Origin of the sequence: Acidovorax sp. NCPPB 3576 (genome assembly GCF_028473605.1) — a bacterium.
Taxonomy (GTDB): Bacteria; Pseudomonadota; Gammaproteobacteria; order Burkholderiales; family Burkholderiaceae_C; genus Paracidovorax.
Genome location: NZ_CP097267.1, coordinates 3525762 through 3582898 on the forward strand (window position 1 = coordinate 3525762; position 57137 = coordinate 3582898).

Consider the following 57137-nt stretch of genomic DNA (forward strand, 5'->3'; position numbering starts at 1 on the left):
TGCTCCTTGATGAGCTTGCCGAAGATCAGCGCCAGCACCACGGCGGGCAGAAATCCGATGATCACATTGAGCGCCAATCGCCGCGCCTGGCGCTGCGTAGGCAGCGCCACCACGGTGGCCCGAATCTTCTGCCAATAAACCAGAATCACCGCGAAGATCGCCCCGGTCTGGATGGCGATGTCGAAGACCTTGGCCTTGGCATCGTCGAACCCGAGCAATGAACCCGCCAGGATCAGATGCCCGGTGGAAGAGATGGGAAGAAACTCGGTCAGGCCCTCGACCACTCCCATGATGGCGGCCTTGACCAACAATACGACGTCCACTGGCGCTCCTTGAAATGACAGGCGGGATTATCGGTGCGCGGCGAAGGCGGTGGACAGCCCGCGCCCCACCGGAACGCATGCGAGCCTCGCTTGGCGCGAGCATCAATAAAAATGGGGCTTAGCAAGAAGATATATCGTTTTCGGTTATGGGTTTTGTTTTTTAAAGTCTGGCCATGTCGAACTTCCACACCACCACGACGCCATGACAAACACCCCTGCACGCATTCCTTTCCATCTTGCCTTTCCCGTCCGCGACATCGAGGAAGCCCGCGCGTTCTACGGTCAGCTTCTGGGTTGCCCTGAAGGCCGCAGCGCACCCGAGTGGGTCGATTTCGATTTCTACGGGCACCAGATCGTCGCGCACCTGGCCCCCGAGGAATGCGGCCACAAGGCGAGCAGCGCCGTTGACGGCCATGACGTGCCCGTTCGGCATTTCGGCGCCATCCTGCCCATGGACACATGGCAGGCGCTGGCAGACAGACTGGTGGCACTGCAAACAAAATTCGTCATCGAGCCGTACATCCGGTTCAAGGGCGAACCGGGCGAGCAGGCAACCATGTTCTTCCTCGATCCCTCGGGCAATGCCATCGAGATGAAGGCTTTCGCGGACCTGGGTTCTCTCTTCGCCAAGTGAGAACGCGCGATGAACCCCTACTTCATCAACAGCGCTGGCGTGGCCGCAGTGCTCATGGCTCTTGCAGCTTCGGCATCCGCGGAAACCGACACCCTGAAAAAGATCAGGGAGTCGGCGACGGTCACGATGGGCGTTCGTGACGCATCCGGCGCCATGTCGTTCACGACGGGGCCGGGCAAATACACCGGCTTTCATGTGGAAATTTGCGAACGCGCCATTGCGGATGTCAAGAAGGCCCTGCAACTCGATCGGCTGGAGGTGAAGTACCAGCTGGTGACGCCACAGAACCGCATTGCACTCGTTCAAAACGGAACGGTGGACCTCGAATGCGGCACCACGACCAACAACCTCGCACGCCAGAAAGACGTGGCCTTCGCCCCGACGCTCTATGTCGAGGGTGTCCGCATCGCAGTCAAGTCGGGCTCCGCCATCCAGTCCACGGCGCAGTTGGCCGGCAAGACGATCGCAGCCACCTCGGGCAGCACCTCGGTTCAGGTCCTGCGAAAGCTCAAGAGCGACGCGTCGGAACTCCTGGCCAAGGACAACAGCGAAGGGTTCCTGCTGCTGGAGACCGGGCGGGCCGACGGTTTCGCGGCGGATGGGCAGATTCTTGCAACGCTGATCTCCAAGAGCAAAAACCCCGGGCAATACAAGCTGCTGGACCAGGTTCTGAGCACCGAGCCCATCGCCATCATGCTGCCCAAGGGGGATCCGGCGTTCAAGAAGGTAATCGACCAAAGCATCGCGGCGCTCGCCAGGAGCGGCGAAGTGGCGCGCCTCTATGACAAATGGTTCATGAAACCGATCCCTCCGCAGAACGCCATCGTCGGGCTGCCTGCGACCGAAATGACCCAGGCCGCCTGGGCCCACCCCAACGACAAACCCATGGAAGAGTACGAGGCGCGCTGAATGCGTGAACACCCTATGACCCAAAACACCAAATCGGTTCCGACCAGCGACTATCACGCCGTCGCGGCAGTCGCACAAAAGTACATCGATGGCCTGCGGATCGGCAGCGTCGATACCGTTGCCGAGGCCTTTCACCAGAACGCGGTGATGTACGGCTTCACCGATGGCGAACTGCTCGCAGGCCCGGTCGCCAACCTGTTCGACTTCGTGCGCAAGAACGGGAAGGCCCCGGAGATCGAGGCCCGCTTGGACATTCTGGCAATCACTCCCACCACGGCCGTGATCCGGGTCGATATGGAAAAGGATGCCATCGGTGCCGACTACAACGACTATCTCACGCTCATCAAGATCGGGGGCGATTGGAAAGTCATCGCGAAGGTTTACCACCAGTTCGGGTGAGGTCGCCAGGGAGCCCGAGCGACCACCGCCTTTGCGCTAAGGGGCTGGGGGACGTCGGGGCGCCTGGGCTTGCGCCTTGCTGCGCGCGGGCGCTTTGACGCGGCCGGTCTGCGCAGCCTCCGCCAAGCACCGCGAGAATTGGGCAACGATCGGCGAACTGGTCTGGGCCCGACGCTGGAGCAACCCGATCTCCCGATAGAAGGTGTGCTCCTGCAGCGAGATCACGCGCACCCCATCGGGCAGAGGCAGATGGGCTTCCACCAGCGGAACCACCGCGACGCCCACGCCTTTCGATGCGAGATGGATGAGTCCGGGGATCTCATCCTGTTCGATGGCCTCATTGACCACCAGCCCCTGGCGCCGCAAGAAGCCCTCGACCATGCGGCCACCGAACGAAGACCGGTCGTAGCGAAGAAATGGCCGCTCCTGGATCAAGGTGCGCCAATTCTTGCGGGCCGTCCCCTCCCTGGGAACGACGAGGACGAAGGGCTCGTGGGCAAGCGCTTGCCACGCCATGTCGGAGGGCATGCCGAAAGGCGGGCGGATCATCACCGCGGCGTCGATTTTTCCCGCGTCGAGATCGTCCATCAACCGCATGGAAACGCCGGGCGAGACGTGCACGCGGACCAGCGGAAACAGGCGCCTGAGCCCTTCCAGCGCACGCGCCACGAGCGTCGGCTGCGCCGACGCAATGGCACCGATGCGCAGCACACCCTGGGTGGCGCTTTCATCGGGCGGATCACCGAGCTTTGAAAACAGGGCGCAGATGACCTCTGCACGCTCGACGGTCGTTTGTCCGGCCGCGTTCAGCGTCGCGGAGCGGCCGGTCCTGTCGAACAGGGGAAATCCCAAAGCGTCCTCGAGCCGCTTGATCTGGCTGCTGACGGCCGACTGGGTCAGTCCGATCTGCTCCCCCGCCGAAGCGAAGGTTCCGTATCGGCACACGGCGATGAGTGTCTTGAGTTCGGCGATCATCGCCGGAGCATCTCAGAAATCGATGGAAATCCGAAGGCTACCCCGATTTTCAAGTTGCTCGGATAAACGGGCCGAAGGAATGAATGACCATTAGAAGTAGCCGTGCTCCGGCACCTGCGCCTCCTCGTCATTCACCGCGCTTCCGGCCCCCACCGGCTCCTGCACCACGACCTGGTTTCGCCCACCTTGCTTGGCCATGTACATCGCTGCATCGGCGCGCGCGAAGAATTCGAGGGCGGTTTCGCCCAGCACGTATTGGGTGACGCCGATCGACACCGTCACCCGCCCATGAAGCCGTGGGTTTCCCCATTCGTGCGACTCCACTTGCACGCGGATGCGTTCGCAGGTGTTCAGCGCAGGCAGCAAAGGCGTGGCGGGAAAGATCACCAGGAACTCTTCGCCACCATACCGTCCGAAGTAATCGTCGGCGCGCACGGCGCCCTGCCCCAGCTTGGCAAAGGTGCGAAGCACTTCGTCCCCTTCCAGGTGGCCCATTTCATCGTTGATCCGCTTGAAGTGATCCAGGTCCACCACGGCCATGCAAAGCGGAATGCCGCTTTCATCCGCCAGTTGCTTTTGCTCTTCGAGGGCCGCCAGAACGGACCTGCGATTCAGGCACCCAGCCAAGGCGTCGCGCCGCGCGCTTTCGGTAATGGAGCGCACCTCGCTGCTTTTCTTTTGAAGCAGCCGGTGAAGCATGCGCACACGCCCCATCAACAACACATACGCAGGTAATGCGAAGGCCAGCGACACGATATGCAGCACCTCCAGGCGCAGCAAAGCGGCATTCTCGTTCTGGGCATAGTGCAGGCCGCTGATCAGTCCATAGACGACGAGGATGCCGACGCATACCGACAGCGCCATGTTGCGCGACAGCGTGAACAAGCCATAGGCCATCACCACGAACAAAAACGGCGCCAGGGCAATCTGGGTGACCGGCTCCAGATAAAAGACCAGCAGCAACGCCCCCGCCGAGCCGATCACGATCGGCAGCCGCATTTGGCGATCATGGAAATGTTCATGGACGCCGAAATAGAAAAGGCCCATGAAGGCGACCACCAGCAGCGTGATGAGCCCGGCGACCACGAGCACGGTGGAAAAATCCACGACGCCCAACGCAAAATAACCCAGCACACAGGCCAGATACAGCAAGCACAGCAGGATGGGCACCATGCGCGTGCGCGGACGGTCCAGCCGCCGCCGCATCAGCAGGGCCACCCCCAATTCCGAATGGGGGGCATGCGTGGATGCGTCGAGTTCGTGCAACTCTTCGCTCATTGGAAACGCATCGGTATTTTCAAAGCGCATACGCCGTCGGGCACGCAATGCGTCCCATACATCCCTAAAACCCATGGAAGTGTTTCCTTACGATCGAACCGATGCCCGCGCTATGACCACTGATAAGCAAAAATTCATTGCCAATATTACATATCGGTTCAATTCGGACAATAGTCGAAGAGCAATAGATAGGCCCTTTCCATCGTCAGTTTTGAAAATGGATGGCGTGAATGGTTTGAAAAAGGCGTCGCGTACAAGCCCGCAATGCCGTTGCCCCTGACGGCGCCGCTTTCAACACATGCGGCGCCACGTTCACCGCAGCTTATAGGCAGACGCCCCCTCCAACGTTTCATCGCGTGAGCGACACAATCCGCAAGACCTGCATGCACGCTATACGATACGCATATAATTCATATACGTTTCATATAAAGGCAACCGATGGGTATCGTCAAAATTTCGGATCTGATGCACGAGAACCTGCGGGTCGCAGGCAATGCCCTGAGCCGGTCGATCAATGCGCAAGCCGAGCATTGGATGCGGGTCGGAATGCTCACCGAGCTGTATCCGGAATTGAACCACCGGGAAATCTGCCAATTGCTGATACGCGCCGAACTCGCAGGCGGCCTCGACATCTCGGCGGTAGCCACCTCCCTGCCCGGCAAGCCCCCCGCTTCCGTACCCGGCAAACACTGATGGCCCGGGACATCATCATCAAATCGGCCGAGCAGATCGAAATGGCGCGGCAGGCCGGGCAGCTGGCCGCGGAGGTTCTCGCCATCGTGGCCCCCCATGTCGTACCCGGTGTGAGTACCGAGGCGCTCGACCGCATCTGCCACGACCACATCGTGAATGTCCAGGGCGCCACTCCGGCCAACGTGGGGTATCAGGGCTATCCCAAGACCATCCTCACCTCCGTCAACCAGGTGGTGTGCCACGGCATCCCCTCGCCCGACAGGATTTTGAAGAACGGCGACATCGTCAACATCGATGTCGCGGTCATCAAGGACGGCTGGTTCGGCGACACCAGCCGCATGTATTTCGTCGGCACGCCCAGCACCCTGGCGCGGCGCCTGGTGGAGACGACCTACGAAGCCCTGCGCGCCGCAATCCGGCAAGTCAGGCCCGGGGCGACGCTGGGCGACATCGGCCATGCCATTCAGTCGGTCGCCCAGCGGGAGCATTTCAGCGTGGTGCGCGAGTACTGCGGACACGGCATCGGCCAGGTCTATCACGAAGACCTGCAAGTGCTGCACTACGGCCGGCGCGGCGAAGGGCTCAGGCTGGAGGCGGGAATGGTGTTCACCATCGAGCCGATGCTCAACGCCGGCAAGCACGACACCCGGCAACTGGCCGATGGATGGACGGTGGTGACGAAAGACCGGTCCCTGTCCGCCCAATGGGAGCACATGGTGGCGGTGACCCCCGAGGGATATGACGTGCTGACGACCTGGCCCGATGGCACGGGCACCTACCCGCCGGTGTGAGCCCTCGGCCCGAGGGCATGCACTTCGCCACCTAATGAATCAGGGTCACACCCGGCAACTCACACGCGTAGATAGCGTTGCGCAGCGCCGCAATGACCTCGTAGCGAGGGAAGCTCCTGCGCCATGCCAGCACGATCCGGCGCACGGGCGGTGGCAGGCCTGTCTCTTGCTGGATCGGCAGGTAGCGGATCTGGCGGTCGTCGTTGCGGCGGCGTTTTTCGCTGAGCTGCGCCGTGGGCTCGTCCTCCTTGCGCCGCTTGTAGCCGGGGTGCATCTGGTCATGCGGCACCGATAGACGCGGCACGAGCGTGATGCCCATGCCCCGGGACACCATGTGCTTGATGGTCTCCAGCGAGTAGCCCTCGAAGGTATGGCTTACCCCTTCGGCATCGCCCAGGGAAGGACCGGCATCGGGGTCCAGCGCCTCCAGGTGCTCGCGCAGGCTTTGGTCTGCCTCCAGCAGCAGGAGCGTCTCCCCCTGCAATTCCGTGGTGGAGATGCTTTCGCGCCCGGCCAAGGCGTGCGAGGCAGGCACCGCGGCAACGAGGGGCTCGTCGTAGAGCGCCGCCTTGGCCAGCCCGGTGGAACGAAAAGGCTCCGCCATGATGGCGCAATCGATCTCCCCGGTGCCCAGCATTTCGATCAGCCGCTCCGTGAAGCTGCCCTTGAGGATCAGTTCCATCTGCGGCGTGCGGGACTTGGAGTGGTGCACCAGCTCGGGCAGCAGATACGGGCCCACGGTAAAGGACACGCCGATCCTGACCGTACCGGCCAGAGGGTCCTTGCCGCGCTGGGCGATTTTCTGGATGGTGTCCGCATGCTCCAGGATTCGCCGGGCTTCATAGACGATCTCCTCGCCCACCGGGGTGACCGATACCTTTCCCGCCGTGCGCTCGAACAGCTTGAGCTCCAGCTCATCTTCCAGCTTCTTGATGGCCATCGACAGCGACGGTTGGGACACATTGCACAGGCTGGCGGCGCGACTGAAGCGCTTTTCCTGTGCAAGGGCGACGATGTACTTGAGTTCGGTGAGCGTCATTGTCTGGAGCGAAAGGATGCCACGACTTCATGGCACGGTGTGGCACCGAGCGATGAAGCAAATAGTGCGCCGATTCGACCACAGCGCCATTGCCTGCGCCAGGACCAGGGGTGTCCCTCGGCAAAGCGGGTGCCTCGCCCCCCGGCCGCGCCACCCGGGCCGACCGACCTTGGGCTGGCTCACGGTGCGCCTGCCGGGCCCTCCCACGGTGCCTGCCACCCGCCCCCCAGCGCCTGCACCAGCGTGGCGGCCGCCAATTGCCGGTTCACCTGCAGTTGCAGCAGCGCGCGCCGGGCCGACAGCGCGGTGACCTGCGCGGTCACCACCTCGGTGTAGCTCACCTGGCCCTCGCGGTAGCGGTTCAGTAGCTGCTGCTCGGTGAGGTTGGCGGCCGACACGGCTTCCTGGCGCAAAGGCTCCTGCGCCTGCAGCGTGCGCAGCACGGTGAGCTGGTCCTCCACGTCCTGGAAGGCGGTCAGCACCGTCTGGCGGTAGGTCGCTGCGCGGGCGTCGCGGGCGGCCTCGGCCCCTTCCACCCGGGCGGCGATGGCGCCGCCATCGAACACCGTCTGCGCCACCGACAGCCCCAGCGACCACAGCGCGCCGGAAGCGCTGAACAGATCGCCCACGCTGGTGCCGCTGCGGCCCAGCGAGGCCGTGAGGCTCAGGCTGGGGTAATAGGCCGATCGCTGCACGCCGATCTGCGCATTGGCCGCGGCCACCGCGCGCTCGGCTGCGGCGATGTCGGGGCGGCGCTGCAGCAGGGTCGAAGGAATGCCGGCCGGCACCTCGGGGGCCCGCATGTTCCAGGGCGCGGGTGGCAGCGTGAACGAGGCCGGTGCCACGCCCGTCAGCACGGCGATGGCGTGTTCATAGCGGGCGCGGTTTTGCTGCATCGTGGCGAGGTCCGCGCGCGCGTTGGCCAGCTGGGTGCGGGCCTGCAGCACGTCGGAGTTGGCCACCACGCCGGCGGAGTAGCGGTTCTGGGCGATCTGCAGGCTGCGTTCGTAGCCTTGCACGGTGGCCTGCAGCAGGTCGATCTCGGCATCGGCTTCGCGCAGCTGGAAATAGGCCGACACCAGCGATCCCACGGCGGACAGCCGGGCCGAGGCCAGATCGGCCTCGCTGGCCTGGGCATTGGCGCTGGCGTTGTCCACCGCGCCGCCCAGCCGCCCCCACAGGTCGGGCGCCCAGTCCGCGCCCAAGGCAGCCTGGGTGGTGGTGCCGCGGCGGCTGGAGCCCTCGCCGCCCGCGCGCGAGCCGCTGCCCGACAGGCTGACCGAAGGCAGCAGGCCGGCGCGCTGCTCGCGCACCAGCGCCTGCGCCTGGGCGTAGGCCGCCACGGCGGCCGCGATGTTCTGGTTGGACAGTTGCACCTGCGAGGCGAGGCGGTTCAGGTCGTCGTCCTGGAACAGCGTCCACCAATCGCCACGGTCGATCGCATCGGCGGGCGCGGCGGGCTGCCACAGTGCCCCCGCTTCCTTGAAGGCGGTGGGCAGGGGCAGTTCGGGGCGCTGGTACACGGGTGCCACCGAGCAGGCGACCAAGGGCAGCAGCGCGCCCAGGCAGGCCACGCGCACGGCGCGGGGTGCCCAGGCGACAAGGGAGGGAAAAGCGGGTTTCATGGTTGGTGCAGTGGAGCCGGCGCCGCACCCGCAGGCGGGGCCGCGCGGCTCAGTTGGTGTTCGTTGGCGGAGCGGCGGCGCAGCTTGTCCAGCAGCACATAGACCACCGGGGTGGTGAGCAAGGTCAGCAGCTGGCTGGCAATCAGTCCGCCGATGATGGCCACGCCCAGCGGCTGCCGCAGCTCGGAGCCCTGCCCGAAGCCGATGGCCAGCGGCAGTGCGCCCAGCGCGGCCGCCAGCGTGGTCATCAGGATGGGACGAAAGCGCAGCATGCAGGCCTCGCGCACCGCTTCCAACGCCGACAGGCCCCGGGCGCGCTCGGCCTCCAGCGCGAAGTCGATGATGAGGATGGCGTTCTTCTTCACGATGCCGATCAGGAGGAACACGCCGATGAGCGCAATGATGGTGAACTGCATGTTGAACAGCAGCAGCGCCAGCACCGCCCCCACGCCGGCCGAGGGCAAGGTGGTCAGCACGGTGATGGGATGGATCAGGCTTTCGTACAGCACGCCCAGCACAATGTAGATCACCACGATGGCCGCCAGGATCAGGAAGAACTGCTGCGACTGCGATTGCTGGAACCCGAGTGCCGTGCCCTGGAAGCTGCCGCGCACGTTGGTGGGCATGGCGATGTCGGCCTCCGCCTGCTCGATGACCTGCCGCGCCTGGCTCAGCGAGGTGTTCCCGTCCAGATTGAACGAGATCGTCGTGGCCAGTTCGCCGTCCTGGTGGTTGATGGAGGTGGGCGAGGCCCGCTCCACCACCTTGGCGATGGCGCTCAACGGGACCATGGTCGATGCCGTGTTGCTCAGCACCTGCCCCGTGGAGGCGCCGCGCTGGCCCGGATTGGCGGCCGTGCCGGTGGCCCCGGTCGGGTTGGAGGCCACGAAGATGTCGGCCAGCGCCGGCGGGCCCTTGGTGTATTCCGGCGCCCACTCCATGATGACGGAGTACTGGTTCAGCTCGCCGTAGATGGTCGCCACCGAGCGCTGGCCGAAGGCGTTGTAGAGCGCGCTGTCGATGGCCGAGGCGCTCACGCCCAGGCGCGAGGCACTGGCACGGTCCACCTCGACATAGGTCTCCACGCCGTTGTCGGCTTGGTCGGTGTCCACGTCGGTCAGCAGCTCTTCCTGCTTCAGGCGCTCGGCCAGGCGCGTGGCCCACACCCGCATGTCGGCCAGGTTGTCGCTCTTGAGGGTGTACTGGTAGGTCGAATTGCTGGAGCGCCCGCCCATGCGCAGGTCCTGGACCGGGCTCAGGAACACCTGCAGGCCGGTGATCTGCGCCAGCTGAGGCCGCAGGCGCCCGATCACGGCGTTGCTGCTGTCGGCGCGCTCGCCCACGGGCTTCAGGTTCACGAACAGAAAGCCCCCGCCCGCCCGCCCGCCGCCGGAAAAGCCCACCACCGTGTCCACCGCCGGATCGTTGCGGATGATGCCCACCGCCTGGCGCAGCTTGCGCGCCAGCGCGTCGGAGGAGATGCTCTGGTCGGCCCGCAAGCCGCCGTTGAGCTGACCGTTGTCCTGCTGCGGAAAGTAGCCCTTGGGAATCTTGGTGAACAGGTACACGTTGAGCCCGATCACCGCCAGCAGCACCAGCATGACCAGCGCCTTGCTCGCCAGCGCCCAGTCCAGGCTGTGGGCATAGCCGCGCAGCATGCCGTCGTAGCCCCGCTCGGCCCAGCGCGCGAAGCGGCCGGGGGGCTTGGCCTGGGCGGGGTCTTCCGAGCGCAGCAGCCACGCGCACATCATGGGCGTGGTGGTGAGCGAGATCACCAGCGAGATCGCCACCGCCACCGACAGCGTGACCGCGAATTCGCGAAAGAGCCGCCCCACCTGCCCGTCCATGAACAGCAGCGGGATGAACACCGCCACCAGCGACAGGCTGATCGACAGCACCGTGAAACCGACCTCGCGCGCGCCCAGCAGCGCCGCGGCCATGCGGTCCATGCCGGCCTCGATGTGCCGGCTGGTGTTCTCCAGTACCACGATGGCGTCGTCCACCACGAAGCCGGTGGCCACCGTGAGGGCCATCAGGCTCAGGTTGTTCAGGCTGAAACCCAGGAAATACATGATGCCGAAGGTGCCCAGCAGCGACACCACCGTGGCCACCGCCGGAATGACCGTGGCGCGCGCCTTGCGCAGGAACAGGCCCACCACCAGCACCACCAGCGCGATGGAGACCATGAGCGTGAACTCGATCTCGCGCAGCGACGAGCGGATGGAGTTGGTGCTGTCCGACGCCACCGACACCTGGATGTCCTGCGGCAGCTGGGCCTGCAGGTCGGGCAGCAGCGCGCGCACGCCGTCCACCGTTTCGATGATGTTGGCGCCCGGCTGGCGCGTGATGAGCACGATGATGGCCGGGTCGCCATTGAACAGGCCCAGCGTGCGCGTGTTCTCCACGCCATCGACCACGCGCGCCACGTCGCCCAGGCGCACGGCAGCGTTGTTGCGCCAGGCGATCACCAGCGAGGCGTAGTCGGACGCCTTGCGCGAGGGCGACGGGGTGTAGATCTGCAGGCGCTTGCCGTCGCCTTCGATGGCGCCCTTGGGGCGGTTGGCGTTGGAGGCCTGGATGGCCGCGCGCACGTCCTCGGTGCTGATGCCATAGCGGTTGAGCGCGAACGGCAGCAGCTCCACGCGCACCGCGGGCAGCGAGCCGCCGCCGATCTCGACCTCGCCCACGCCTGCCACCTGCGAGATGCGCTGGCTCACCACGTTGGAGACCGCGTCGTAGATCTCGCCCGGCGTGCGCGTCTTGGAGGTCAGCGTGAGGATGATGACGGGCGCATCCGCCGGATTGCGCTTGCGGTAGGTGGGGTTGCTGCGCAGCGTGGCCGGCAGGTCCACGCGCGATGCGTTGATGGCCGCCTGCACCTCGCGCGCGGCGCTGTCGATGTTGCGGCTCAGGTCGAACTGCAGGCTCACGCGGGCCGAGCCGGTCGAGCTGCTGGAGGTCATCTCGTTCACCCCCGCGATCACGCCCAGCCGGCGCTCCAGCGGCGTGGCCACGCTGGTGGCCATGGTCTCGGGGCTGGCGCCCGCGAGGCTGGCCGACACCGAGATGGCCGGGTAGTCCACCTGCGGCAGCGGCGCCACCGGCAGCACGAAGAACGCGGCGATGCCGGCCAGCGCCATGCCGATGGTCAGCAGCACGGTGGCGACCGGGCGCTCGACGAAGGGGCGCGACAGGTTCATGGCGTGGGCCCGGAGGGCGCGGCGCCGGACTGCGCGGGGGCGGCGGCCGTGCCCCGGCCCGTCCAGCGGCGGCCCAGCCGGTCGAAGGCCAGGTAGATCACCGGCGTGGTGAACAGCGTGAGCATCTGGCTCAGCACCAGCCCGCCGAAGATGGCCAGGCCCAGCGGCCGGCGCAGCTCGGCCCCCTCGCCCCAGCCCAGCATGAGCGGCAGCGCGGCGAACAGCGCGGCCAGCGTGGTCATCAGGATGGGGCGAAAGCGCAGCAGCGCGGCCTGGTGGATGGCCTCTTGCGGGGCCATGCCCTGCTGGCGCTCGGCGTCGATGGCGAAGTCGATCATCATGATCGCGTTCTTCTTGACGATGCCGATCAGCAAAATGATGCCGATGATGCCGATCACCCCCAGGTCGTTGCCCGTCACCATGAGCATCAGCAAGGCGCCCACGCCGGCCGAGGGCAGCGTGGACAGGATGGTCAGCGGGTGGATGTAGCTTTCATACAGCACGCCCAGCACGATGTACACGCACACCATGGCCGCGAGGATGAGCCACAGCTGGCTGGACAGCGACTTTTCGTAGGCCCCCGCCGCCCCCAGGAACTGCATCGACAGCCCCGCCGGTACGCCGATCTCCTGCGCCGCCGCGCGGATGGCATCGACCGCGTTGCCCAGCGACACTCCCTCGGCCCGGTCGAAGCCCAGCGTGGCGGCCGGGTACTGCGCCACGCGGGTGACCTGCAGCGGCGCGAGCTGCTCGCGGATGGTGGCCACGGCGGACAGCGGCGTGGGCGTGCCGCCGCCCGTGCGCAGCTGCAGGGTGCCCAGCGCCTCGGGGCTGTCGAGGTGCTCCTGCTGCGCCTCCAGGATCACGCGGTACTGGTTGGTCTCGGTGAAGATGGTGGAGACGATGCGTTGGCCGAACGCGCTGTAGAGCGTGTCGTCCACCGAACTGGCCGTGACCGACAGGCGCGAGGCCGTGTTGCGGTCGATGTCCACGTAGGCCGACAGGCCCTGCGCGCCCGCGTCCGACGTGGCGTTGCGCACCTGGGGCACCGTGCGCAGGCGCTCCACCAGTTGGTTCGTCCATTCGTTGACCTGCGCCGAATCCACCCCGCCGATCGACAGGCGGTACTCGGTGGGCCCGGTCTCGGCGTCGATGGTCAGGTCCTGCGTGGGCTGCAGGTACAGCGTCACGCCGGCCACGGCGCGCACGCGGTCGCGCAGGCGCTGCATGACGGCCTCCTGCCCGTCGCGGTCGGCCTTCAGGTTGATCAGCATGCGCCCGGCGTTCAGCATGGTGTTGTTGGCGGCGTCCACCCCGATGAAGGAGCTGAGCGACTGCACGTCCGGGTCCGCCAGGATGGCGCGGGCCGCGGCCTGCTGCAGCTCGCTCATGCGGGCGTACGACACGTCCTGCGAGGCCTCCACGCGCGCCTGCAGCTGGCCCGTGTCCTGCGTGGGAAAGAGCCCCTTCGGAATCACCACGTACAGCAGCGCCGTGAGCGCCATGGTCAGCAGCGCCACCACCAGCGTGGCGCCCTGGCGGCGCAGCACCCACTGCAGCCAGATGTCGTAGCGCGCGATCACGCGGTCGAAGCCGCGCTGCACCGCGCCGCCAAAGCCGCGCCGCTCGCCGTGCGGCGGCTCGGGTTTAAGCCAGCGGGCCGACATCATGGGCACGAGCGTGAGCGACACCACGGCCGAGATCAGGATGGTGAGCGCCAGCGTGACGGCGAACTCGCGGAACAGCCGCCCCACCACGTCGCTCATGAACAGCAGCGGAATCAGCACCGCGATCAGCGACACGGTGAGCGAGATGATGGTGAAGCCGATCTGCGTGGCACCCTTGAGCGCGGCCTGGAACGGCGGCTCGCCCTCCTCGATGTATCGGGCGATGTTCTCGATCATCACGATGGCATCGTCCACCACGAAGCCGGTGGCGATGGTGAGCGCCATCAGGCTCAGGTTGTTCAGGCTGTAGCCCAGCAGGTACATCACGCCGCAGGTGCCGATGAGCGAGATCGGCACCGCCAGGCTGGCGATCACCGTGGCGCGCAGGCTGTGCAGGAAAAAGAAGATCACCAGCACCACCATCAGCACGGCCAGCACCAGCTCCATCTCCACATGGTGCACCGATGCGCGGATGCCGGTGGTGCGGTCCGACAGCACCTCCACCTTGAGCGACGCGGGCAGCCCGGCCTGCAGCTCGGGCAGCTGCTTCTTGATGTTGTCCACCGTGGCGATCACGTTGGCGCCCGGCTGGCGCTGCACGTTCAGGATGATGGCGGGGGTTTCGTTCGCCCAGGCGCCCAGGCGGTTGTTCTCGGCGCTGTCCACCACGCGGGCCACGTCGGTCATGCGCACGGGGGCGCCGTTCTTCCAGGTGACGATGAGGTTCTTGTAGTCGTCCACCGTCACCAGCTGGTCGTTGGCGTTGATGCTGTAGGAACGCTGCGGCCCGTCAAAGCTGCCCTTGGCGCTGTTGGCGTTGGCCGAGGTGATGGCCGTGCGCAGGGTGTCGAGCCCGATGCCGTACGAGGCCAGCGCCTTGGCATCGGCCTGGATGCGCACGGCCGGCCGCTGCCCGCCGGCCAGGCTGACCAGGCCTACGCCGGGCACCTGGCTCATCTTCTGCGCCAGGCGCGTGTTCACGAGGTTCTGCACCTCGGTGAGCGGCAGGGTGTCAGAGCTGATGGCCAGGGTGAGCACCGGCGCATCGGCCGGGTTCACCTTGGCGTACACCGGCGGCGCGGGCAGGTCGGTGGGCAGCAGCGACGATCCGGCGTTGATGGCGGCCTGCACCTCCTGCTCGGCCACGTCGAGCGCCAGCCCCAGGCCGAACTGCAGCGTGACGATGGACACGCCCGAGGCGCTGGTGGACGACATGCGCGCCAGCCCCGGCATCTGCCCGAACTGGCGCTCCAGCGGCGCACTCACGGTGCGGCTCATGACCTCGGGGCTGGCCCCGGGGTACAGGGTCTGCACCTGGATGGTGGGGTAGTCCACCTCCGGCAGCGCCGACAGCGGCAGCAGCTTGAAGCCGACCAGGCCGGCAAGCACGATGGCCACCATCAGCAGCGCAGTGGCGACGGGTCTTTCGATGAACGGACGCGACGGACTCATGGGTGGGGCCGGGCGGTCATCAAGGGGTCTGCGGGGCGGGGGCCCCGGGCTGAGCACCCTCCTGCGGCGGGCGCTGGCGGCGCTCGCCCTCCGGCCCGCGGCCTTCGCCACGGGAGCCCGAGGCCCGTGCGCGGCGCGGCTGGGCACCGGCGGCACCGCTGGCCGCCGAGGCCGGGCCGCGCGCGCCCTGCAACTGCACCGTGGCACCGTCCTTCAAGCGGTCGCCGCCTTCGGTCACCACGCGCTCGCCGGCCTTCAGGCCCTCGGTGACGGCCATCAGTCCCACCGTCGCCTGGCCGCGCTTGACCTTGCGCAGCGACACCGTGCGGTCTTCGTTGATGACATAGACGAAGTCGCCGTTGGCGCCCGTGCGCACCGCCGTCACCGGCACCACCACGGCCGGCACCTCGCGCAGCAGCAGCTGCACGTTCACGAACTGGTTGGGAAACAGCGCGCCGTTGGCGTTCTCGAAACGGGCCTTGGCCTTGACCGTGCCCGTGGTGGTGTCCACCAGGTTGTCCAGCGTGGAGAACTGCCCCTTGCCCACCTCGGTGGTGCGGGTGCGGTCGAAGGCCGTCACGGCCAGCGGCTGCGCGCCCTGCTGCGAGGCCTGCACATCGGTCACGCGGTCCTGCGGCACCGAGAACTGCACGTCGATCGGCGTCATCTGCGTGATGGTGGCGATGCCCGTGGCCTCGCCGGCGCTCACGTAGTTGCCGGCATCCACCGTGCGCAGGCCGATGCGGCCCGTGGCGGGCGAGGTGACGCGGGTGTAATCGAGGTTCAGGCGCGCGGTCTTTTCCTGGGCGAGGTCGGTCATCACCGTGCCCTGCAGCTGCTTGACCAGCGCGGCCTGCGTGTCCACGTCCTGGCGCGCGATCGAGTCCTGCGACAGCAGCGTGCGGTAGCGCTCCAGGGTGATGCGGGCGTTGTCCAGCTGCGCCTCGTCGCGCTGGCGCGTGCCCTGCGCCTGCATCAGCGCCTGCTCGTAGGGCCGCGGGTCGATCTGCGCGAGCACCTGGCCCTTCTTGACCATCTGCCCTTCGGTGAACAGAACCTGGGTGAGCACGCCCGAGACCTGAGGGCGCAGGGTGACCGTGGTGACCGGCGTGACCGTGCCCAGCGCATCGATGACCACCGGAAGCAACGCCTGCCGTGCCGTGGCCTCGCCCACCGTGACCATGGCCCGCCCGCCGCCGCCGAAACCGGGCCCGCCCGGCCCCCCGGGTCCGCCAGGCCCCGCCGGACCACCGGCGCCCCGCGCCGCGCCCGTGGGCGCGGTGCTGCGCTGCACCAGATACCAGGCGCCGCCGCCCAGCACTGCCACCACGGCCAGCATCAGCAGCGTGCCGAGCCAGCGCGATCGCCGCGACGGCGGCCGGTGACCGGAAGGCGGCGGGTTGGGAACGGGCGCGTCGTGTGGGTGTGGATTCATGGAAATGGCTGGCGTGGCGTCTAGCGGAAAAGGTCCGTCCCGGGCTGCCGGCAGGGCAGAACGGGGCACGCCGAATCGTAGGGGCTCTGCGTACCGATTGTCTGGCTGCTGTGCGAAGAAAGGTAAACCTGTCGCCCGATGGGCCAGTTCGCGCCGCGCGTCGGGCGGTTCGTCGCATGGCGCTGGCTAAAGCGGGGTGGCCGGGCGCACAGTGCGGCCATCCCTTCCCACCCCGATCCCCGAGGAGCCGCCATGTCCATTGTCCACACCCCGCACCCCATCGACCCCATCGACCCCATTGACGGCCCGGACGACCTGGACCGCCTGGCCCGCAGGCGGGCCGGCGCCAAGATGGGCTGGCTCCTGCACGCCTGCGTGTACCTGTGCGTCAACCTGGCGCTGGCCGCCCTGGCGGCGTACCAGGGGCGGCACTGGGCAGTGTTTCCGGCGCTGGGCTGGGGCCTGGGCCTGGCGATCCACGGTGCGGCCGTTTGGCTGGCGCTGCCGGGCGGGCGGCTGCATGCCCGGCTGGTGGAGCGCGAACGCGCCGCCCTGCGCCAAACCCTGCAGCAACGCTGACCGGGCCCACAATCCGCAGACCCAGCGCCTCCCCCTCTCCAGGGGCCACCCGCCATGCAGCACTTCAGCCTTCGCCAATTCCTCCGCCACGGGCTGGTGATCGCCGCGTTCTGCGCCGCCATCGCCGACATCCAGCTCGCCTATGGCCGCGGGCCGTGGGACGTGCAGCTCGTGTATTCGCTGGCCATCGGCATGCCCAGCTGGCTGCTGATCGACCTCGGCCGCGTGTGGCTTTCGCGCCATAGCCCCATCCCCTGGCCGCTGGGCTGGCGCGGCTGGGCGCTGGTCGCGGCGGGCGGCTCCATCGGCTTTCAGTTCGGCTCGGCCGTGGGCGACGCCTACCGCCACCTCATGCACGCGGACCTGGCGGTGGCGTCGGCCGGCGGCCCCAGTTCGGCCATGGTGACCACGGTGCTGGCGTGCCTGGCGCTGTCGTTCTTCTTCTATGCCCAGGGCAAGTCGCGCTTTCTGGAAGGCAAGATCGCCGAAGTCGAACGCGACGCCGCCGAGGCGCGCCTCAAGCTGCTGGAGACGCAGCTGGAGCCGCACATGATGTTCAACACCCTGGCCAACCTGCGCGTGCTGATCGCCACCGACCCGCCCCGTGCCCAGGCCATGCTGGACCACCTGATCGACTACCTGCGCGCCACGCTCGGCGCCTCGCGCGCCACGCTGCACCCGCTGGCCGACGAGTTCGCCCGGCTGCGCGACTACCTGGAGCTGATGTCGGTGCGCATGGGCCCGCGCCTGGCCTACACGCTGGACCTGCCCGAGGCGCTGGCCCGCGTGCCCGTGCCGCCCCTGCTGCTGCAGCCGCTGGTGGAAAACGCCATCCGCCACGGCCTGGAGCCGAAGGTGGAAGGCGGCAGCATCCACATCACGGCACGGCCGTTGCCTGACGGCCTGCTGGAACTGCAGGTGCAGGACACCGGCATGGGGCTGGCTGAAAGCGCGGTGGCGCTGCCAGGGACACCCGGCCCGGCGCGCCAGAGCTTCGGGCTGCAGCAGGTGCGCGAGCGGCTGCACACGCTGTACGGCCTCCAAGGCACTATAAAATTAATAGCACACCGCCCTAGTGGAATATGCGCCAGAGCCGTTTTTCCCTTGAACCCTCCGCTGCCATGAACCTGACGCCCCCACGTGCACCCCGCGCCCTGATCGCCGAGGACGAGCCCCTGCTCGCCGCCGCCCTGCGCCACGAGCTGGCCCAGGCCTGGCCGGAGCTGGCGATCGCCGCCACCGTGGGCGACGGGCTGGCGGCCGTGCAGCAGGCGCTGGACCTGCGGCCCGACGTGCTGCTGTTCGACATCCGCATGCCGGGCCAGAGCGGGCTGGAGGCGGCCGCCGAACTGGCCGACGCCTGGCCGGCCGCCACGCCATTCCCCGCGCTGGTGTTCGTGACCGCGTACGACCAGTACGCCGTGCAGGCCTTCGAGTCCCAGGCCGTGGACTACCTGCTCAAGCCCGTGCAGCCCGAGCGGCTGCGCAAGGCCGTGCACAAGCTGCAGGCGGCCCTTGCGCGGCAGGCCGCGCCGACCGCGCTCGATTTCGAGGCCACGCTGGCCCAGTTGCGGGCGCTGGTGTCGCTGCCCGGGGCGGCCACGGCGAGCGCGGCGCCGCAGACCGCGCCGCTCAGCGTCATCCAGGCCAGCAGCGGCGCGCAGATCCACCTGGTGCCGGTGGCGGACGTGGTGGTTTTCGAGGCGGCCGACAAATACGTGCGCGTGCTGACCGCCACGCAGGAGTATTTGATCCGCACGCCGCTCAAGGAACTGGCGGCCCAGCTCGACGAGCAGATTTTTTGGCAGGTGCACCGCGGCACCCTGGTGCGCGCCAGCGCCATCGCCGCGGCCGTGCGCGACGAATCGGGCCGGCTGCACCTGCGCCTGCGCGAGCGGCCCGAAACCCTGGCGGTGAGCCGGCTCTACGCCCACCGCTTCAAGGCGATGTAGCAAGCGAAAAGCGCAGGAACCATTGGGGCCGGCAGCAGGCGCCGCCGGCCTGCCGGAATCGGAAGGTCAGCCCTTTTCAGCTGTTTTCAGCGGTTGGCCGCCAGCAGCAGCCCGCCGGCGCCCATGAAAAATCCGCCCGTGGCCTTGTTCAGCCGCACCACGCCGCGCTGCGAGCGGATCACCCGGCGGATCTGCCGCCCACCCGTGGCGTACACCGCGGTGGAGACGAACTCGGCCAGCAGATACACCGACCCCAGCACCAGGAACTGGTGCGCCGCGGGCTGGGCCGGGTCGATGAACTGGGGAAACACCGCCGCGAACAGGATGATCGCCTTCGGGTTGGTGATGCCCAGCAGGAACTCCTGCAGGATCAGCGAGCGGATCGGCACCGGCGCGGCCGAGGGCGTAGCCTCGCTGCCCTCCACCAGCTCCAGCCCGCCGAACTCCCGGCTGCGCCACGCCTTCCAGCCCAGCCAGAACAGGTAGCACGCCCCCACCCATTTCACGACCGTGAAGGCGGCCTCCGAGGCCAGCAGCATGGCGCCCAGGCCCACGGCGGACACGGCCAGAAAGATGGCGAACGCCGCCGCACGCCCGATGGTGGCCACCATCGCCGTGCCCACGCCGGCCCGGATGCCGTTGTTCAGGCCGCAAAAATTGTTGGGGCCGGGCGTGAGCGCGATCGCCACGGCCACGGGTGCGAAAAGAAGGGCGTCCATACCAGGCTCGTGAATGGCAACGGAAGGGAAGGAAACAGACAGGAAAAATTGCGCAGAAGGATCGCAGTGTAGGCCGGGAAGGCCCCGCCCGCGACCCCGCGCGACGAAGGGCCGTGCGCGGCGTTGCCGGGCCCCCTCAGGGCAGATCGATGACCGCATTCCACGGCACGCCCGCGAGCGCATCGTAGTGCGCCACCAGCACGATGCCCGGCCCGCCCCGCACCGCCCGCTGCGCCAGCACCTGCTGCAGGTACTGCACCGAAGGGCGGTCCAGGCCGGCCACCGGCTCGTCCACCAGCACCAGCGGCGCCCCGCAAGCGAAAGCGGCCGCCAGCAGCGCCTTGCGCCGCGTGCCGGTGGACAGCTGCTCCATGGCCTTGGGCAAATGGCTCTCCAACCCGAACCCCGCCACGTGCGCCTGCAGAGCCGACGCATCCCACGCCGCATGGCGGCGGGCCAGCGCCGCGAACCACGCCGCCGGGCTGATGCCGTCGAGTGCACTCGCCCGTGGGTCGGCCCAGAACACCGCGCCGGCATCGTTGGCCGCCAGATCCCCGCACGGCCGACCGTTCAGCAGCACCTGCCCACCCTGGGGCTGCAGCTCGCCCGCCAGCAGGCGCAGCAGCGTCGTCTTGCCCGTGCCTTCTTCGCCCCGCACCAGCGCCGCGCCCGACGCGGCGCAGGCCGTGAAGCCGTCGAACACCGCGGCACCTTGCGCATGGGCAAAGCGCAGATCGCTGCATTGCAAGGTGGCACAGGGCGTCGTCGGAGAGGACATGGAGGAATCCAGGCAATCGAGGGGTTTCGGGACATGCGCAGATGCACGGCGCCGCACATTCTGTGGCAAAGCAAGGCCCCACCTGCCTGAAAATGTGCCCTGCCGCGTCGCGACCCGCGACCCCTCCAACCCACGGGACCCCCATGACCCTGCGCTACCTTGAATTCGACTACAGCGAGGACGACGAAGGCACCGGCACCTGGGATGCCATGGCCAGCGTGACCGAAGAGCACCTGCCGGCCCTGCATGCGGAGATCGCGCAGGTGCTGGGCTGGGCCCACGCCACCTTCCCCCACCAGAACGGAGCCATCGAGGACGGCGCCGCCTGGGACTGCGACCTGCAGGCCGTGCGAGAGGTCTCCACCGTGCAGTCCCTGGTTTTCGACGAGGCCACCCGGCGCCTCGTGTCCACCGCCGGCACGCCCGCGGCACCGCGGCACACGGTGACGCTGTCCATCAGCGGCAACGCGGCGTTCTGCGAGGAATTCCGGCCGCGCTTCGGCGGCGAGTGACACCCGCCGTCACCTCCATCGGGCAGGCCGCTATCATCCGGCCGCCTGCGAAGACGGGCACTAAAAAGGGAGGAAACTCGTCGGCGTGGCAAGCAAAAGGCCCACGACGATTCGCCATGTCTCAACATCACGACTCGAATTTCAATGGCATGGAAACAATGGCTCCACAACGAGCCCGCAGAACCCGTGGTCGATGGGCGGATTCAATATGGACCGGGGAAGGGAATGATCAAACAGGTCTTCGAAGGCCTCGATGCTTCGCAAAAGAGGGTCCGCAAAATCGCGACCATCGATCCGATCAGGAAGAAGATCGTCTTGATCCAACCCGGAGAGAAAGTGCTGTACCAGTCCGGACTCCGGGAAAAAGGAGTGGCGGGTTATGTGTATGTATTTGCCCATGCCACATCAAAAAGCATCCAGGGAATGATCCATGGCATCGAAGTGGCTGACACCATCCGGCGCAGCGGCCTTTGGCATGGGGAACCGGTTTTGATCGACGCCTGCAATGCGGGAGCCACGTCCGATGGCATCGCAAGTGAATTGGCCCAGGTCTTGCGAACGCATGTCACGGCGCCCACCACAACCACCTGGAATTACCCGCTGGGTGGTTCTGCGGTGGGGCAAGGGGCCTTCGAGAAACTCCCGGGCATATTGGCAGCGCTCCCCATGCCCGACCTGTTGCGTCCAGGCCGGTGGCGAACCTGGGGACCCGACGGACAACCCATTGCGACGACCCCGACCTCTCCGCGCGACACCGGCGATCTGCTGAAAGGCGCGTTGATGCAGGAAATCGGGAAGCGCCGATGATTCGCCGGTGGAAAAAATGGGGGGCAGGCACCCGAATCACTCTGGTCCTTTCCTTGCTGGTCGGCGCCTGGATCGCGTGGTGGTGGATCGACAGCGCCGTCACCTGCGACCAGCAGGACGAATACTCTTACCACGGCTTTTGCCTGATGGAGTTGCAACGCCGCGCCGAAAGCGGCGACAACCCGGCGCAGTGGGCTTATGGCAATTACCTGGCAGGCATTGCGCCTTTCGACCAAGCCTACGAGTGGCATCTGAAAGCCATGCACGGCGCGAGCATCGGCCTGGACCTGCGGCGCAGCATGGACGCCTACTGCGACAAGGTTCCCGGCTTCGAGGCGCACACGGTGGAGTCCATCATGCAGCGCGTGGTCCGCACCAGTCCCGATGCCCATTTGCGGCTGTTCCAGTTGTATCTTTCCCCGCCGCCCTGCAGCGCGTTCAGCCTGGATAAGGCCAGCGCGCAGATCCCCTTGCTCACCCAGTGCGCCCACCTCACCCTGGCCGAGTACTTCCGGGCCGTGGAGCGGGAGCGCTACACCCTCTCGCCGGCAACGCGGGCGGCCATTCAGGGCAACCTGGATCGCTGCGAAAGAGAACTCGCACACCCGCCCACCGATGCGCCCACGGTTCGCGAGTTCATGCCATTGCAGCAAAAGGACATCGAGGATTTGCGCCACAGCCTCGAAAAAACAGGGCCGTGACGCAGACATGATTCGCCAGCGGAAAAAATGGGGCGCGGGCACCCGAAGCGCTCTGGTCCTGGCCCTGCTGCTCGGCACCTGGATTGCCTGGTGGTGGATCGACAGCGCCGTCACCTGCGACCAGCAGGACGAATACTCGTATCACGGCTTTTGCCTGATGGAATTGCAGCGCCGCGCCGAAAGCGGCGACAACCCGGCGCAGTGGGCCTACGGTAATTACCTGTCAGGCATTCGACCCTTCGAGCAGGCCCATGAATGGCATTTGAAAGCGATGCATGGCGCGCGAACGGGCCTCGACCTCAGGGACAGCATGGACGCCTACTGCGACAAGGTTCCCGGCTTCGAGGCGCGCACGGTGGAGTCCGTCATGCAGCGCGTGGTCCGCACCAGTCCCGATGCCCATTTGCGGCTGTTCCAGTTGTATCTTTCCCCGCCGCCGTGCAGCGCGTTCAGCCTGGATAAGGCCAGCGCGCAGATCCCCTTACTCACCCAATGCGCCCACCTCACCCTGGCCGAGTACTTCCGGGCCGTGGAGCGGGAGCGCTACACCCTCTCGCCGGCAACGCGGACGGCCATCCGGGGCCACCTGGATCGCTGCGAAAACGAACTCGCCCACCCCCCACCAGACGCACCCACGGTGCGTGAGTTCATGCCATTGCAGCCAAGGGACATCGAGGCCCTGCGGCGCAGTCTCGAAAAAACAGCACCGTGACCCGGACCTGGGGCTGGAGGCCCGGTCACCCCGTGACGGCCAGCACCACGGCCGACTCGTCCACCGCCATCGATACGCGGCCCCGCGCCCGAAGGCCGCTCGATGGCGGGGCAAAGCCCACCATGTGCACCCCGGCGTTCAGCGTGGCCGAGACCTCGTCGCCCGCCGGCCCGCGCGACACGCGCGATGCGCGGGCCGGCCAGGCGTTGCTTGCAAGCGCTTGCGGCCATCCGGCGTGCACCCGCACGGCCGCGGCCTTGCACAGCGCAAGCACCGGCAGGCCGGCTCGCAGCGCCAGCAGCTCGGCACTCTCGCGCGTGATGCGCGCGCACAGCGCGAGGTCGGGCGCTGACTCGCCCTGCAGGTGCACGCGCACCAAGGGCCCCAGGGGCTCCAGCGACTGCACGGTACAGGGCCACTGGTTGCGCAGGCTGGTGCGCAGCGCCAGCCGGGCCAGTGCCGGCGCACCGGCCGGGCCGGGAGCCAGCCGCGCGAGCACCTCGCGGCGCGCCTCCTCCAGCGCATCGGCCGCATTCAGCAGTTCGAGCCCCGCCGGGGTCAGTTGCGCGCCGCCACCGCCCGTGCCGCCCACGGCGCGCGCCACCAGGGGCACGCCCGCCAGGTTGGTGAGCGCATCCACCGCCTGCCAGGCCGCCTTGTAGCTCACGCCCACGGCCCGCGCGGCCTGCGAGATCGAGCCGCCCACGCCGATCTGGCGCAGGATGTCGATGCGCCGGTCCGCCATGCCCTGGCCCAGCGCATCGGAGAGGGAAAGCCGCTTTGTCATGCGCGCATCATGCCGCGCCGGCGACGGTGCCAACGCAGGGCCACCGATGCGCTGCCGAAGGGCCCGTCGCTATACTCGACCGCTATTCACCAAAGGAATAGCGCCATGCGATCTGCCACCCCGATCTTCCGACTGCTGGCCGCGGCCGGCATGGCCCTGGCAGGCTTGGCCACCGCCCACGCGGGAGAGGTGCCCGTGGCCGTGGCGGCCAATTTCACGGCGCCGATGCAGAAGATCGCCGCGGCGTTCGAGCAGGCCACCGGCCACAAGGCGGTGCTGTCGTTCGGGGCCACCGGCAAGTTCTATGCGCAGATCAAGAACGGCGCGCCGTTCCAGGTGCTGCTGTCCGCCGACGACGCCACCCCCGCGCGGCTGGAGCAGGAAGGCCAGGGCGTGCAGGGGTCGCGCTTCACCTATGCCGTGGGGCGGCTGGTGCTGTGGAGCCCGCGCGCGGGCTACGTGGATGACCAGGGCCAGGTGCTCAAGACGGGCGATTTCACCTACCTGGCCGTCGCCAACCCCAAGCTCGCGCCCTATGGCCTGGCGGCCGTGCAGGCGCTGGACAAGCTGGGCCTGGGCGAGCGCCTGCAGCCGCGCTTCGTGACGGGCGAGAACATCGCGCAGACCTACCAGTTCGTGGCCACGGGCAATGCGCAACTGGGCTTCGTGGCGCTGTCGCAGGTCATGGAGGGCGGCAAGATCGCCAAGGGCTCGGCATGGCAGGTGCCGGAGACGCTGCACGACCCGATCCGCCAGGATGCCGTCCTGCTGGCCGCCGGCAAGGACCAGCCCGCCGCCATCGCCCTGATGAAATTTCTGCGCAGCGACGCGGCGCGCGAGGTGATCCGGGCCTACGGCTACGGGCTCTGACCGACGGCCCCTGCAAAAAAAACCGATCACGCCCACAGCCCGATGCCTTTCACCGCGCAGGACCTGGCCGCCATCGGCCTCACGCTGCGGCTGGCCGCGCTCACCACGCTCACGCTCTTGGTGCTGTGCACGCCGCTGGCCTGGTGGCTGGCGCACACGCCGTCGCGCTGGCGCGGACCGGTCTCGGCGGTGGTGGCGCTGCCGCTGGTGCTGCCGCCCACGGTGATCGGTTTCTACCTGCTGCTCACCCTGGGGCCCAACGGCCCGGTGGGCCGCGCGATGCAGTCGATGGGGCTGGCCACCCTGCCCTTCACCTTTGCCGGCCTGCTGGTGGGATCGGTCGTGTATTCGCTGCCGTTCGCGGTGCAGCCGCTGCAGCGGGCGTTCGAGGCGGTGGGCGAGCGGCCGATGGAGGCCGCCGCCACGCTGGGCGCCGGCCCGTGGGACCGCTTTTTCACCGTGGCCGTGCCGCTGGCGCGGTCGGGCTTTCTCACGGCGGGGGTGTTGAGCTTTGCGCACACGGTGGGAGAGTTCGGCGTGGTGCTCATGCTGGGCGGCAACATTCCCGGCGTGACGCGCGTGGTGTCGGTGCAGATCTACGACCACGTGGAGGCCATGGAATACCTGCAGGCCCACTGGCTGGCGGGAAGCATGGTGGTGTTCTCGTTCGTGGTGCTGCTGGTGCTGCACTGGCTGCAGCCCCCACGGCCCGGCAGGGGCACGGCATGACGGCCAGCACGGGACTGGGGCCCTCCACGGGCGAAGGGACCATCGAGGCCCGCCTGCGGCTGCAGCGCCCGGGCGGCTTCGCGCTGGACGTGGACCTGTCCCTTCCCGGCCGCGGCGTCACGGCGCTCTACGGCCCCTCGGGTTGCGGCAAGACGACCTGCCTGCGGGCCCTGGCGGGCCTGGAGCGCGCCGAAGGCCGCGTGGCCGTGCACGGGCAGGTATGGCAGGACGACGCGCAACGCCTGTGGCACCCCACCCATCAGCGGGCGCTGGGCTATGTGTTCCAGGAATCGAGCCTGTTCGCGCACCTGGACGTGCGCCGCAACCTCGAATACGGCCTGCGGCGCACGCCCCCTGCGCGCAGGCGGGTGTCGCTGGAGCAGGCCGTCGAACTGCTCGGGCTGCAACCCCTGCTGGCCCGCCAGCCGGGCACCCTGTCGGGCGGCGAACGCCAGCGGGTGGCGATGGCCCGGGCTCTGGCCGCCAGCCCCCGCGTGCTGCTGATGGACGAGCCCCTGGCCGCGCTGGACGCCCAGCGCAAGGCCGAAGTGCTGCCCTACCTGGAACGCCTGCAGCGCGAACTGGACATTCCCGTGCTGTACGTGAGCCATGCGCAGGATGAAGTGGCCCGGCTGGCGCACCACCTGGTGCTGCTCCATGGCGGCCGCGTGGTGGCGAGCGGCCCCGCGCAGGCGCTCATGGCGCGGCTGGACCTGCCGCTGGCCCAGGGCGACACGGCGGCGACCGTGGCCGAGGGCTGGGTCGACGGTTACGACGCGGCGGACCTCCTCATGGGCGTGCGCCTTCCCGGAGGCGGCGTGCTGCTGGTGGCAACGGCCCATCCGCATCCACCGGGCACGCCCGTGCGCTTTCGGGTGCAGGCGCGCGATGTGACGGTGGCGCTGGAAGCGCCGCTGCACAGCAGCGTGCTGAACGTGCTGCCGGCGCGGGTGGTGGCGCTGCGCGAGGACGGGCCGGGGCTCTCCATGGTGGCGCTCGATGCGCAGGGCACGCCCCTGCTCGCCCGCGTCACCCAGCGCTCGGCGCGCATCCTGGGGCTGGCGCCGGGCCTGCCCGTGTTCGCGCAGATCAAGGGCGTGGCGCTGCTGGGCTGAGGGGGATCAGGATCAAAACGGCTTCCAGCGCAATATTCACTAGGGCATATTGCTATCAATAAAGTAGCACGACTTTTCCAGCCCCCCCTCAGTTGCCGATCAGCCCCTGGCTGCGCGCCTCCAGAATCGCCTCGGACTTGGACTTGACCTTGAGCTTGCCGTAGATGCGGCGCACATAGGTGCGCACCGTGTGGCCCGACACGTTCACCAGTTGCGCGATCTCGTCGGCGGTGAAGCCTTTGGTGATGAGCCGAAGCACCTCCAGTTCGCGCGTGGACAGCACGGCGTCGTCTTCCGATGCGGGTGACGCAGCCGACGGCGCGGCGGCGGCCACCGCTGGCGGTGCAGCGCTCGCGGTGGCCGGCGGGGCCCGAAAGCGCGTGAGGATCTGGCGCGCGATCAACGGGCTGATGGGACTGCCGCCCTGCTGCAGCACGCGGATTTCGTGCAGCAGGTCGTTGGGGGCGCTGTCCTTGAGCAGATAGCCCGAGGCGCCCGCCTCGATGGACTGCAGCACGTGCGCCTCGTCGCCGAACGTGGTGCAGACCATGATGGCGCAGTCCGGCCACAGGGCATGGGCTGCGCGGATGACGTCGATGCCCGTGCCGTCGGGCAGCCCCAGGTCCACCAGAAGCACGTCGGCACGGCCCGTGGCCAGCATGCGCAGCCCCTGGGCCCGGTTGGCGGCCAGGTGCGCCAGCTCGATATCGTCGGACGCACCGATGGCCACCGTCAGCGCGTTTTGAAACAGCACATCGTCCTCCACCAGGGCAACGCGGATGCGGGAAGGAGCGCCGGGGGAAACGGGTTCGGACATGGGCAGCGCAAGGGCCTCGGAGGGGATGGGGGAAGAAACGGCGGGCGGCACGAGCGGCACGGCGGCCTTCATCATGAGGGCGTGAACAACGCTCTTCTGCGCTGCGGCAGCAAAAGCGTCACGCTGGACCCATTGTGAGACGATTCCAGTTGCACCTGGGCTCCGATGGCCTGGGCGCGCCGGCGCTGGTTGTCCAGGCCGCGGCTGCCGCGCCCGGGCGCCTGGTCCACCTCGAAGCCCTTGCCGTTGTCGGCCACCACGACGCTCACCACGCCCGCACTGGCGCTGGTGGACACGCGGATCTGCGTCGCATGCGCATGCTTGAGGATGTTCGTGAGCGCCTCTTGCAGGATGCGCAGGATGTGCAGCGAATTGCGCGGGTCCAGCCAGGGCAAGGCCGGCACTTCGTGGATGTCCCAGACCAGTTCGATGCCGCTGTCCTGCAGCCGCTTGCCCAGCCGAAAGCGCAGCGTCGCCAGCAGCAGCAGCAGCAAATCGGCCTCGATGGGCTCCATGGAATCGATGGCCAGCTTGAGGTCGTCGATGCAGCCTTTGAGCACGTCGGCCACGTCGGCGTGACGGATCTGGCCGTCCTCCACCACCCTCAGCGCGCTGATCAGTGACGAGCCCAGGCCGTCGTGCATGTCCTGCATCAGCCGCTGGCGCTCCTGGCTCAGCGTCTGGCGGTGTTCGATCTCGCGCAGCCGGGCATGGCTTTCGGTGAGCTGCGCCTCCTGTGCCTGCAAGCGCAGCGCCAGGCTGGCGTTGGCCAGCTGCACCTCCTCCAGCGCCGCGTTGTACTGGCGCAATAGCGCGCCCATGAAGATCACGAAAATACCGCAGCTGGTGTAGGCGCCCAGGTACACGCTCTCCACGCTGACGTGATTGTTCTGCAGCAGCCAGTCGTGCGTGCCCATGCCCATGCTGAGCAGCCCCCAAAGCGACAGGCGGGTGGCGTCCTTCTGGCCGACGCGGCGGGCATCGATCCAGCCGAAACAGAAAACAGCCACGCCCATGGCCAGCAGGAACATATAAGCCGTCGGCGCCAGCGCCGAGGCGCCGGGCAGCACGCGGCCCGCTTCGGGCAGGGTGATGGCCGTGACCACGCCCGACATGCCCAGCACCATGCCGTCCAGCCAGGGCCTGGAGCGCCGGTGCAGTCGCGCCAGAAAGAAGTGCCCCACGGCAATCAGCCAGAAAAGGGAGCTGACCGTGAGCCAGCCGAACCAGGCATCGGACACCGGCAGCTTGAACTGGCCCATGTGGTAGTGCAGGTTGCGCAGGAACGCCACCACCGACATCAGGAAGAACAGCAAGTGCATGCGGGCCGCGCCCTGGCCCTGCAGCACCTGCCGAGCCCAGACGAAGAAGGCGAACACGCCCACCGCCAGAAAGGCGGCGCTGTTCATCAGCGGCACCTGGGTCTGCAGCGTGTCGCGGACCTGGTAGCGCCAGCCGATGTCGGCTTGCGAGCCCACCCACGCGGTGGACAGTGCGCCGCCCACGCCTCGCAGATGCACGATGCGCAGCACCACCGTTTGCGGCGCGCCTTGCTGCGCGGCAGCGCCCAGCGGAATCCACAGCGGCTGATTGAAACCGTTCCACAGACGGTTGGCATCGGCGCGGTAAGTCAGGCGGCCATCCACGTACACCGCGAGCTGGCCGTCCATCTTCCAGCGTGGCAGGTACAGGTTGCGGGCCAGCTCGCCGTCCTGCGATGGCGCGCCAGGCAGTTCCAGCCGGTACCAGCTCACCCGCGTGCTGGGCCGGGCCGGGTCGTCCGCGCCGGGAAAGAGCTCGGGCGACTGGGCGTGCGGCAGTTCCACCTCCCGCCATGGACCGCGCAGGTCCCCGCTGGACAACGAGGCCGGCGGCGGCGCAAACCCCTGCGCATCCACCTGCATCCACGCTGCCCGCGTCAGGTGCACGGGCTGCGCCGACCCGGCCTGGGGCCAGCCCAGGGCGAGCACGAGCAGGAGCCACAGAGGCAGCGACCGGCCCCGCAGGCCCCGCCCGGCGCATGAGCCCGCGAAGGACCGGCACGGCCAGCGCGCGCGCAGAAACAAGGGGAACAAGAAATCTCCAGTGACAGAGCGCGGTATGCCGGCACTCGGCCCGAAAAGGTGGCGGCAGCCGATTGGGGACAGTCTGCGAAACGAAAGAGGCCGGGTCGGCAAGCGATGGCCCCTGGCAGTCTAGCGGCGTGCCGGGCGCGTCCGTTCCGGCCTGCGCCACGCGAGCCATGCCAGGCCCATGCTCAACAGCAGCAGCCCCCACTCGCTCAAGGTCGGAATGGCGGCCACGCTGCCCGGGGCGGCCCCTGCGGCCAGCAGCACCGGAGCGAAGGGGTCGGCAATATTGCCCACGGCCAGGTCGCTGTCGCCTTCGCCGTTGTCGGTCACCTGATAGGTCACGGTGCGCCCACTGTTGCTCAGGGCCGCAGTGCCAGGCGTGAACCAGCGTGGGATCTGGCCGGCCCCGGGCGGCCCGAACTTCCTCGGCTCGAGCCCCACCAGGCTTTGGGGGTAGGTCAATTGCACGGTGACCGTGGCATTCGAGCAGCCCGTTGCCGAGAAGCTGAAGGTGCCCAGGGGCAAGCTGGCATTGGTCGGCAATCCCGAAGGTGCGCTGGCGCTGAACCGCGCGGAGCCCGGCACCACCGCGCAGCCAGCCACCGCGCTGCTGATGACCACGCCCGCAGTGCCCGCACCGGCGCCTGCCAACGGCACAGCGGAGTTGTTCAGCATCTGGGGCGTGACCGGCATCGAGGCGGCCGAAGGCAGGCTATCGCCTACGCCATTGGTGGCGACCACCGTGAACGTGTAGGGCACGCCAGGCGCAAGGCCCGCCACATCGCATGAGGTGGCAAGCGGCATTGCCGTGCAGAAAGCGCCACCCGGGGCTGCGATGGCCGTGTAGCGGATCACGGCACTGCCGCCATCGCTGGCCGATGGGATGAAGGTCACCGTGGCCTGGCTGCCCACGGCAGTCGCGGCGACGGAGGTGGGCATGTCGGGTGTCCCGATCAAGCGCATCACCGTCGGCTTGTAGCCGCGCACGCCGTCCAGGAAAGCCACATAAGGTGTTCCATCGGGTGAAAACGCGAGGGACTCGAAATCCACGTTCCCTTCAGAAAAAAGCGCATTGCCCACGTTCACCCAGTCGGTGCCGTCAAAGCGCATGACCGTCGGCCTGGAACCCTGGCTATCGTTTCGGAAAGCCACGTAAGGCGTGCCATCGGGGGCGACGGACAGAGACTGGAAATACGCATTTCCCGATGACATGGCGTGATTGCCCACCCGGACCCAGGCCGAGCCATCGAAACGCATCACCAGGGTCCGCCCGTCGGTCAGGTCCCTGAACGCCGCATAAGGCGTGCCATCGGGTGCAAAAGACAGTGACTGGTAGTAGGCCATGCCAGGAGAAAACTGGGCATTGCCCACGTTGACCCAGGCCGTGCCGTCAAAACGCATCACCGTCGTCTTGCTGCCTTGATCACCGAAGGCCAGATAGGGCGTGCCATCGGGTGCGGTGGACAACGAGAGAAAAATCGCCCCTGACGAAGAAAACCCGGCATTGCCCACGTTGCTCCAGGCCGCGCCATCAAAGCGCATCACGGTGGCCTTGTCGCTGTTGCCGCTGTCTGCAAATGCCACGTAAGGCATGCCATCCGGTGCGAAGGCCAGGGATGCATAAAAAATGCCAGCGGCCGAAAATCCGGCATGGCCCACCTGGCTCCAGGCCGTGCCATCGAAACGCATAGCAGCTGCTTTCCTGCCGTCTCCCCCATCACCGAAAGCCACATAAGGACTGCCATCGGGCGCGATGGACAGGGAAGGAGGCGTGGCGACACCCACGGAAAGACCCGCCAGGCCCGCATTGCTCCATGCCGCGCCATCGAAGCGCATCACGGTGGTCTTGGAGCCATTGTCCTTGTCCACGAAAGCCAGATAGGGTGTGCCATCCGCCGCCATGGACAGGGACGGTGGATTCTCCGAACGGCCCGCTGAAAACCCCGGGTTGCCCACCACCTGCCAGGTTGCAGAGCGATACGTCGCCATGGCCTTGGTACTGACGACCGCGCCAGCCGTGTCCGTGCCATTGGTGGCACACAGGGTATAGCGGGTGGACTGCTGCAGGTTGCGGAGGGTGTAACGGGCACTTTTGCCGGCTTCCAGCGCCAGCGAACCCCTGCGCAGCGATGCCGCGCCCGTGCTGTCCTGGGCGGCCTGGGTCTGCGCCGCTGTGCCGCAACGGGCCCCGGCGGCCAGCAGCGCCACATGCCCGGTGCCCGCGCTGGTGGAGTTCAATGTCAGCGTGACCATCCCAGCAGAAGGCTCAGCGGCGATGGCCAGCGATGCATGCGCTGCACCGCCTGCGGCTGCCAGCGCAGCTCCCAACAAAACGGGGCTGGAGTGGCGGATCAGGTAGCGAAACACGGAGGGCATGGGGGCCTTGGAAACGGTGGTGGCGCCCGGCTTCAAAGGCCTTGGACGCGAGAGGAAAAGAGCAAGTGCGCGCGACTGTATCGAGAAGTGTCAATGCTGTATGTCCCCCAAACGAGTGACAAGCCGCCCCTTGACGGACATGCCCGTCTGTGGTTGAAACACAGGCTTTGCACCCGGTAGCGCTGCTTCCGAATAGGCGCTGTCCTACAAACCCAAGCGCCACTCCCGCGCAAAGCGGACCCCGCCCAACGTGCCCCAATGGGTTTTGTCCATCGGATGCGTTGGCGCACCCTTTGCGCCGCAAAGCACCACCCCCCAAGGATTCAAGCCCGTGCCTTTGCCCCAAACCGCCTTGCTCACCGCCCACGACGCCTACCTTCTCCGCGAAGGAACCCACTCCCAGCTCTACCAAGCCATGGGCTGCCATCTGCGCAGCGAAGGCGGGGGCGCGGACTTTGCCGTATGGGCGCCGAACGCGGCGTCGGTGTCCGTCATCGGCGACTGGAACGGCTGGAATCCCGAGGCGGACGTGCTCCATGCCCGGTCCGATGGCAGCGGCATCTGGGAGGGCGCCTCCTCCCATGCCGCGCACGGCCAAGCGTACAAATACCGCATCGTGTCGCACAACGGGGGCCGCGTGCTCGAAAAGGCCGACCCGTTCGCCGTCTGCGCCGAACTACCCCCCCACACCGCCTCGCGCATCTGGTCGCTCGAATACGAATGGGGCGACAGCGACTGGATGGCATCGCGCGGGCCGCGCAACGCGCTCGATGCGCCCATGTCCATCTACGAGATGCACCCCGGCTCCTGGCGCCGCCGAAACGGACAGTTCATGAACTACCGCGAACTGGCCCACGAACTGGCGGACTACGTGACGTCCCTGGGCTTCACGCACGTGGAGCTGATGCCCATCACCGAGCATCCGTTCTATGGCTCGTGGGGCTACCAGACCACCGGGTACTTCGCGCCCACCTCGCGCTATGGCACGCCACAGGACTTCATGTATTTCGTGGACCACCTGCACCAGCGCGGCATCGGCGTGCTGCTGGACTGGGTGCCCTCCCACTTTCCGGTGGACGCCCACGGGCTGGCGGAGTTCGATGGCACGCACCTGTACGAGCATTCGGACCCGCGCCAGGGCTTCCACCCCGAGTGGAGCTCGGCCATCTTCAACTACGGCCGGCACGAGGTGCGCAGCTTTCTGATTTCCTCGGGCCTGTTCTGGCTCGACAAGTACCACCTGGACGGGCTGCGCGTGGATGCGGTCGCCTCCATGCTGTACCTGGACTACGCCCGCAAGGACGGCGAGTGGATTCCCAACCGCCACGGCGGGCGCGAGAACCTGGAGGCCATCGAGTTCATGCGCCTGCTGAACCGCGCGGTCTATCGCGACCACCCGGACACGGTCAGCATCGCCGAAGAATCCACCGCCTGGCCGATGGTCTCGCGGCCCGTGGAGATGAACGGCCTGGGCTTCGGCATGAAGTGGAACATGGGCTGGATGCACGACACGCTGGCCTACCTGAAGGAAGACCCGGTCAACCGGCGCTACCACCACCACAAACTCACGTTCTCGCTGGTGTATGCCTTCAACGAAAACTTCGTGCTGCCGCTCTCGCACGATGAAGTGGTGTATGGCAAGGGCTCGCTGATCAACAAGATGCCCGGCGACGAATGGCAGCAGTTCGCCAACCTGCGTACGCTGTTCGGCCTGATGTGGGCGCATCCCGGCAAGAAGCTGCTCTTCATGGGCGGCGAGTTCGGCCAGCGCCGCGAGTGGACGCACGAAGGCGAACTCGAATGGTGGGTGTGCGACAGCCCGCTGCACGGCGGCGTGCAGCGCCTGATCCGCGAACTCAACCGCATCTACCGCAGCGAGCCCGCGCTGCACGAAGTGGACTTTTCGGCGGACGGCTTTCAATGGGTGGAGGCCGACGATGCCGGGCAGAGCGTGATCGCCTTCCTGCGCAAGCCCAGCCAGCGGGCGCAGCAGGAACATGGCGCGGGCCCGGTGCTGGTCGTGTGCAACATGACGCCCGTGCCGCGCAACAACTACCTGGTGGGCGTGCCCTCTTCTGGCCATTGGCAGGAACTGCTCAACAGCGACGCGCGCGAATTCGGCGGCGCCGGCTGGGGCAACCTGGGTGGCGTGGACACGGCGCCCGTGCGGTCGCACCACTGGGAGCAATCGCTGTGCCTCACGCTGCCGCCGCTGTCCACCCTCATCTTCCGACTGGAGCCCGCGCGCCATGCCAAAGCCTGACAACCTGCCCTCTCCTTCCCAGCCCAACCCCGCCGCCAGCGCCAGCCCCGTTGCTGCCACTGCCACTGCCGCGGCACCGGGCCGCAGCGCCACGGCCGGCACCGTCCATCCGATCGGCGGCGCGGACGGCCGCGTGCGGGCGGTGGTCGAGGCCGTGCTGCCCTGCGTGGACGGCGGGCGCTTCGCTGCCAAGCGCGTGGCCGGCGAGCCGGCCCGCATCACCGCGCACTGCTTCACCGACGGGCACGACGTGCTGCGCGTGGCGCTCCAGTGGTGGCGCGACACCAGCGGCGATGCCACCGCCCAGCCGGCCGACGCCATCGAAGTGGCGATGCAAGCCAGCGGCAATGACGAATGGATCGCCGACTTCACCCCGCCCGAGCCCGGCCTGTACCGCTACACGGTGGCCGCCTGGGTGGACCCGTTCGAGTCCTGGCGCCGCGAACTGGAGCGGCGTGTGGACCCGCAGGACATCCGCATCGCGGCGCGCGTGGGCGCGGCGGAGGCCTTGGCCGCGGCCCAGCGTGCCGACAAGAGCCCCCCGGACCGCCGCGACCTGACCGCCTGGGCCGAAGCCCTGGAGCGCGGCGCCCAGGCCGAGGGCAGCGCCGACGCATTGAAAGCCCTGGCGCTGGACGAAGCCGCTGCTGCCGCGATGCGCCGCCACCCCGACCGCCGCTTCGAAGTGCGCTATCCCACCGCGCTGCCGCTGCGCGCCGACCGCGAGCGGGCGCGCTACAGCAGCTGGTACGAACTGTTTCCCCGCTCCGCTTCGTCCACCGCCGGCGTGCACGGCACGTTCCGCGATGTCGAGGCGCGCCTGCCCGACATTGCCGCGATGGGCTTCGACGTGCTGTATTTCCCGCCCATCCACCCCATCGGCCGCGTGCAGCGCAAGGGCAAGAACAACGCCCTCGCGGCCGCGCCGGACGATGTGGGCAGCCCCTGGGCCATCGGTGCGCAAGAAGGCGGGCACAAGGCCATCCTGCCCGAGCTGGGCACCGTGCAGGACTTTCGCCGGCTGGTCGTGGCCGCCAAGGAGCAAGGCCTGGAAGTGGCGCTGGACATCGCCTTCCAGTGCGCGCCGGACCACCCTTATGTGAAGGAACACCCGGACTGGTTCCGCTGGCGTCCCGACGGCACGGTGCAGTACGCCGAGAACCCGCCCAAGAAGTACCAGGACATCTACCCTTTCAATTTCGAGTGCGACGACTGGCGCGGCTTGTGGAGCGAGCTCAAGAGCGTGTTCGAGCACTGGATCGGCGAAGGCGTGCGCATCTTCCGGGTGGACAACCCGCACACCAAGGCGTTTCCGTTCTGGGAATGGGTGATCGCCGAGATCCAGCGCGACCACCCGGACACGATCTTCCTGGCCGAAGCCTTCACGCGGCCCAAGGTGATGCATGGCCTGGCCAAGCGGGGCTTCACGCAGTCGTACACCTACTACACTTGGCGCAACACCAAGCAGGAGCTGACGGAGTATTTCACCGAGCTGGCCACCGGCCCGGGCCGCGACTATTTCCGGCCCAACGCCTGGCCCAACACGCCGGACATCCTGCACGACCACCTGCAGGGCGGTGAGCCGGCCGTCTTCATGTCGCGGCTGGTCATGGCCGCCACGCTGGCCGCCAGCTACGGCATCTACGGCCCGGCTTATGAGCTGCTGGAGCACCTGCCCCGTGGGCCGGGCAGCGAGGAATACCTCGACTCCGAAAAGTACCAGCTGCGCCACTGGGACCTGGAGCGCCCGGGCAACCTGCGCGCCTTCATCACCCGCGTGAACCAGATCCGCCGCGAGAACCCCGCCCTGCACGCGGACCACAGCCTGCGCTTCCTGCATGTGGACAACGACCAGTTGCTGGCTTACATGAAGCACTCGGCCGACGGGCAGAACATCGTGGTCACCGTGGTCAACCTCGATCCGCACCACCCGCAGTCGGGCTGGCTGCGGCTGTCGGCGGCGGACATCGCGGCCACCGATCCGTCCGCACCCGACACGCCGGCCCTGCATCCCGAGCTGCTGCCAGCCGACTGGCAGATGCACGACCTGCTGAGCCACCAGCGCTTCGTGTGGCAGGGCGAGGCGCACTATGTGCTGCTGGACCCGCACCGCTCGCCCGCACACGTGTTCGTCGTGCGCCGGCGCGTCGGCCGCCACGACGACTTCGACCATTTCGAATAAAAAAGAGCCGCCCATGAATGCACCTTTGGTCCATCCCCTGCCCGAGCCCGAGCCGGCCGTCACGCCCGAAAACACCGAGATCGACACCAGCGACGATCCACAGTGGTATCGGGACGCGGTCATCTACCAGCTCAACGTCAAGGCCTTCTTCGACACCAACGGCGACGGGGTGGGCGACTTCAAGGGCGTGACCGCCAAGCTCGACTACGTGAAGGACCTGGGGGTCAACACGATCTGGCTGATGCCGTTCTACCCATCGCCGCTGCGCGACGACGGCTATGACATTTCCGAGTACGAAGACGTGCACCCGCAGTACGGCACGCTGGACGATTTCCGCGAGATGCTGGACGCCGCCCACCAGCGCGGCCTGCGCGTGATCACCGAGCTGGTCATCAACCACACGTCGGCCGAGCATCCGTGGTTCCAGCGCGCGCGCACCGCGCCGCCCGGATCGCCCGAGCGCGACTTCTATGTGTGGAGCGACACCGACCAGATCTACCAGGGCACGCGCATCATCTTCACCGACACCGAGACGTCGAACTGGGCCTGGGACCCGGTGGCCAAGGCCTACTACTGGCACCGCTTCTTCAGCCACCAGCCGGACCTGAACTTCGACAACCCGCTGGTGATGGAGGCCGTGCTCAAGACCATGCGCTTCTGGCTCGACATGGGCGTGGACGGCTTCCGGCTGGATGCGATCCCCTACCTGATCGAGCGCGACGGCACCAGCAACGAGAACCTGCCCGAGACGCACGCGGTGATCAAGCGGCTGCGCGCCGCGATCGATGCCGAATACAAGAACCGCTTCCTGCTGGCCGAGGCCAACATGTGGCCCGAGGACGTGCGCGAGTATTTCGGCGACGGCGACGAATGCCACATGGCCTACCACTTCCCGCTGATGCCGCGCATGTACATGGCCATCGCGCAGGAAGACCGCCACCCCATCGTCGAGATCCTGCAGCAGACGCCCGACATTCCCGACGGCTGCCAGTGGGCGATCTTCCTGCGCAACCACGACGAGCTGACGCTGGAGATGGTGACCAGCAAGGAACGCGACTACATGTACACCATGTACGCGGCCGACATGCGCGCCCGCATCAACCTCGGCATCCGCCGCCGCCTGGCGCCGCTGATGGAAAACGACATCGACCGCGTGAAGCTCATGAACGGCATGCTGCTGTCCATGCCCGGCTCGCCCATCATCTACTACGGCGACGAGATCGGCATGGGCGACAACGTGTTCGTGGGCGACCGCAACGGCGTGCGCACGCCGATGCAGTGGAACCCCGACCGCAACGCCGGCTTCTCGCGCGCCGACCCGCAGCGGCTGTACCTGCAGCCCATCATGGATGCCGTGTACGGCTACGAGGCGCTGAACGTCGAAGCCCAGGCCAGCGACCAGAGCTCGCTGCTCAACTGGACCCGCCGCATGCTGGCCGTGCGCAAGACCAGCCGGGCCTTCGGGCGCGGCAAGCGCATCTTCCTCAAACCCGGCAACCGCAAGATCCTGGCGTACATCAGCGAGCACGGCGACGACGTGATCCTGACCGTGTTCAACCTGTCGCGCGCCGCGCAGCCGGTGGAACTGGACCTGTCGGCCTACAAGGGCCGCGCGCCGCTGGAAATGCTGGGCCGGGTGACCTTCCCGCCCATCGGCGACCTGCCCTACCTGCTCACGCTGCACTCCTATGGGTTCTACTGGTTTCGCCTCTCCACCGAGGCGCAGGTGCCATCGTGGCACCAGGACGGGCTCGACCTGCAGGAGCGCCCGGTGCTGGTGCTGTTCGACGGCTGGACCAGCTTCTTCCGCGAAAACGTGATGCCCTGGCGCATCGGCATGGCCGAACGCATGCGCGTGCAATTCGAATCCGACACGCTGCCGCGCTACATCGAGCTGCAGCGCTGGTATGCCGGCAAAGGCACGGCCATCGAGCGCGCCCGCATAGAGGACCACACCGTGTGGAAGACCGATGGCGGCTTCGAATGGATGCTGCCGATCCTGAGCGTGGAGACCCCCTCGGCAACGCCCGCGTCGTACTTCGTGCCCCTGGCCCTGGCCTGGGAGGAAGGCGATGAAGAGCGCATGCGGCGCCTGTCGCCCGGCGGCGTGGCGCGCGTGCGCCAGCAGGCCAACGTGGGCGTGATGGGCGACGCGTTCCACGACGAGGCCTTCTGCCGCGCCTTGGTGCGGGCCATCGGAGCCAACGAGCAGCTGGGGACCGACCGCGGGGGCACGCTGCGTTTTCGCAGCACCCTGGCCTTCGCCGGGATGGCGCAGGGGCTGGACGACCTCACCGTGGGGCGCCCCGGCGCGCAGAGCAGCAACACCGTGGTCACCTTGGGCGAAAAGCTGTTCCTCAAAGGCTACCGGCACGTGCGCAACGGCATCAATCCCGAGCTGGAAGTGGGCCGCTTCCTGACCGAGGCCGCGCGCTTCGAGCACTGCGTGCCGGTGGGCGGCGCGGTCGAGTACGTCGCCAGCGACGGCACGACCATGACGCTGGCCCTCGTGCAGTCCTACGTGTCCAACCAGGGCGACGGCTGGGAATACACGCTGGGCTACCTGGAGCGGTTCCTGGAAGACACGCGCATCGCCACGGGCGCCACGGCGGACGTGCACGGGGGCTTCCTCGCGCTGGTGCGAACGCTCGGCCGCCGCACTGCCGGCCTGCACCGGGCGCTGGCGCTGCGCACCGGCAACCCGGCGTTCGATCCGGAGCCGGTCACCGCACAGGACGTGCAGGCCTTCCACGAGCGGGCCCTGGCCGAGGCGAGCGACACGCTGGCGATGCTGGAGCAGCGCATGGGCGACCTGCCGCCTGCGGCCCGCACCGACGCCCAGGCCCTGCTGGCCCGGCGCGCGACCCTCATGGACCGCATCGGCCAAGGCACCGGCGCGACCCCCACAGGCCACAAGACGCGCTACCACGGCGACTACCACCTGGGCCAGGTGCTGGTGACCGACAACGACTTCGTCATCATCGACTTCGAGGGCGAGCCCGGCCGCACCTTCGAGCAGCGCCGCGCCAAAAGCTCGCCCCTGCGCGACGTGGCCGGCATGCTGCGCTCGTTCAACTACGCCCGCTGGGCCGCGCTCAAGCGCATGACCCAGTCCACCGAAGAAATGCTGCGGCTGGACGAAGCCGCCCAGCAGTGGGAGCGCGAGACACGCGCCGCCTTCCTGCAAGCCTATGCCGCCGAGGCCACCGCGGCGGCCACCGACCGCCCGGGCGCCAACCTGGAAGTGCCGCCCGTGCCGGACGGCTCCCTGGTGGCGCTGTTCGAGATCGAGAAGGCGCTGTACGAGTTGCGCTACGAACTCGGCAATCGCGTCGATTGGGCCCAGGTGCCGCTGCAGGGCCTGCTGGCGCTCATCGGCGCCGCGGCCTCGTCACCGCACGCCCCTTTGGCGCTGTAGGCCGACGGCACCCGACCCGCCAACGACCGTTCGTTCCCGTTCACCCGATCAACCGAGGGCACCCTCCATGGAAAATTTCAGTATTCATCTGGAACCGGCCCGCGCCATGCTGCTGCAGGTCAGCGCATTCCTGCCGCGGCTTCTCATCGCCCTGCTCGTCGTCGCTGCTGGCTGGCTCGTGGCCAAGGCCGCGCGCTTTGCGGTCACCCGCGGGCTGCGCGCCATCAATTTCCAGGTGCTCACGCAGCGCGCCGGGCTCGACGGCTTCCTCAAGCAAGGCGGCGTGCAGGGCGACACCACCAGCATCTTCGGCATCCTCGTCTATTGGCTGGTCATCCTGGCCTCGTTGCTCATCGCCTTCAACGGACTGGGCCTGAGCTACGTGACCGCGCTGCTCAGCCGCGTGGTGTGGTTCGTGCCCAACCTGTTCATCGCGCTCATCATCCTGGCGCTGGGGGCCTACTTCGGCCGCTTCGTCGGAGAGATGGTGGCAGCCCAGGGGCGCCGCGCCGGCCTGAAGGAAACGGTGCTGCTGGGCAAGCTGGCGCAGTACGCGATCGTGGCCTTCGTCGTGCTGATCGCGCTCGACCATCTGCGCATCGGCGGCGACATCGTGCGCCAGAGCTTCCTCATCGTGCTGGGCGGCGCAGTGTTCGCCTTGGCGCTGGCCTTCGGCTTAGGCGGCAAGGAGCGCGCGGCCGAGTGCATCGAGCATTGGTGGCCCCGCAAGCGCGGCCCGGGCGAGGGGCACGCAGGAGACGACCACCGGATTCCGTAGGCCGGGGGGCCCTGCCACCTGCGGCCCCACCCCTCTTGCACGAAGCCCCGCGTTTTCATACGGGGCTTTTCTCTTTTCGCTGGCTGGTCCCACGGCCCAGCGCACCGGGCCGCACGGGAAAACCCCACCCCCGAACGTCAGGCTTTTTTCAGCAGCCGGGGAGTACGATCGGCGCCACTCCCGGCACTGCGCCTGCACGCGGCGGCCGGGCCGCCGTATTTCGATAATTCCTCAAGTTTCCAGGAGACAAGCCGTGTCAGGACTCCTCAAATTGGCCATGGGCATGGACTGGATTTCCACCAAGCTCAGCAAGGTGGCCGGGTGGGCCGTGCTCGCCGCCGCCTTGATTTCCGCCACCAACGCGATCATCCGCTACGGCCTGGACATGAGTTCCAACGCCTGGCTCGAGATCCAGTGGTATCTCTTCGCCACCACAGTGATGCTGGGTGCGCCCCTGGTGCTCAAGCTCAACGAGCATGTGCGCGTGGACATCATCTACGGCCGGCTGCGCGGCAACAAGCCCGTGCTGGTGGACCTGTTCGGGCTGATCTTCTTCCTGCTGCCCGTGATGGGCCTGCTCACCTGGCTGACCGCGCCCTTCTTCTGGCACATGCTGGTGTCGGGCGAGATGTCCGGCAACATCGGCGGCCTGATCCGCTGGCCCGCCGCGCTGCTGATGCCGCTGGGCTTCGGCGCGATGTTCCTGCAAGGCGTGGCCGAGATCATCAAGCGCGTGGCCTACCTGCGCGGCGACCTCCAGATGAACACGCACTACGAGAAGCCGGTGCAGTAAGCACCCGCCCGCCCCTGCCCCACCGACTTCTCTCAGGACGACACCAGAATGCACATGGAAAACTTTGCCCCGATCATGTTCGCGGGGCTGATCGTGATCATGCTGATCGGGTTCCCGGTCGCGTTTTCGCTCGCGGCCCTGGGCCTGTTCAGCGGATTCTTCGCCATCGAGATGGGCTGGTTCCCGGCCAACTTCATGGCCAACCTGCCGATCAACATGTTCGGCATCCTGTCCAACGACCTGCTGCTGGCGATTCCGTTCTTCACGCTCATGGGCGCGGTGCTCGAGAAATGCGGCCTGGCCGAGGACATGCTCGACTCCATGGGCCAGCTGTTCGGCCCCGTGCGCGGCGGGCTGGGCTACTCGGTCATCATCGTGGGCTTCATCCTCGGGGCCATCACCGGCACCGTGGCCGGCCAGGTGATCGCCATGGCCATGATCTCGCTGCCGGTGATGATGCGCTACGGCTACAACATGCGCTATTCGACCGGCGTGCTGGCCGCCTCGGGCACCATCACGCAGCTGGTGCCGCCCTCGCTGGTGCTGATCGTCATGGCCGACCAGCTCGGCCGCTCGGTGGGCGACATGTACAAGGGCGCCTGGGGCCCGGCCATCCTGCAGGTGCTGATCTTCGCCATCTACACCTTCATCATCGGGCGCATCCGCCCCGAATACGTGCCCGGCCTGCCGAAGACGGCCCGCACGCTGCACGGCTGGGCGCTGTGGGGCAAATGCCTGCGCGGCATCATTCCCTCGGCCATCCTGATCTTCGCGGTGCTGGGCTCGATGGGGGGCCTGCCCTTCATGGACCACGCCATCGCCACGCCGACGGAAGCCGGCGCCATGGGCGCCGTGGGCTCGCTGATCCTGGCGGCCATCCACAAGCGGCTCACGTGGCAGCTCATCAAGGAAGCCATGGACGGCACCATGCGGCTCACGGCCATGGTGGTGTTCATCCTGATCGGCTCGCGCGTGTTCTCGCTGGTGTTCCAGGGCGTCGATGGCGCCATCTGGATCGAGCACATGCTCACCGACCTGCCAGGCGGCCAGATCGGCTTCCTGATCGTGGTGAACATCTTCATCTTCTTCCTGGCATTCTTCCTCGACTTCTTCGAGATCGCCTTCATCATCCTGCCGCTGCTGGGGCCCGTGGCGCACAAGCTGGGCATCGACCTGGTGTGGTTCGGCGTGCTGCTGTGCGTGAACATGCAGACGAGCTTCATGCACCCGCCCTTCGGCTTCGCGCTGTTCTACCTGCGAGGCATCTCGGACACGCTGTTCAAAGAGAAACGCATCGACAAGCCGGTCAAATCGAGCGACATCTACATGGGGGCCATCCCCTGGGTGATCATGCAGCTGATCCTCGTGGCCATCGTGATCTTCTTCCCGCAGACGGTGACCGTCTTCCTGGACAAGGAGCAGGTGGTCGATCTCGACAAGGTGCAGCTCGACATGCCGGCCGACTCCTCTTCCGAACCCGCCATCAACATGGATGACCCGTTCGGCACCGGAGAAAAGCCTGCAGCCGGTAGCGCTGCCCCAGCCGCCGAACCCGGTGCCGATGCCATGCCGGTGCCCGAGCCAGCGCCGGAGCCCACACCGCCCGAAGGCGCGGCCAGCACGCCGCAATGACGGGCGGCGCCCCGAACACGCCTTCCGCTGCCGTACCAGGCACTTCGGAGGCATCGGAAACATCGGACGCAGCAGGCCGCAGCGAGGCGGCCCTCCTGGAGAGCGCGGCCTACCCTCCCCTGGTGCGTGGGCTGGCCGTGGTCATCGTCGTGGCGCTCGGCGCGTTCGCGGCCTGGTCCGTGCCCGCGCTGCGCGGTGCGCAGTGGTCCTTCACCAGCCTGGCCACCTTTTGCATGGCCGGCGTGCTCATCGCCTGGGTCGGCTGGTGGATCGTGTTCAGCCGCACGCGCTTCACGGGTGACACACTGCTGCAATCGTGGCTGTGGGACAAGAAAGTGCACATCCGCGAGGTGGCCACCTTCAAGATCGTGCATTGGCCCTGGTTGAGCGGCATCGTCGCGCCCCGCATGCTCGTGCGCCGGCGCAACGGCAGCATCGCCTGGATGCATTCGGCCGACCCGGCTTTGCTGGTGGCCTTCGGCGAGGCGGTGGTGCGGCAGGGCAGCGACAAGGCCCTGGCGGCCACCCCGCCCGCATGAACCCCTGCCCGCCCCAGACGGGCCACGGCCGCCGATAGACCGCTCGAGAAAGCCCCCGACAAAAAGCCCCGCCCGGTTGCCCGGCGGGGCTTTTTCACTTCGGCCAGGGCGTTGCAGCCCCGGCAGCACTCACAGCTTTTGCTGCTGCATGAAGCGGTCGAACGTGCCTTCGGTGAAGCGGAACCAGGCGTTCTGGTCGGCCAGGAACTTGGAGTAGTCGGGGTAGATTTTCTTCCACTCGGGGTTGCTGTTGTTCAGGTCCGAGTAGATCTGCTGGGCCGACTTGAACGCCGCGTTCATCACGTCCTGCGTGAAGGGGCGCAGCTTGGTGCCGGAGCCCACCAGTTGCTTGATGGCCACGGGGTTGCGGGCGTCGTACTTGGCCAGCATGGTCACGTGGGCGTGCGAGGCAGCGGCTTCCACCACGGCCTTGTACTCGGCCGGCAGGCCTTCCCAGGCCTTGGTGTTGATGTAGAAGTCGAGCTGCGGGCCGCCTTCCCACCAGCCGGGGTAGTAGTAGAAAGGCGCGACCTTGTTGAAGCCCAGCTTCTGGTCGTCGTACGGGCCCACCCACTCCAGGGCGTCGATCGTGCCCTTTTCCAGCGCGGGGTACAGGTCGGCGCCGGGGATGGACTGGGGAATCACGCCGAACGGCTCCAGCACCTTGCCCGCGAACGGGTTGGTGCGGAACTTCAGGCCCTTCAGGTCGGCGACCGACTTGATTTCCTTGCGGAACCAGCCACCCATCTGCGCGCCCGTGTTGCCGCCGGGCAGGTTGATGATGTTGTACTTGGCATAGAACTCGCGCATCAGCTTGAGGCCGTTGCCCTCGTACATCCATGCGTTCATCTGGCGTGCGTTCAGGCCGAACGGCACCGCGCAGCCCAGGCAGAACGTCGGGTCCTTGCCGTAGAAATAGTAGGGAGCCGTGTGGGCCATTTCGACGGAGGCGCTCTGCACGCCGTCCACCACGCCGAAGGCGGGCATCAGCTCGCCGCCGGCATGCACCGAGATCTGGAACTTGCCGCCCGTGGCTTCGCTGACCTTCTTGGAGAACACCTCCGCCGTTCCGTAGATGGTGTCGAGCGACTTGGGGAAGCTCGAAGCGAGGCGCCAGCGGATGTTGGCCTGCGCATGCACTGCAGGGGCCGCGCCCGCGGCCAGCACACCGACGATGCCTGCGTGCTTGATGATTGAACGACGATCCATGAGGATTGATCTCCGAGATATTGTTGGCAAAACCCGGCGCTGGTGGGCACCGTGCGCCCAGTGCAAGAAACTGTGTGGGCCGAGGACGATTGTAGGAACATGCCCCCAGCGGGTTTTGCGGGTTTTCCCGTGAAAGAACCCACCCGTTTCGCCCATTCAGGGTTCTGCAAGCATCGGGGCATGCGCCCCGCGGAGATCGATGGGCGGCGCCTCGGTCGGGATCAGGCAGCGCCTCAGGCCGCGGCCGACGGCGCGAGGAAACGCGCGCGCACGGCCCGCTCGATGCCCTCGGCATCCAGCCCTTGCAATGCCAGCAGCTTGGCGGGATCGCCATGCTCGATGAACGCATCGGGCAGGCCCAGCTGCAGCACGGGCCGCACCACGCCCGCGGCGTTGAGCGCCTCGCACACGGCGCTGCCCGCGCCGCCCACGGTGGTGCCCTCTTCCAGCGTCACCAGGGCCTCATGGTTCGCGGCCACTTGCAGCAGCAGCGCGGTGTCGATGGGCTTGGCCCAGCGCATGTTGACCACCGTGGCGTCCAGCGCCTCGCCCGCCTGCAGCGCGGGGTACAGCAGCGTGCCGAAGGCCAGGATGGCGATGCGCCGGCCCTGTGGCGCAGCGCTGGTGCGGCGCACCTCGCCCTTGCCGAAAGGCAGCCCTTCCAGGCTGGCCAGAGGCACCACGCCCGCACCGCTGCCGCGCGGGTAGCGCACGGCCACGGGGTGGCTTTGCTCGAAGGCGGTGGTCAGCAATTGGCGGCACTCGCGCTCGTCGGCGGGGCAGGCCATGCTCATGTTGGGAATGCAGCGCACGAACGGAATGTCGTAGGCGCCGGCATGCGTGGCGCCGTCGGCCCCCACCAGGCCCGCGCGGTCGAGCGCGAACACCACGGGTAGGTTCTGCAGGGCCACGTCGTGGATCAACTGGTCGTAGGCGCGCTGCAGGAAGGTCGAGTAGATCGCCACCACGGGCTTGACGCCCTCGCAGGCCATGCCGGCGGCGAACGTCACCGCGTGCTGCTCGGCGATGCCCACGTCGTAGTAGCGGCCGGGGAAGCGTTTTTCGAACTCCACCAGCCCCGAGCCCTCGCGCATGGCCGGCGTGATGCCCACCAGCCGCTCGTCCTTGGCCGCCATGTCGCACAGCCACTGTCCGAACACCTGCGTGAAGGTCTGCTTCGGGGGCGTGGCCGGCTGGGTCAGGCCCACGCTCGGATCGAACTTGCCCGGGCCGTGGTAGGCCACCGGATCGGCCTCGGCCAGCTTGTAGCCCTGGCCCTTCTTGGTGACCACGTGCAGGAACTGCGGGCCTTTGAGGCCCTTGATGTTTTCCAGCGTGGGGATGAGCGAGTCGAGGTCGTGCCCGTCGATGGGGCCGATGTAGTTGAAGCCGAACTTCTCGAACAGCGTGGCCGGCACCACCATGCCCTTGGCCTGCTGCTCCAGGCGCTTGGCGAACTCCAGCAGCGGCGGCACGGGCTTGAGCACGGTCTTGCCCACGTTCTTCGCGGCGGCGTAGAAATGGCCGCTCATGAGCTGCGCCAGGTAGCGGTTGAGCGCGCCCACGGGCGGGCTGATGCTCATGTCGTTGTCGTTGAGGATGACCAGCAGGTTGGCATCGGCCACGCCGGCGTTGTTCAGCGCCTCGAAGGCCATGCCCGCCGTCATGGCGCCGTCGCCGATGATGGCCACGGCATGGCGGTTCTCGCCCCGCTGCTTGGCCGCCAGCGCCATGCCCAATGCGGCCGAAATGCTGGTGCTGGAGTGCGCCGTGCCGAAGGTGTCGTATTCGCTCTCGGCGCGCTGCGGAAAGCCCGACAGCCCGCCGAACTGGCGCAGCGTGCCCATGCGGTCGCGCCGGCCGGTCAGGATCTTGTGGGGATAGGTCTGGTGGCCCACGTCCCACACCAGGCGGTCGCGCGGGGTGTCGAACACGGTGTGCAGCGCCACCGTCAGCTCCACCGTGCCCAGGTTGGAACTCAGGTGCCCGCCGGTCTTGGAGACGCTGTCGAGCACGAAGGCGCGCAGCTCGGTGGCCAGGTCCTTCAACTCGGCGCGCGACAGGCGGCGCAGGCCGGACGGGTCGTTGATGGTCTGCAGCAGGGGAAAGGAGTTCGTGGACATATGCTATCTTTTTAGTAGCTGCTTGCGCAATACAGGCAAGCGCTGCAGACCGATCAGAGTGCAGGCCGGTACGCCGCGGACATCGCGGTGGCCTGCTGGAATGGCGGCCTGGGGCACGCAGCACGCCGCCATCATCAATGCGAGCGGTTCACCACCATGTCGGCCAGCGCCGCCAGCGCGCGCGTGTCGGGCAGGCCGCTCGCGGCCAGGGCGGCGTGCGCCTCGGCCAGCAGTTCGCCGGCATGCGCCTGGGCGCGTTCGAGCCCCAGCAGCGAGACATAGGTGGGCTTGTCGCTCGCAGCATCCTTGCCGGCGGTCTTGCCCAGCGTGGCCGAATCGGCCGTCACGTCGAGGATGTCGTCCACCACCTGGAAGGCCAGCCCCAGCGCGGCGCCGTATTGCGACAGCGCGGCCAGGGCCGCCGGCGTGGCGTGCCCGCAGGCCGCACCCATCACCACGCTGCCCTGCAGCAGCGCGCCGGTCTTGAGCTTGTGCATCTGGCGCAGTTCGGCCTCGGTCAAAGCACGGCCCACGCTGGCCAGGTCGATGGCCTGGCCGCCGGCCATGCCGCCCGCGCCCGCGGCCTGCGCGAGCATGCGGCACAGCATGGCCTGCATCGCGGGCGGCACCTCGGGTCCGTGCGGCGTGAGCAGGCCGAAAGCCAGTGCCTGCAGGGCATCGCCCGCCAGCAGCGCCCGCGCCTCGCCGAAGCGAACGTGCACCGTGGGCTTGCCGCGGCGCAGCACGTCGTTGTCCATGCACGGCATGTCGTCGTGCACCAGGGAATAGGCGTGGATCAACTCCACCGAGCAGGCCGCGCGCAGGGCCGCCTCGTCCAGGCCACCCACGGCCTCGGAGGCGGCTAGCACCAGCAGGGGCCGCAGGCGCTTGCCGCCGTCGAGCACGGCGTAGCGCATGGCCTCGCCCAGGCCCGCAGGCGCATCGCTGCACACCCAGCGCGACAGGGCATCTTCCACGCGCGCCAGTTGCGCATCGCTCCAGCCGCGAAGGTCGAAGGGCGTCGTGGGTGCGGTGGATGTGTGGGCTGCGGTATGGGGCATCGCCATGGCGGTGGTCACTCCTGCGTCCATGGTTGCAACGCCCCTTCGTCCAATACCTTGATCTGGTCCTGCACCGCTTCCAGCCGGCCACGGCAAAAAGCCAGCAGCGCCGCGCCGCGCTGGTAGCCCGCCAGCATCTGGTCCAGCGGCAGCTGGCCCGACTCGATGCGCCCCACGAGTTGCTCCAGCTCTTCCAGCGCGGCTTCGTAGCTGGCGGGTTCGGGGAGTTTCGAGGGGACGGCGGAGGCCTTGGGCATGGAACGGGGGGCGGCGAACGCGCAGGTAAAACGGGCGATTTTAGGCGCACCCTCCTGCGCACGGGGGACGGCAGGCGGGAGGGGCATGGAAAATGGCTGGCACCTTGGCGACACCACCGCCGCGCAAAGCGTTGCCTGGCGCGCTCAAGCATGGCCGGCCAATACACATACGGGGGGCGCGGAAATAACCCCACCGGCTACAATCCCATTCCCTTCGGGCCGGCTTGCATGCCGGTTTCTTTTTTTCTGTGTGCACTTCACGCACCCTCCCTGTGGGGAGTCTTTAGGTCAGGTCACCCATGTCTGATTTAAGTCTTCAACTGCAGCAGGCCTCAAGCCAACTACCAGTTTCAAGCTACTTTGACGAGGCGCTGTTCCAGCGCGAGTTGGAGACCATCTTCCAGCGCGGGCCCCGCTATGTGGGGCACCAGCTTTCCGTGCCCCATGCGGGCGACTACTACGCTCTGCCCCAGGAGGGCGAGGGCCGTGCGCTCGTGCGCAATGCGCAGGGCGGCGTCGAGCTGATCTCCAACGTCTGCCGCCACCGCCAGGCCGTGATGCTCAAGGGCCGCGGCACGCTGCAGGGCCATGGCAAGGGCCACGCAGGCGGCAACATCGTGTGCCCGCTGCACCGCTGGACGTATGCGCCCAACGGCCAATTGCTCGGCGCCCCGCACTTTTCGCAGGACCCGTGCCTGAACCTCAACAACTACGGCCTGCGCGAGTGGAACGGCCTTTTGTTCGAGGACAACGGCCGCGACATCGGCGCCGACTTGGGCGGCATGGGCCCGCGCGCGGAGCTGAGCTTCGACGGCTTCTCGCTCGACCGCGTGGAAATGCACGAGTGCAACTACAACTGGAAGACCTTCATCGAGGTGTATCTCGAGGACTACCACGTGGGCCCGTTCCACCCGGGCCTGGGCAACTTCGTGACCTGCGACGACCTGAGCTGGGAGTTCCAGAAGCACTACTCGGTGCAGACGGTCGGCGTGGCCTCCACCTTCGGCAAGCCCGGCTCCGACATCTACCGCAAATGGCACGACGTGCTGCTGCAGTACCGCGAAGGCAAGATGCCCGAGCGCGGCGCGATCTGGCTCACCTACTACCCTCACATCATGGTGGAGTGGTATCCGCACGTGCTCACCGTCTCCACGCTGCACCCCGTCAGCCCGACGAAGACGATGAACATGGTGGAGTTCTACTACCCCGAAGAGATCACCGCCTTCGAGCGCGAGTTCGTCGAGGCCCAGCAGGCCGCCTACATGGAAACCTGCATCGAGGACGACGAGATCGGCGAGCGCATGGACGCCGGCCGCCGCGCCCTCTACGAGCGCGGCGACAACGAAGTCGGCCCCTACCAGAGCCCGATGGAAGACGGCATGCAGCACTTCCACGAGTGGTATCGCGCCGCCATGGGCGATGCGGTGCCCCAGCGCTGACGCCGACCCGATTGCTATAAAAATAATAGCTACCGCCGCATGATCCACTAGGGCATGCGGCCTTTTCCACCAAAAACCCCTCATTTCCATGCAAGCGCTCTGGATGGTGTTGGCCGCGTTCCTCTTCGCCAGCATGGGCGTGTGCGTCAAGGTGGCGTCGGCCTACTTCAATTCGGCCGAACTGGTGTGCTACCGCGGCATCATCGGCATGGCGATCCTGTGGGCGCTGGCGCGCTCGCAGCGGGTCAAGCTGGGCACGCACTACCCGGGCATGCATGCCTGGCGCAGCCTGATCGGCGTGGTCTCGCTGGGCTCGTGGTTCTATTCCATCGCCCATCTGCCGCTGGCCACCTCGATGACGCTCAACTACATGAGCAGCGTGTGGATCGCGGCGTTCCTCGTCGGTGGCGCGCTGCTGGCCTGGCGGCCGTCGAGCAGCAGTTCGCGCCCGCCGTTGCAGGGCACGCTGGTGTTCACCGTGATGGTGGGTTTTGCCGGCGTGGTGATGATGCTGCGCCCCAGCCTCGACCAGCACCAGATGTTCGCCGGCCTCATCGGATTGCTGTCCGGCCTCACCGCCGCGTTCGCCTACATGCAGGTCATGGCGCTGTCGCGCCTGGGCGAGCCCGAGACGCGCACGGTGTTCTATTTCGCCGTGGGTTCGGCGGTGGCGGGTGGCGCGGGCCTGCTGCTCACGGGCACCTCGCAATGGCCGGGCTGGCAGAGCCTGTGGCTGCTGCCGATCGGCGTGCTGGCGGCCGCCGGCCAGCTGTGCCTGACGCGGGCCTATGCCAGCGCGCGCACCTCGCGAGGCACGCTGGTGGTGGCCAACCTGCAGTATTCGGGCATCGTGTTCGCGGCGCTGTACAGCGTGCTGCTGTTCGGCGACGACATTCCCGCCCTCGGCTGGGCCGGCATGGCGCTCATCGTGGTGAGCGGCATCGTGGCCACGGTGCTGCGTGCCCGCGCGGCCCCCGGAGCGCCAGCCGAAGAGCACTGAGGCCGAGGCGGCTGGCCACCGGGCCCGAGACCACAGGGCTGCACGGCCGGCACGCCGCTCAGTCAGGCGGCTGATCAGGCGGCCAGTCAGGCCTGTCCGACGCACGGCCCTTGCGCGCCGGACCACAATAAGGGCTTGTTTGCCACCGCAGGAGCGCCATGCCATACACCACCCTGATCTCCGCCGCCGAACTGCGATCCCTTACCGAAAGCGGCGCGCCGCTGATGGTCTTCGATTGCACCTTCGACCTGATGCAGCCCTCGCTGGGCGAGCAGCAATACCGTGAATCGCACATTCCCGGCGCGCTCTACGCGCACCTGGACCGCGACCTGAGCGCCAAGCACGGCGCGCCCGGCGCGGGCGGCACCATCGTCGCCACCGAGGCGGACGCGCCCGCATCGGGCGGGCGCCACCCCCTGCCCAACCGCGACCGGCTCGAAGCGTGGCTCTCGCGCATTGGCTTCACCAACGGCATGCAGGCCGTGGTGTACGACCGCAACGGCGCCAACTACTGCGGCCGCCTGTGGTGGATGCTCAAGTGGGCCGGCCACGACGCGGTGGCGGTGCTGGACGGCGGGCTGCAGGCCTGGACTGCCGCGGGCGGGGCCCTCGCCAGCGGCGACGAGCCGGCGCATTTCCAGTCCAACTTCAAGCTGGGCGAGCCCCTGCGCCGCCTGGCTGCGGCGGCCGACGTGCAGGCCGCGCTGGGCCAACCCCGCCAGACCGTGATCGACGCGCGGGCCCCCGCCCGCTATCGGGGCGAGGTCGAGCCGCTGGACCCCGTGGCCGGCCACATTCCCGGCGCGCTGAACCGCCCTTTCAGCGAAAACATCGGCCCGGACGGCCGCTTCAAGCCCGCAGACCAGTTGCGCGCCGAGTTCGAGGCCCTGCTGGGCGGCCGCCCGCCCGCCACGGTGGTGCACCAATGCGGCAGCGGAGTGAGTGCCGTGCCCAACGTTTTGGCCATGGAACTGGCCGGTCTCGGAAAAACCACGCTGTTTGCCGGCAGCTGGAGCGAATGGTGCAGCGACCCTGACCGCCCGGTAGAGCGCGGTTGAGCACCGTGGGGAGGCCGGCAGTGCAGCAGGCCATCCCCTCTCCAGGGTCGGACACCGGCTGCGGATTTTGTAAGGCAAATTCCTACACGGCAGGTGCGCAGACCAGACACGCTGCACATCCAAACCCCGACTTAATTTTTGATTGGGCTGAATTCACAATCCATTTCAACGGATCGCGAAACCATGCAAACCGCATGACCCCCGCCAGATCGGTTAAAGGAAAAGGATTCACCATGACCTCCGAACAACTTCTCGCTGAAATCCGCGAAGCCAATCTCACCTACCTGATGTTGGCACAGACCCTGATCCGCCAGGACAAGGCGGAAGCTGTTTTCCGTCTGGGCCTGAACGAAGACGCCGCCGACATCCTCGCCTCACTGTCGGCCGCACAGGTGCTCAAGCTGGCCTCCCGCAACACGCTGCTGTGCAGCTTCCGGGTGGACGACAACTTGGTGTGGAGCTTGCTCACCAACCACAACACCCCGAAGAAGGTCGGCAACGAAGCGACCAACACGCTGCACGCCAACATCCTGATGGCCAGCCGCGTGTCCGAAGTGCTCTGAGCGCAGCGCCCGCCGCCCTCGCCACCTCGCCCGCCTGCCGCCGCCCACCCTTCTTCGAAAGCCAGCCATGTCCGCACCCGTCAAGAGCGTCCTCAACGAATCCAAGCAGATCGAACGCGCCGCCATGCTGATCCAGATGGGTGCCCGCATGCAGGTGCTGGAGTCGGAAACCACGCTGTCCTACGAGCGCCTGATCCGCCTGTACAAGGAGATCGCCGGCAAGTCGCCGTCCAAGGGCCAGCTGCCCTTCTCGACCGACTGGTTCCTGACCTGGCAGGAGAACGTCCACAGCTCGCTGTTCCTGAACATCTACGAATACCTGTCCAAGGGCGTGGACCTGGATTCGGTGGAACTGCTGACCAAGGCCTACCGCCTGTACAACGAGCAGGTCATCACCGCCGAGATCGAACCCCTGCTGTCCTTCACCCGCGCCTGGCGCCTGGTGAAGTTCGTGGACGCCGGCATGCTCACCCGCACGGCCTGCTCGCATTGCAAGGGCCAGTTCGTCACCGAGCTGTACGAAAACGCCCGCAACTACACCTGCGGCCTGTGCAACCCGCCCGCCCGTGCCGGCAAGAGCAAGTCGGCCGGCGCGCTGATGCTGCACTGAGCTGAGCGGCCAGGCCACCGGGCCTTTCAGTCAAAAAGGCCTCCAGCGCATATTCTTCTAGGGCGTACAGCTATAAAAACAATAGCAAACGCAGATTCAGCACGAAAACCTCAAGACGAAACCCGGCACTGGCCGGGTTTTTTCATGGGCGCGCTTATCTGGTGGGGGCGCCCAGCCCTGCGCGCACGGGCGCCTTCCCTCAGCGCATCGCCAGCAGGATGCGGATGTCCGAGTCCACCGGCAACGCGTAGTCGTAGGCGGCCATGACCGCGTTGCCCTCGGGGCTCACCAGCTTGAGGCTCACGTACACCGTCTGCGGCGTGGCCGCATAGGTGCCCACCACCACGGCCTGCGCCGCCTGGGCGCGGCTCACCTCGCGCACTTCGCGCGACAGCAGCAGTTCGCCATCGCCCGGGCGCATGACCAGGTTCTCGCGCAGCTTCAGTTCGGTCACGCGCACGCCGCGCTGCACCAGGCGGCCGGCGATCTGCTCGGAACACAGGCGGCCCAGCCGGGACGATTCGTTCAGCCGGTCCAGGTGCACCAGCGTGGACACCAGCACCGGCTGGCGCGGATCGAGCGGCGCGCCCTGCAGCAGCATGTCGGCGGCCTTCTGATTGAATTCGAGCAGATCGGTCTGCACGCCGCCCGCGGCCGCGCTGCCGTAGTAATAGCGCGCGCAGCCCGGCAGGGCCACCGCTGCGGCGCCGACCAGCGCGCCCGCCAGCACGGTGCGGCGCCTCATGGCACCACCCGCCATGTCTTGACCGGCGTGGCCGCCACCGCCGGCACGCGCGGCAGGTACAGCGCCACGTCGCCCTGGTCGATGGAATACACGTCGCTGGTGCGCGCCAGCACGCGCTCGTCCGACTCGATGGAGGTCGTCACCAGGATCTCGGTGCGCGCCGGGCCGCTGGCCAGCAGCACGTCCGGCGCCGGCACATAGGCGCCGGAGGCATCGCGCACCACCGCCACGCCTTCGGACAGCCGCACCCGCGGCGGCGCGTTCACGCCACCGCCCTGGTGCTGCACGACCTGCGTGGACACCGCCATGCGCACGCCCGTCGGCTGGGTGGACACGGTGAGGCCGCGCTCCACCAGGCGCGTCATCAGCAGCGAGCGGAACCCCGCGTCGAAGCCGTCGCCCTGCGCAGGCACGAGATAGATCGGGTACTCGCCCGGCGGCCAGTCGCGCAGCCGGACCACCGTGCGATCGGCCACGTCGCGCGCCAAGACGTCCCAGTGCTGCACGGCGCGCGCGGTTTTCTGCGTGGAGGGCGCATGGGCCTCGTCGCGCGGCAGATCCGGCGCGGCGCAGCCGGCCAGCAGCGCCGCGGCGCACAGCAGGCCCCCGCCGGCCAGGCCGCGCACGGGCCCGAACCGCTCCGCCAGAGCGAATCCGTTGCCAGGCCCCTGTGCCCGGCCGGCCGGGCGCGCACGTTTTTCGAGAGATTCCATAACTGCAAATGCTAGCGGCCGCCCGCGTGGAGCATCGGCCGAACAGCGCGGCTTTTCCCCCGCTGCCAGCCCGCTTGCGCAGCCGCCGCATGCGGCACCACGGGCAGCGGCGGCAGAGGAATCCGCCAGTCCATGGCGTTGTTTCCCTGTGCCGCCGCGCTGTTTGCAGCCAAAAGGCGCATGGCGGCCGCGATCCGTGCCCACGGCAACTTCGTCGCCAGGGACAGGCATCGGCACCAACGCCCGGCCCGGCCGCTCAGCGCCTGCACGGCTTTCAACCGTGCGTTCCCCGGCGCGCAAGCCCTGCTGCTGCGGTACTCGCCTACGCGGTGCTCAAGCGGCCTTGCGACAAAATCCGCGCATGTCCCGCCCCGCCGCCCCCCAGCCCAACACGCCGCCGATGGCGCACGACCTGCCACCCGCCTCTGCGACCACAGGGCACCGTTCGGCCGGCGGCCCGCCCGACACGCCCCCTTCGCCATCCTCCGACCCAGCCGCCGCCGCGCCCGAGCCCGGCGGCGATGTGCCGCCGCAACCCTTGGCGCCGGACGCGGCGGGGGCATCGGTCTTGGAGCCGTCGCCTGCCGGCCCAGCCGAGGCGCCACGCTCCGGGCCGCCCTCCGCCGCCGCATCGGCGCCACCCCCCTCACCGCACGCGAGCAGCGCCCCAGTGCCGGCCACCAGCGCCGCCGCCGGCCCCCTCCCCGGAGCCCCGGGTTTCATGATCAACATGCCGATCGACGTGCGCAACATGTCGCTCGCCCTGCTGGCCCTGTTCGCCACTGTCGCGCTGCTGCACTGGGCCAGCGCCGTGTTCATCCCCCTCATGCTGAGCGTGCTGCTCACCACCGCGCTGCACCCCGCGGTCAGCGCCCTGCACCGCTGGCACATCCCGCGCTGGCTCGGGGCCGGCGTGCTGCTGATGGGCATCGTCGGCAGCCTGGGCGGCGCGGCCTGGTCGCTCAGCGACGGCGCGGCCGAACTCGTGGATTCGGTGCCCGTGGCCGCACGCAAGGTGCGCGACGCCATGCGCCAGCGCATGGGCGGCCCCAGCCCGCTGGACACCATGCAGAAGGCCGCCACGCAGATCGAGCAGGCCGCTACCGAAAGCATTCCGCCGCAGACGCGCCGCGGCGTGCAGCGCGTGGTGATCGAGCGCGCGCCCTTCAACATCCGCGACTACGTGTGGAGCGGCACCATGGGCCTGGCCTCAGCGGCCGGGCAAATCACCGTGGTGGTCTTCCTCACCTTCTTCGCCCTGGCATCGGGCAACCTCTTTCGGCGCAAGCTCATGCGCATCGCCGGCCACAGCCTGGAGCGGCGCAAGGTGACCATGGCGGTGCTGGACGACATCACCGGCCAGATCCAGCGCTACCTGCTGGTGCAATTGCTCACCAGCGTGCTGGTGGGCGTGGCCACCGGCGCCGCCTACGCGCTGCTGGGCCTGGAAAACCCCGCGGTCTGGGGCGTGGTGGCCGGGGTGCTCAACCTGGCGCCCTACATCGGCTCGGTGGTGGTGACGGGCGCGTCGGCCCTGGTGGCCTTCCTGCAGTTCGGCACCGTGGACATGGCGCTGGCCATCGGCGGCGCCTCGCTCTTCATCCACACCCTGGTGGGCAATCTGCTCACCCCCTGGCTCACCAGCAAGACCAGCCGCATGAGCCCGGTGGCCGTGTTCGTCAGCGTGCTGGTGTGGGGCTGGCTGTGGGGCCTGTGGGGCCTGCTGCTGGGCATCCCGGTGATGATGGCCGTGAAGGCGATCTGCGACCGGGTGGAGGATTTGCGGGCGGTGGGGGAACTGCTGGGGGATTGATCGGCCAAAAGATCGACGCATCCTTGCTGTCAGCCGGTCAACTGCCTCTTTCCCTGTTCGCGACGGTGCACGGGGCTTCGGACACTCACACAGGCCCATGAGCGGACGACGGTAGCCTGAGCCTCTCAGGAGACCCGAGTGAAGATCACCGACACCCCCCGTGCCCGCCCGTCACCTACGGCGCAATCGAGCGAACCCAGCACATCGTCGAGGTCGGCTCCTCAAGCGGGCTCGCAAGCCTTGCAGCCAAGGGCCCAACACCTGACCTGCGGGCCGGGCACAATGCCGCCTCGCTCCAGCGTTGGCAGTCTTCCGGCGCCCTCGGCAGGCGAGCAAGTCGGGCCTCCAGGCCCCGCCTTACGCGGTGATCGCGCCATTTCGAAAGAAGCACTTCGAAAGGTCGACTTACAACTTGCGGGATACCTGCATGTTCGCGCATCCGCAGCACGCCGGATCGACGATCCCCCAACCATCGATAGGCTAAGACAAGGCCAAACTGCGCTGGCTAGAGGCATTGCCTCGCTCGCACTTGGGCGAGGAAACGTCGCGGCAGACATCGCCGCAAACGATGGTGCTTCCTATGTTGCCGTCCAATTGCAGAGAGACGCCGTCGAATTCTTAACGCGCGGGTTGACGTACACCCGGCCAGCCAATGCGGGAAAACCGAGTCTTCTGGCACAGCGGATGATGCGCTTGCACGCGTGCTGGCCGAAGCAGTTCGACGCTGAACTGAAAGCCCACTTCCCAGACAAGCATGCCGCCGATGAGGCGACACAGTACATCGCAAAGACAGTCGCAGCACGGGCTTTTGCTTCAGGCAACTGCGGGGAACATGCCCGTGTTGCCGCCGACAGCCTGATGCAGGACGGGCCATCGCCGAGCGCCGTTCGCATTGCCCGCTCAGTCGGTATAGACCACGCCTGGGCGGAGGGGCGCGTAGATTCCAAAGAGTTGCGGGATGACGACGTCATCCTCGACGGTTGGATGAGAACCCC

Annotated in this window: 49 protein-coding genes (2 of these 49 cut by a window edge); 29 read left to right on the plus strand and 20 right to left on the minus strand. The window is 67.7% G+C overall.

Translation table 11 applies throughout. The features are described from left to right. Positions 1 to 323, minus strand: the beginning of a protein-coding gene (locus M5C98_RS16235; RefSeq protein WP_272548476.1) for an undecaprenyl-diphosphate phosphatase. The gene continues 502 nt to the left of window position 1, outside the view; 323 of the gene's 825 nt are visible here — the first part of the coding sequence; it begins with the start codon at positions 321 to 323; its stop codon lies off the left edge, out of view. A gap of 202 nt (positions 324 to 525) precedes the next feature. On the opposite strand from M5C98_RS16235, the gene M5C98_RS16240 reads away from it, so the two are divergent. From M5C98_RS16240 to M5C98_RS16250, 3 genes are read left to right on the plus strand one after another with little or no spacing between them, the layout of a single operon-like run. Then, a complete protein-coding gene (locus tag M5C98_RS16240) occupies positions 526 to 957 on the plus strand; it encodes a VOC family protein (RefSeq protein ID WP_272548477.1) in 432 nt (143 codons plus the stop codon). A 9-nt stretch (positions 958 to 966) separates the two neighbouring features. Next, the gene (locus M5C98_RS16245; protein WP_272548478.1) at positions 967 to 1866 is read left to right on the plus strand and encodes an amino acid ABC transporter substrate-binding protein; all 900 of its coding nucleotides are present in this window, start codon (positions 967 to 969) and stop codon (positions 1864 to 1866) included. Positions 1867 to 1881: 15 nt separating this feature from the next. Beyond that, complete coding sequence (locus M5C98_RS16250; RefSeq protein ID WP_272548479.1) at positions 1882 to 2265, plus strand: nuclear transport factor 2 family protein; 384 nt, start codon at positions 1882 to 1884, stop codon at positions 2263 to 2265. Between the two features lie 36 nt (positions 2266 to 2301). Here M5C98_RS16250 and M5C98_RS16255 read toward each other — a convergent pair whose 3' ends face one another. Next, positions 2302 to 3240 carry a LysR family transcriptional regulator gene (locus M5C98_RS16255; RefSeq protein WP_272548480.1) on the minus strand — a complete coding sequence of 313 codons (939 nt, stop codon included), beginning with the start codon at positions 3238 to 3240 and terminating at the stop codon, positions 2302 to 2304. Between the two features lie 90 nt (positions 3241 to 3330). Then, positions 3331 to 4518, minus strand: a complete 1188-nt coding sequence (locus tag M5C98_RS16260) for a GGDEF domain-containing protein (RefSeq protein WP_272548482.1) — start codon at positions 4516 to 4518, stop codon at positions 3331 to 3333. Between the two features lie 438 nt (positions 4519 to 4956). Here M5C98_RS16260 and M5C98_RS16265 point away from each other — a divergent pair, with 438 nt between their 5' ends. Continuing rightward, entirely contained in the window at positions 4957 to 5211 is a 255-nt protein-coding gene (locus M5C98_RS16265; protein ID WP_272548483.1) for a ParD-like family protein, read from the plus strand. Further along, the gene (map, locus tag M5C98_RS16270; RefSeq protein WP_272548484.1) at positions 5211 to 6002 is read left to right on the plus strand and encodes a type I methionyl aminopeptidase; all 792 of its coding nucleotides are present in this window, start codon (positions 5211 to 5213) and stop codon (positions 6000 to 6002) included. Before M5C98_RS16265 ends, map begins: the two co-directional genes overlap by 1 nt. Before the next feature lie 31 nt (positions 6003 to 6033). On the opposite strand, the gene M5C98_RS16275 is transcribed toward map, so the two are convergent. The 5 genes from M5C98_RS16275 to M5C98_RS16295 all read right to left on the minus strand — a co-directional run bounded on the left by M5C98_RS16275 (position 6034) and on the right by M5C98_RS16295 (position 16420). Next, the gene (locus M5C98_RS16275; protein WP_272548485.1) at positions 6034 to 7041 is read right to left on the minus strand and encodes a LysR substrate-binding domain-containing protein; all 1008 of its coding nucleotides are present in this window, start codon (positions 7039 to 7041) and stop codon (positions 6034 to 6036) included. A 179-nt stretch (positions 7042 to 7220) separates the two neighbouring features. Next, positions 7221 to 8666 carry an efflux transporter outer membrane subunit gene (locus M5C98_RS16280; RefSeq protein WP_272548486.1) on the minus strand — a complete coding sequence of 482 codons (1446 nt, stop codon included), beginning with the start codon at positions 8664 to 8666 and terminating at the stop codon, positions 7221 to 7223. After that, positions 8663 to 11866, minus strand: a complete 3204-nt coding sequence (locus M5C98_RS16285) for an efflux RND transporter permease subunit (RefSeq protein ID WP_272548487.1) — start codon at positions 11864 to 11866, stop codon at positions 8663 to 8665. The genes M5C98_RS16280 and M5C98_RS16285 overlap by 4 nt, the downstream gene beginning before the upstream one ends. After that, on the minus strand, positions 11863 to 14985 hold the full coding sequence (locus M5C98_RS16290; RefSeq protein ID WP_272548489.1) for an efflux RND transporter permease subunit: 3123 nt from the start codon (positions 14983 to 14985) through the stop codon (positions 11863 to 11865). Before M5C98_RS16290 ends, M5C98_RS16285 begins: the two co-directional genes overlap by 4 nt. A gap of 19 nt (positions 14986 to 15004) precedes the next feature. Then, a complete protein-coding gene (locus M5C98_RS16295; protein ID WP_272548490.1) occupies positions 15005 to 16420 on the minus strand; it encodes an efflux RND transporter periplasmic adaptor subunit in 1416 nt (471 codons plus the stop codon). Between the two features lie 252 nt (positions 16421 to 16672). On the opposite strand from M5C98_RS16295, the gene M5C98_RS16300 reads away from it, so the two are divergent. The 3 genes from M5C98_RS16300 to M5C98_RS16310 are packed head-to-tail and all read left to right on the plus strand — an operon-like array spanning position 16673 to position 18951. Continuing rightward, a complete protein-coding gene (locus tag M5C98_RS16300; protein ID WP_272548491.1) occupies positions 16673 to 16999 on the plus strand; it encodes a 2TM domain-containing protein in 327 nt (108 codons plus the stop codon). 54 nt (positions 17000 to 17053) lie between these two features. After that, positions 17054 to 18124, plus strand: coding sequence for a sensor histidine kinase (locus M5C98_RS16305; protein WP_272548492.1), 1071 nt, complete (start codon positions 17054 to 17056; stop codon positions 18122 to 18124). Continuing rightward, positions 18121 to 18951, plus strand: coding sequence for a LytR/AlgR family response regulator transcription factor (locus M5C98_RS16310; protein ID WP_272548493.1), 831 nt, complete (start codon positions 18121 to 18123; stop codon positions 18949 to 18951). Before M5C98_RS16305 ends, M5C98_RS16310 begins: the two co-directional genes overlap by 4 nt. Before the next feature lie 86 nt (positions 18952 to 19037). Here M5C98_RS16310 and M5C98_RS16315 read toward each other — a convergent pair whose 3' ends face one another. Together M5C98_RS16315 and M5C98_RS16320 are read right to left on the minus strand one after the other, a co-directional pair. Continuing rightward, positions 19038 to 19670, minus strand: a complete 633-nt coding sequence (locus M5C98_RS16315) for a LysE family translocator (protein ID WP_272548494.1) — start codon at positions 19668 to 19670, stop codon at positions 19038 to 19040. 136 nt (positions 19671 to 19806) lie between these two features. After that, positions 19807 to 20448, minus strand: a complete 642-nt coding sequence (locus M5C98_RS16320; protein ID WP_272548496.1) for an ABC transporter ATP-binding protein — start codon at positions 20446 to 20448, stop codon at positions 19807 to 19809. 143 nt (positions 20449 to 20591) lie between these two features. Between M5C98_RS16320 and M5C98_RS16325 the strand changes: the two genes are divergently transcribed. From M5C98_RS16325 to M5C98_RS16340, 4 genes are all read left to right on the plus strand, one after another. Beyond that, positions 20592 to 20960 carry a hypothetical protein gene (locus tag M5C98_RS16325; protein WP_272548497.1) on the plus strand — a complete coding sequence of 123 codons (369 nt, stop codon included), beginning with the start codon at positions 20592 to 20594 and terminating at the stop codon, positions 20958 to 20960. Between the two features lie 144 nt (positions 20961 to 21104). Further along, entirely contained in the window at positions 21105 to 21767 is a 663-nt protein-coding gene (locus tag M5C98_RS16330) for a hypothetical protein (RefSeq protein ID WP_272548498.1), read from the plus strand. Between the two features lie 53 nt (positions 21768 to 21820). Continuing rightward, on the plus strand, positions 21821 to 22468 hold the full coding sequence (locus M5C98_RS16335; protein WP_272548499.1) for a hypothetical protein: 648 nt from the start codon (positions 21821 to 21823) through the stop codon (positions 22466 to 22468). 7 nt (positions 22469 to 22475) lie between these two features. Then, complete coding sequence (locus M5C98_RS16340; protein ID WP_272548500.1) at positions 22476 to 23180, plus strand: hypothetical protein; 705 nt, start codon at positions 22476 to 22478, stop codon at positions 23178 to 23180. Between the two features lie 25 nt (positions 23181 to 23205). Here M5C98_RS16340 and M5C98_RS16345 read toward each other — a convergent pair whose 3' ends face one another. Further along, positions 23206 to 23967, minus strand: a complete 762-nt coding sequence (locus M5C98_RS16345; protein WP_272548501.1) for a TOBE domain-containing protein — start codon at positions 23965 to 23967, stop codon at positions 23206 to 23208. A gap of 105 nt (positions 23968 to 24072) precedes the next feature. Here M5C98_RS16345 and modA point away from each other — a divergent pair, with 105 nt between their 5' ends. The 3 genes from modA to modC are packed head-to-tail and all read left to right on the plus strand — an operon-like array spanning position 24073 to position 26681. Continuing rightward, positions 24073 to 24837: a molybdate ABC transporter substrate-binding protein gene (modA, locus tag M5C98_RS16350; RefSeq protein ID WP_272548502.1), complete on the plus strand. Its 765-nt coding sequence runs from the start codon at positions 24073 to 24075 to the stop codon at positions 24835 to 24837. A gap of 42 nt (positions 24838 to 24879) precedes the next feature. After that, a complete protein-coding gene (gene modB, locus M5C98_RS16355; protein ID WP_272548503.1) occupies positions 24880 to 25566 on the plus strand; it encodes a molybdate ABC transporter permease subunit in 687 nt (228 codons plus the stop codon). Next, the gene (gene modC / locus M5C98_RS16360) at positions 25563 to 26681 is read left to right on the plus strand and encodes a molybdenum ABC transporter ATP-binding protein (protein ID WP_272548504.1); all 1119 of its coding nucleotides are present in this window, start codon (positions 25563 to 25565) and stop codon (positions 26679 to 26681) included. Before modB ends, modC begins: the two co-directional genes overlap by 4 nt. 88 nt (positions 26682 to 26769) lie before the next feature. Here the strand turns inward: modC and M5C98_RS16365 are convergent, their stop codons facing one another. From M5C98_RS16365 to M5C98_RS16375, 3 genes are all read right to left on the minus strand, one after another. After that, entirely contained in the window at positions 26770 to 27498 is a 729-nt protein-coding gene (locus M5C98_RS16365; RefSeq protein WP_272553307.1) for a response regulator transcription factor, read from the minus strand. A gap of 71 nt (positions 27499 to 27569) precedes the next feature. Then, on the minus strand, positions 27570 to 29573 hold the full coding sequence (locus tag M5C98_RS16370; protein ID WP_272548505.1) for a sensor histidine kinase: 2004 nt from the start codon (positions 29571 to 29573) through the stop codon (positions 27570 to 27572). A 120-nt stretch (positions 29574 to 29693) separates the two neighbouring features. Next, complete coding sequence (locus M5C98_RS16375) at positions 29694 to 31946, minus strand: IPTL-CTERM sorting domain-containing protein (protein WP_272548506.1); 2253 nt, start codon at positions 31944 to 31946, stop codon at positions 29694 to 29696. 337 nt (positions 31947 to 32283) lie between these two features. Between M5C98_RS16375 and glgB the strand changes: the two genes are divergently transcribed. The 7 genes from glgB (at position 32284) to M5C98_RS16410 (ending at position 43551) form a co-directional block, all read left to right on the plus strand. Further along, positions 32284 to 34209: a 1,4-alpha-glucan branching protein GlgB gene (glgB, locus tag M5C98_RS16380; protein WP_272553309.1), complete on the plus strand. Its 1926-nt coding sequence runs from the start codon at positions 32284 to 32286 to the stop codon at positions 34207 to 34209. Continuing rightward, positions 34196 to 36391 (plus strand): alpha-1,4-glucan--maltose-1-phosphate maltosyltransferase, encoded by a 2196-nt coding sequence (locus M5C98_RS16385; protein ID WP_272548507.1) that lies wholly within the window; start codon positions 34196 to 34198, stop codon positions 36389 to 36391. Before glgB ends, M5C98_RS16385 begins: the two co-directional genes overlap by 14 nt. A gap of 13 nt (positions 36392 to 36404) precedes the next feature. Continuing rightward, complete coding sequence (treS, locus tag M5C98_RS16390) at positions 36405 to 39809, plus strand: maltose alpha-D-glucosyltransferase (protein ID WP_272548508.1); 3405 nt, start codon at positions 36405 to 36407, stop codon at positions 39807 to 39809. Positions 39810 to 39876: 67 nt separating this feature from the next. Further along, positions 39877 to 40587, plus strand: coding sequence for a mechanosensitive ion channel family protein (locus M5C98_RS16395; RefSeq protein WP_272548509.1), 711 nt, complete (start codon positions 39877 to 39879; stop codon positions 40585 to 40587). Positions 40588 to 40840: 253 nt separating this feature from the next. After that, entirely contained in the window at positions 40841 to 41380 is a 540-nt protein-coding gene (locus M5C98_RS16400; protein WP_272548510.1) for a TRAP transporter small permease subunit, read from the plus strand. A 48-nt stretch (positions 41381 to 41428) separates the two neighbouring features. Continuing rightward, on the plus strand, positions 41429 to 43012 hold the full coding sequence (locus M5C98_RS16405) for a TRAP transporter large permease (protein WP_272548511.1): 1584 nt from the start codon (positions 41429 to 41431) through the stop codon (positions 43010 to 43012). Further along, positions 43009 to 43551: a hypothetical protein gene (locus M5C98_RS16410; RefSeq protein ID WP_272548512.1), complete on the plus strand. Its 543-nt coding sequence runs from the start codon at positions 43009 to 43011 to the stop codon at positions 43549 to 43551. Before M5C98_RS16405 ends, M5C98_RS16410 begins: the two co-directional genes overlap by 4 nt. A 129-nt stretch (positions 43552 to 43680) precedes the next feature. Here M5C98_RS16410 and M5C98_RS16415 read toward each other — a convergent pair whose 3' ends face one another. The 4 genes from M5C98_RS16415 to xseB all read right to left on the minus strand — a co-directional run bounded on the left by M5C98_RS16415 (position 43681) and on the right by xseB (position 48201). Beyond that, a complete protein-coding gene (locus M5C98_RS16415) occupies positions 43681 to 44760 on the minus strand; it encodes a TRAP transporter substrate-binding protein (protein ID WP_272548513.1) in 1080 nt (359 codons plus the stop codon). Between the two features lie 233 nt (positions 44761 to 44993). Continuing rightward, a complete protein-coding gene (gene dxs / locus M5C98_RS16420; RefSeq protein ID WP_272548514.1) occupies positions 44994 to 46883 on the minus strand; it encodes a 1-deoxy-D-xylulose-5-phosphate synthase in 1890 nt (629 codons plus the stop codon). Between the two features lie 134 nt (positions 46884 to 47017). Next, a complete protein-coding gene (locus M5C98_RS16425) occupies positions 47018 to 47944 on the minus strand; it encodes a polyprenyl synthetase family protein (protein WP_442867289.1) in 927 nt (308 codons plus the stop codon). Between the two features lie 14 nt (positions 47945 to 47958). Then, positions 47959 to 48201, minus strand: coding sequence for an exodeoxyribonuclease VII small subunit (xseB, locus tag M5C98_RS16430; protein ID WP_272548516.1), 243 nt, complete (start codon positions 48199 to 48201; stop codon positions 47959 to 47961). A gap of 299 nt (positions 48202 to 48500) precedes the next feature. On the opposite strand from xseB, the gene M5C98_RS16435 reads away from it, so the two are divergent. The 5 genes from M5C98_RS16435 to flhC all read left to right on the plus strand — a co-directional run bounded on the left by M5C98_RS16435 (position 48501) and on the right by flhC (position 52871). Further along, positions 48501 to 49640 (plus strand): aromatic ring-hydroxylating oxygenase subunit alpha, encoded by a 1140-nt coding sequence (locus M5C98_RS16435; protein WP_272548517.1) that lies wholly within the window; start codon positions 48501 to 48503, stop codon positions 49638 to 49640. An 88-nt stretch (positions 49641 to 49728) separates the two neighbouring features. Beyond that, positions 49729 to 50640 carry a DMT family transporter gene (locus tag M5C98_RS16440; RefSeq protein WP_272548518.1) on the plus strand — a complete coding sequence of 304 codons (912 nt, stop codon included), beginning with the start codon at positions 49729 to 49731 and terminating at the stop codon, positions 50638 to 50640. Positions 50641 to 50798: 158 nt separating this feature from the next. Beyond that, positions 50799 to 51698 carry a sulfurtransferase gene (locus tag M5C98_RS16445; RefSeq protein ID WP_272548519.1) on the plus strand — a complete coding sequence of 300 codons (900 nt, stop codon included), beginning with the start codon at positions 50799 to 50801 and terminating at the stop codon, positions 51696 to 51698. A 233-nt stretch (positions 51699 to 51931) separates the two neighbouring features. Continuing rightward, complete coding sequence (gene flhD, locus M5C98_RS16450) at positions 51932 to 52261, plus strand: flagellar transcriptional regulator FlhD (RefSeq protein ID WP_092740590.1); 330 nt, start codon at positions 51932 to 51934, stop codon at positions 52259 to 52261. 67 nt (positions 52262 to 52328) lie between these two features. Continuing rightward, on the plus strand, positions 52329 to 52871 hold the full coding sequence (gene flhC / locus M5C98_RS16455) for a flagellar transcriptional regulator FlhC (protein ID WP_272548520.1): 543 nt from the start codon (positions 52329 to 52331) through the stop codon (positions 52869 to 52871). A gap of 199 nt (positions 52872 to 53070) precedes the next feature. On the opposite strand, the gene M5C98_RS16460 is transcribed toward flhC, so the two are convergent. Together M5C98_RS16460 and M5C98_RS16465 are read right to left on the minus strand one after the other, a co-directional pair. Continuing rightward, positions 53071 to 53616 carry a FlgO family outer membrane protein gene (locus M5C98_RS16460; RefSeq protein ID WP_272548521.1) on the minus strand — a complete coding sequence of 182 codons (546 nt, stop codon included), beginning with the start codon at positions 53614 to 53616 and terminating at the stop codon, positions 53071 to 53073. After that, positions 53613 to 54329 carry a hypothetical protein gene (locus M5C98_RS16465; protein WP_272548522.1) on the minus strand — a complete coding sequence of 239 codons (717 nt, stop codon included), beginning with the start codon at positions 54327 to 54329 and terminating at the stop codon, positions 53613 to 53615. Before M5C98_RS16465 ends, M5C98_RS16460 begins: the two co-directional genes overlap by 4 nt. A gap of 400 nt (positions 54330 to 54729) precedes the next feature. Between M5C98_RS16465 and M5C98_RS16470 the strand changes: the two genes are divergently transcribed. After that, positions 54730 to 56142 (plus strand): AI-2E family transporter, encoded by a 1413-nt coding sequence (locus M5C98_RS16470; RefSeq protein WP_272553310.1) that lies wholly within the window; start codon positions 54730 to 54732, stop codon positions 56140 to 56142. A 684-nt stretch (positions 56143 to 56826) separates the two neighbouring features. Beyond that, a protein-coding gene (locus M5C98_RS16475; protein ID WP_272548523.1) for a hypothetical protein crosses the window boundary here: on the plus strand, positions 56827 to 57137 show its start. 457 nt of this gene lie beyond the right edge of the window; only the first 311 of its 768 coding nucleotides appear in the window; it begins with the start codon at positions 56827 to 56829; its stop codon lies off the right edge, out of view.

Bases quoted from the DNA above. Each gene is read 5' to 3' on its own strand.
- M5C98_RS16305 (WP_272548492.1), top strand. From the start codon at position 17,054: ATGCAGCACTTCAGCCTTCGCCAATTCCTCCGCCACGGGCTGGTGATC.
- M5C98_RS16330 (WP_272548498.1), top strand. From the start codon at position 21,105: ATGGCATGGAAACAATGGCTCCACAACGAGCCCGCAGAACCCGTGGTC.
- M5C98_RS16255 (WP_272548480.1), bottom strand. From the start codon at position 3,240: ATGATCGCCGAACTCAAGACACTCATCGCCGTGTGCCGATACGGAACC.
- M5C98_RS16465 (WP_272548522.1), bottom strand. From the start codon at position 54,329: ATGGAATCTCTCGAAAAACGTGCGCGCCCGGCCGGCCGGGCACAGGGG.
- flhC (WP_272548520.1), top strand. From the start codon at position 52,329: ATGTCCGCACCCGTCAAGAGCGTCCTCAACGAATCCAAGCAGATCGAA.
- M5C98_RS16460 (WP_272548521.1), bottom strand. From the start codon at position 53,616: ATGAGGCGCCGCACCGTGCTGGCGGGCGCGCTGGTCGGCGCCGCAGCG.
- M5C98_RS16415 (WP_272548513.1), bottom strand. From the start codon at position 44,760: ATGGATCGTCGTTCAATCATCAAGCACGCAGGCATCGTCGGTGTGCTG.
- M5C98_RS16275 (WP_272548485.1), bottom strand. From the start codon at position 7,041: ATGACGCTCACCGAACTCAAGTACATCGTCGCCCTTGCACAGGAAAAG.
- M5C98_RS16340 (WP_272548500.1), top strand. From the start codon at position 22,476: ATGATTCGCCAGCGGAAAAAATGGGGCGCGGGCACCCGAAGCGCTCTG.
- dxs (WP_272548514.1), bottom strand. From the start codon at position 46,883: ATGTCCACGAACTCCTTTCCCCTGCTGCAGACCATCAACGACCCGTCC.
- modA (WP_272548502.1), top strand. From the start codon at position 24,073: ATGCGATCTGCCACCCCGATCTTCCGACTGCTGGCCGCGGCCGGCATG.
- flhD (WP_092740590.1), top strand. From the start codon at position 51,932: ATGACCTCCGAACAACTTCTCGCTGAAATCCGCGAAGCCAATCTCACC.
- M5C98_RS16375 (WP_272548506.1), bottom strand. From the start codon at position 31,946: ATGCCCTCCGTGTTTCGCTACCTGATCCGCCACTCCAGCCCCGTTTTG.
- M5C98_RS16470 (WP_272553310.1), top strand. From the start codon at position 54,730: ATGGCGCACGACCTGCCACCCGCCTCTGCGACCACAGGGCACCGTTCG.
- M5C98_RS16295 (WP_272548490.1), bottom strand. From the start codon at position 16,420: ATGAATCCACACCCACACGACGCGCCCGTTCCCAACCCGCCGCCTTCC.
- M5C98_RS16285 (WP_272548487.1), bottom strand. From the start codon at position 11,866: ATGAACCTGTCGCGCCCCTTCGTCGAGCGCCCGGTCGCCACCGTGCTG.
- M5C98_RS16260 (WP_272548482.1), bottom strand. From the start codon at position 4,518: ATGAGCGAAGAGTTGCACGAACTCGACGCATCCACGCATGCCCCCCAT.
- M5C98_RS16320 (WP_272548496.1), bottom strand. From the start codon at position 20,448: ATGTCCTCTCCGACGACGCCCTGTGCCACCTTGCAATGCAGCGATCTG.
- M5C98_RS16325 (WP_272548497.1), top strand. From the start codon at position 20,592: ATGACCCTGCGCTACCTTGAATTCGACTACAGCGAGGACGACGAAGGC.
- M5C98_RS16405 (WP_272548511.1), top strand. From the start codon at position 41,429: ATGCACATGGAAAACTTTGCCCCGATCATGTTCGCGGGGCTGATCGTG.
- M5C98_RS16385 (WP_272548507.1), top strand. From the start codon at position 34,196: ATGCCAAAGCCTGACAACCTGCCCTCTCCTTCCCAGCCCAACCCCGCC.
- M5C98_RS16300 (WP_272548491.1), top strand. From the start codon at position 16,673: ATGTCCATTGTCCACACCCCGCACCCCATCGACCCCATCGACCCCATT.
- M5C98_RS16250 (WP_272548479.1), top strand. From the start codon at position 1,882: ATGACCCAAAACACCAAATCGGTTCCGACCAGCGACTATCACGCCGTC.
- M5C98_RS16440 (WP_272548518.1), top strand. From the start codon at position 49,729: ATGCAAGCGCTCTGGATGGTGTTGGCCGCGTTCCTCTTCGCCAGCATG.
- M5C98_RS16365 (WP_272553307.1), bottom strand. From the start codon at position 27,498: ATGTCCGAACCCGTTTCCCCCGGCGCTCCTTCCCGCATCCGCGTTGCC.
- M5C98_RS16310 (WP_272548493.1), top strand. From the start codon at position 18,121: ATGAACCTGACGCCCCCACGTGCACCCCGCGCCCTGATCGCCGAGGAC.
- M5C98_RS16265 (WP_272548483.1), top strand. From the start codon at position 4,957: ATGGGTATCGTCAAAATTTCGGATCTGATGCACGAGAACCTGCGGGTC.
- treS (WP_272548508.1), top strand. From the start codon at position 36,405: ATGAATGCACCTTTGGTCCATCCCCTGCCCGAGCCCGAGCCGGCCGTC.
- M5C98_RS16395 (WP_272548509.1), top strand. From the start codon at position 39,877: ATGGAAAATTTCAGTATTCATCTGGAACCGGCCCGCGCCATGCTGCTG.
- M5C98_RS16290 (WP_272548489.1), bottom strand. From the start codon at position 14,985: ATGAGTCCGTCGCGTCCGTTCATCGAAAGACCCGTCGCCACTGCGCTG.
- M5C98_RS16280 (WP_272548486.1), bottom strand. From the start codon at position 8,666: ATGAAACCCGCTTTTCCCTCCCTTGTCGCCTGGGCACCCCGCGCCGTG.
- xseB (WP_272548516.1), bottom strand. From the start codon at position 48,201: ATGCCCAAGGCCTCCGCCGTCCCCTCGAAACTCCCCGAACCCGCCAGC.
- M5C98_RS16240 (WP_272548477.1), top strand. From the start codon at position 526: ATGACAAACACCCCTGCACGCATTCCTTTCCATCTTGCCTTTCCCGTC.
- M5C98_RS16445 (WP_272548519.1), top strand. From the start codon at position 50,799: ATGCCATACACCACCCTGATCTCCGCCGCCGAACTGCGATCCCTTACC.
- M5C98_RS16410 (WP_272548512.1), top strand. From the start codon at position 43,009: ATGACGGGCGGCGCCCCGAACACGCCTTCCGCTGCCGTACCAGGCACT.
- M5C98_RS16315 (WP_272548494.1), bottom strand. From the start codon at position 19,670: ATGGACGCCCTTCTTTTCGCACCCGTGGCCGTGGCGATCGCGCTCACG.
- M5C98_RS16425 (WP_442867289.1), bottom strand. From the start codon at position 47,944: ATGCCCCATACCGCAGCCCACACATCCACCGCACCCACGACGCCCTTC.
- modC (WP_272548504.1), top strand. From the start codon at position 25,563: ATGACGGCCAGCACGGGACTGGGGCCCTCCACGGGCGAAGGGACCATC.
- M5C98_RS16435 (WP_272548517.1), top strand. From the start codon at position 48,501: ATGTCTGATTTAAGTCTTCAACTGCAGCAGGCCTCAAGCCAACTACCA.
- M5C98_RS16345 (WP_272548501.1), bottom strand. From the start codon at position 23,967: ATGACAAAGCGGCTTTCCCTCTCCGATGCGCTGGGCCAGGGCATGGCG.
- map (WP_272548484.1), top strand. From the start codon at position 5,211: ATGGCCCGGGACATCATCATCAAATCGGCCGAGCAGATCGAAATGGCG.
- modB (WP_272548503.1), top strand. From the start codon at position 24,880: ATGCCTTTCACCGCGCAGGACCTGGCCGCCATCGGCCTCACGCTGCGG.
- M5C98_RS16245 (WP_272548478.1), top strand. From the start codon at position 967: ATGAACCCCTACTTCATCAACAGCGCTGGCGTGGCCGCAGTGCTCATG.